Origin of the sequence: Citrobacter cronae, assembly GCF_016893685.1 — a bacterium.
GTDB classification, from domain to species: Bacteria; Pseudomonadota; Gammaproteobacteria; order Enterobacterales; family Enterobacteriaceae; genus Citrobacter; species Citrobacter werkmanii.
Map to the genome: position 1 here is coordinate 744,726 of NZ_CP069763.1, position 57,671 is coordinate 802,396.

Genomic DNA, 57,671 nt, shown 5'->3' on the forward strand with positions numbered 1-57,671 from the left:
AGAATTTGGTAGGCCTGAGTGGACTTGAACCACCGACCTCACCCTTATCAGGGGTGCGCTCTAACCACCTGAGCTACAAGCCTGCAGAGATTTTCTTACTGCTAATTTTCATCAGACAATCTGTGTGAGCACTGCAAAGGTCGGTTCTTTAAGGTAAGGAGGTGATCCAACCGCAGGTTCCCCTACGGTTACCTTGTTACGACTTCACCCCAGTCATGAATCACAAAGTGGTAAGCGCCCTCCCGAAGGTTAAGCTACCTACTTCTTTTGCAACCCACTCCCATGGTGTGACGGGCGGTGTGTACAAGGCCCGGGAACGTATTCACCGTGGCATTCTGATCCACGATTACTAGCGATTCCGACTTCATGGAGTCGAGTTGCAGACTCCAATCCGGACTACGACATACTTTATGAGGTCCGCTTGCTCTCGCGAGGTCGCTTCTCTTTGTATATGCCATTGTAGCACGTGTGTAGCCCTACTCGTAAGGGCCATGATGACTTGACGTCATCCCCACCTTCCTCCAGTTTATCACTGGCAGTCTCCTTTGAGTTCCCGGCCGGACCGCTGGCAACAAAGGATAAGGGTTGCGCTCGTTGCGGGACTTAACCCAACATTTCACAACACGAGCTGACGACAGCCATGCAGCACCTGTCTCAGAGTTCCCGAAGGCACCAAAGCATCTCTGCTAAGTTCTCTGGATGTCAAGAGTAGGTAAGGTTCTTCGCGTTGCATCGAATTAAACCACATGCTCCACCGCTTGTGCGGGCCCCCGTCAATTCATTTGAGTTTTAACCTTGCGGCCGTACTCCCCAGGCGGTCGACTTAACGCGTTAGCTCCGGAAGCCACGCCTCAAGGGCACAACCTCCAAGTCGACATCGTTTACGGCGTGGACTACCAGGGTATCTAATCCTGTTTGCTCCCCACGCTTTCGCACCTGAGCGTCAGTCTTTGTCCAGGGGGCCGCCTTCGCCACCGGTATTCCTCCAGATCTCTACGCATTTCACCGCTACACCTGGAATTCTACCCCCCTCTACAAGACTCTAGCCTGCCAGTTTCGGATGCAGTTCCCAGGTTGAGCCCGGGGATTTCACATCCGACTTGACAGACCGCCTGCGTGCGCTTTACGCCCAGTAATTCCGATTAACGCTTGCACCCTCCGTATTACCGCGGCTGCTGGCACGGAGTTAGCCGGTGCTTCTTCTGCGAGTAACGTCAATCACTAAGGTTATTAACCTTAATGCCTTCCTCCTCGCTGAAAGTACTTTACAACCCGAAGGCCTTCTTCATACACGCGGCATGGCTGCATCAGGCTTGCGCCCATTGTGCAATATTCCCCACTGCTGCCTCCCGTAGGAGTCTGGACCGTGTCTCAGTTCCAGTGTGGCTGGTCATCCTCTCAGACCAGCTAGGGATCGTCGCCTAGGTGAGCCGTTACCCCACCTACTAGCTAATCCCATCTGGGCACATCCGATGGCAAGAGGCCCGAAGGTCCCCCTCTTTGGTCTTGCGACATTATGCGGTATTAGCTACCGTTTCCAGTAGTTATCCCCCTCCATCGGGCAGTTTCCCAGACATTACTCACCCGTCCGCCACTCGTCACCCGAGAGCAAGCTCTCTGTGCTACCGTTCGACTTGCATGTGTTAGGCCTGCCGCCAGCGTTCAATCTGAGCCATGATCAAACTCTTCAATTTAAGTTTGATGCTCGTGAATTAAACTTCGTAATGAATTACGTGTTCACTCAGAGACTTGGTATTCATTTTTCGTCTTGCGACGTTAAGAATCCGTATCCTCGAGTGCCCACACAGATTGTCTGATAAATTGTTAAAGAGCAGTGCCGCTTCGCTTTTTCTCAGCGGCGCGGGGTGTGCATATTACGCTATCCCGCTTCAGAGTCAAGCGTTTATTTACGCTTTTCTCCGCTGACCCGGCGGCGTGTAATCCGTTGTTCCGTGTCAGTGGAGGCGCATTATAGGGAGTTATTTCAGGCTGACAAGGGGAAATTCAAAATAATTTTCCGAGTGATTATTTTTTATTCTTTACGCTTATTTTGGCAACGTTTTGTGGGTTAATTGGGCAATTTCCCGTGCAAAACCCGCGACCTGTTCCCAATCGGTATACACCACTTCTTTATGCGTATCCGTTTCACCGCCTGACATCTTCATTATCAGTTGGATCATCACACGGTCATACCAGCGATAGCGGGGATACAGCAAAGCGCCGGCAATAACCGCACTGCGATCAGGCCGCCACGGCGAACTCATCAGGAACTTACGCGCATAGCTGTTGGTTTGCGGCGTACGCTTCTCCGGTTTACGGGCAACCAGGTTAACGGAGTAGAACGCACTCGGCATCGCATTCAGCCGCGTGGCATGCTTTTTCACAAACTCCTGAAATGCGGCATGATAATGACCATAGCGAATCGAGGCGCCAATCACCACGCTGTCATAATTTTGCCAGTCAGGCTCCGCGGTGCGATGCAAATTAACAACATCCGTCCAAACGCCCAGCTCTTTGAGTTCAGAAGCCAGATACTCGGCGATTTCACGCGTTTGCCCGTCCCGGGAAGAAAAAAGAATCAGTGTTTTCACGTGTTACTCCATTATTCACGCCAGAAAGTAGGGGTAAAGAGTACCAGCAGAGTAAAGACCTCCAGACGACCAAACAGCATATTGGCAATCAGGATCCACTTCGCCACGGGGTTCATACTGGCAAAGTTGTCGGCGACAACGCCCAGCCCAGGACCGAGGTTATTCAGCGTCGCCACCACGGAGGCAAACGCGGAGAAGTCATCAACACCGGTCGCAATAATCGCCAGCATACTGATAATAAAGACCAGTGCATAGGCAGAAAAGAATCCCCAGACGGCTTCAAGAATTCGCTCCGGCAGCGCACGGTTACCCAGCTTGATACTGTAAACAGCATTCGGGTGAACCAGACGTTTCAACTCGCGGTTACCTTGCTTAAACAGCAACAGGATACGAATCACTTTCAAGCCACCGCCCGTAGACCCGGCACAGCCGCCGATAAAGGCAGAACACAACAACAACACCGGCAGGAACAGCGGCCAGCGGGCAATGCTGTCGGTGGTAAATCCGGCGGTCGTCGCCATTGATACCACCTGGAAAAAGGCCTGGTTGATGGTCGTGAGCGCTGAACCGTAGGTATTGTGTATCCACAGTACCAGCGTACAGACAGCCACTAGCGTCAACTGCACGCCGATGAACATGCGAAATTCCGGATCGCGCCAGTAGACCTTCAGGCTACGGCCGCTTAATAAAGAGAAGTGCAGGCCATAGTTACAGCCGGAGATCAGCAAGAAGATAGCAATGATGGTGTTGATCGTGGGACTGTCGAAATATCCCACGCTGGCATCGTGCGTGGAAAAGCCGCCAATCGCAATCGTGGCAAAGCTGTGCCCAATGGCGTCAAACGCTGGCATCCCGGCAAACCATAGCGCCAGTGCACATGCCACCGTCAGCAATACATAGATAAGCCACAGGGTTTTCGCCGTTTCGGCAATACGCGGGCGCATTTTATTATCTTTCAGCGGCCCCGGCATTTCTGCCCGGTAGAGCTGCATCCCCCCGACGCCAAGAATAGGCAGAATAGCCACCGCCAGCACGATGATCCCCATCCCGCCGAACCATTGCAGCATCTGTCGATAAAAGAGGATAGCGTGTGGCAATGAATCCAGCCCCACCAGCGTTGTTGCCCCGGTGGTGGTCAATCCGGAAAAGGATTCAAAAAATGCATCGGTAATCGTCAGGTTAGGGCTTTCCGCAAAGATGAACGGCAGCGCACCCACGCTACCCAGCACGGTCCAGAACAAGACGACAATCAGAAAACCTTCGCGAGATTTCAGCTCGCCTTTCTCTTTGCGGTTCGGCCACCACAGCATGGAGCCGATCGCCAGAGCAACGAAGAAAGTTTGGGTAAATGCACGCCCTGCCCCATCACGATAGATGAGAGCCACCAGTCCGGGGATAATCATTGTTCCCGAGAATAAGATGACCAGTAGTCCAACGATTCGGGTAATGGCGCGAAAATGCATCTCTACCGCTTCCTTAGTTCTTTAAAATGAGGTGGGGATTATTCTTCAATCGCTAACAATTGCAATGAACCACGACTAAAATCCGCCAGTTTTGCCGAAAATTCATCCACTTTGGCATAAGGAAGCGCCACCCTGAGCCGAACAAAAGCCTGGTAATCACTGGCAACGACTTTACCGTCAAACTGACCCAGCAAAGCTTCTATGCCTGCCAGCTGACCGTACTCACACTGCAAAGTATATTCGGTTAATGGCGTCTTGCGCTGTGTCGTTAACTGACGCAACGCCTGATTCACACCGCCACCGTAGGCTTTTACCAGCCCACCCGTACCGAGAAGGATACCGCCGTAGTAGCGCACCACCACCGCGGTAATCTCACCGACACCGCTGCCCATCAGTTGCGCGAGCATCGGTTTTCCTGCTGTTCCCGCCGGTTCGCCATCGTCTGAAAAGCCCAACTGCTGCGAGTCATTCGGCGCACCCGCCACCCATGCCACACAATGGTGGCGGGCGTCCGGGTGTTCCGTTTTGACGGACTCAACGAATGCTTTCGCCGCTTCTACGCCGTCCGTATGGGCGAGCAGCGTAATAAAGCGGCTTTTTTTGATCTCTTCAACGACGCTAACCGGCGCCGCAGGGATTAACCAACTGTCCATTACGCCAGTTTTAAATCCCGCGTCATGTTCTCGATATTGTTCTCGTGGACCACCACGTTGTCTTCAATACGAATACCGCCGAACGGTTTCAGAGCTTCAATTTTCTGCCAGTTGAAGTGTTTGCTGAACTGCCCTTCACGCCACGGCGCCAGCAGCGATTCAATAAAGTAGATGCCCGGTTCGATGGTCAGAACCATGCCCGGCTGCAGAACACGGGTGCAGCGCAGGTAAGGATACTTCGACGGGGCAGCAAGGTGGGTACCGCTGTCATCCTGCATAAAGCCAGCGACATCATGCACCTGCAGACCCAACGGGTGACCAATACCGTGCGGCATAAACGGTCCAGTAAGATCGTTTTCCACCATCGCCTCTTCACTCATATCGGTGATGATTTGATGCTTACGCAGCAGCTTCGCGATGCGCTGATGGAACTGAATGTGGTAATCCACGTAGCTGGTACCCGCTTTCATGGTCGCGATAAGCGCCAGCTCTTCGTCGTTAACATCTTTCACCAGATGCGCATAGTCGTTGTCGCTTTTCGCCGACCAGGTACGCGTCAGGTCTGCTGCATAGCCGTTATATTCCGCACCAGCGTCCAGCAGGAAGCTGCGAATTTCAGACGGTGCCTGATGATCCAGTTTGGTGTAATGAAGAACCGACGCATGCTCATTAAGCGCAACGATGTTGCTGTATGGCACGTCGGTGTCGCGGTGACCGGTCGCGGTCAGATAAGCAAGGTTGATGTCAAACTCGCTCATCCCGGAACGGAACGCTTCTTCCGCGGCACGGTGTCCATTCACCGCCATTTTCTGCGCTTCGCGCATACAGGCCAGTTCGTAATCCGTTTTAAAGGCGCGGTAATAATGCAGGTAGTCGATTACCCCTTTCGGGTTGATGTTGCTGGCCGCGATGTCCAGTTGCAACGCACGTTCCGGAACCGGACCGATATAACCGATATTGCCGCGAGCAGCTGGCAGTTGGCTACCGATACCGTCCGCTTTTGGCAGCGCGATGATCTCGATTTCTTCTGTCCAGAAGGAGGTCGGCAGCGGCTCAACGTTATGCCAGTAGTCGACCGGCAGATAGAACCACAATTTTGGCTTATTCACACCATCCACCAGCAACCAGCAGTTAGGGACCTGCGTTACGGGTACCCAGGCTTTGAATTGCGGATTGACCTTAAACGGGTACGGATGGTCGTCAAGAAAGACGTTAACAAGTTCGCCAGAGTGAATAAGTAACGCATCCAGCTTGAAGCGTTCCAGCGCGTCGCGCGCCCGCTCTTGTAAGGTAACGATATGATTTTTATAGAGTGCGGCCAGTGATTCCATTTTCTATCCTTCTGTTTTTGACCTCAAGACTCCGCATCTTAGCACATCGCTTTGTGAGTGCGTGATTTCTGCCGAGCGTGATCAAATCGTCATTTCTTTAATCATTCATTTGCATTCTTTTAACATAAAACACACACTTCGATTCATCTGGTATGACCAGATCACCTTGCGGATTCAGGAGACTGACATGCTTTACAAAGGCGACACCCTGTACCTCGACTGGCTGGAAGATGGCATCGCCGAACTGGTGTTCGATGCCCCTGGTTCGGTCAATAAACTCGACACGGCCACCGTTGCCAGCCTGGGCCATGCGCTTGACGTGCTGGAAAAACAACCGAATTTAAAAGGGCTGCTGCTGCGCTCTAACAAAGCAGCCTTTATTGTCGGTGCCGATATCACCGAATTCCTTTCATTGTTCCTCGTGCCTGAAGAACAGTTGAGCCAGTGGCTGCATTTTGCCAACAGCGTCTTTAATCGTCTGGAAGATCTACCTGTTCCGACCCTCTCAGCGGTAAATGGCTATGCGCTGGGCGGCGGCTGCGAGTGTGTGCTGGCGACCGATTACCGTCTGGCAACGCCGGACCTGCGCATCGGACTGCCGGAAACCAAGCTGGGCATTATGCCAGGCTTTGGCGGATCCGTGCGTATGCCACGTATGCTGGGCGCGGACAGCGCGCTGGAAATCATTGCTGCGGGTAAAGATGTTGGTGCTGAGCAGGCGCTGAAAATCGGCCTGGTCGATGGCGTCGTGAAACACGAGAAACTGCTTGATGGCGCGATCGCCATATTACGTCAGGCAATTAACGGCGATCTCGACTGGAGAGCCAAACGCCAGCCGAAGCTGGAACCGTTGAAACTCAGCAAAATTGAAGCGGCGATGAGCTTTACTATCGCCAAAGGTATGGTGGCGCAGACGGCCGGGAAGCATTATCCCGCACCAATCACTGCCGTGAAAACGATTGAGGCGGCAGCCCGTTTTGGCCGTGAAGAAGCGCTGAACCTGGAAAATAAAAGTTTTGTTCCACTGGCGCACACCAGTGAAGCTCGCGCATTGGTTGGGATCTTCCTTAACGATCAGTTCGTGAAAGCCAAAGCCAAAAAGCTCACCAAAAATATTGAGGCGCCAAAGCAAGCGGCGGTGCTGGGCGCGGGCATTATGGGCGGCGGTATCGCTTACCAGTCGGCCTGGAAAGGCGTGCCGGTTGTGATGAAAGATATCAACGACAAATCATTAACGCTGGGCATGACCGAAGCGGCCAAGCTGCTGAACAAACAGCTCGAGCGCGGCAAAATTGACGGCCTGAAAATGGCGGGCGTGATTTCCACTATCCATCCAACCCTCGACTATAGCGGCTTCGAGCGTGTGGACGTGGTAGTCGAAGCGGTTGTGGAAAACCCGAAAGTGAAAAAAGCGGTACTGGCGGAAACCGAAGATAAGGTACGCCCGGACACCGTACTGGCTTCGAACACCTCAACCATTCCAATCAACGAACTGGCCAGCGTGCTCAAACGCCCGGAAAACTTCTGTGGCATGCACTTCTTTAACCCGGTGCACCGCATGCCGTTGGTTGAGATTATTCGCGGCGAAAAAAGCTCAGATGAAACCATCGCTAAGGTTGTCGCCTGGGCAAGCCAGATGGGCAAAACGCCAATTGTGGTCAATGACTGCCCTGGTTTCTTCGTCAACCGCGTGCTGTTCCCCTATTTTGCCGGTTTCAGCCAGTTGCTGCGCGACGGAGCGGATTTCCGCAAAGTCGACAAAGTGATGGAAAAACAGTTTGGCTGGCCGATGGGCCCGGCTTATCTGCTGGACGTGGTGGGGATTGATACCGCGCATCACGCACAGGCGGTGATGTCTGCGGGCTTCCCACAGCGTATGCAGAAAGATTATCGCGATGCGATCGATGCCCTGTTTGATGCTAACCGTTTCGGACAGAAAAACGGTCTCGGGTTCTGGCGTTATAAAGAAGACAACAAGGGCAAGCCGAAGAAAGAAGAAGATACCGCCGTTGATGGTCTGCTGGCAGAGGTCAGCCAACCGAAACGCGACTTCAGCGATGACGAGATTATCGCCCGCATGATGATCCCAATGGTCAACGAAGTGGTGCGTTGTCTGGAAGAAGGCATTATCGCCAGCCCGGCAGAAGCCGATATGGCGCTGGTTTATGGCCTGGGCTTCCCTCCGTTCCACGGCGGCGCGTTCCGCTGGCTGGATACGCTCGGCAGCGCGAAGTATCTCGATATGGCCCAACAGTATCAGCACCTAGGCCCACTGTATGAAGTTCCGGCCGGTCTGCGTGATAAAGCGCGCCATAACGAACCGTATTATCCCCAGGTTGAGCCTGCCCGCCCGGTTGGCAGCCTGAAAACGGCTTAAGGAGTCACAATGGAACAGGTTGTAATTGTTGATGCGATCCGTACCCCGATGGGCCGTTCAAAAGGGGGAGCGTTTCGTAACGTGCGGGCAGAAGACCTCTCCGCACATTTAATGCGTAGTCTGCTGGCGCGTAATCCGGCGCTGGAGCCATCCGCGCTTGATGATATTTACTGGGGCTGCGTGCAGCAAACGCTGGAGCAGGGTTTCAATATCGCTCGTAACGCGTCACTACTGGCGGAAATCCCACATTCAGTACCGGCAGTGACCGTTAACCGTCTGTGTGGTTCATCCATGCAGGCGCTGCATGATGCAGCACGCATGATCATGACCGGCGATGCTCAGGCGTGCCTGATTGGCGGCGTGGAACATATGGGCCATGTGCCGATGAGTCACGGCGTTGATTTCCACCCGGGTATGAGCCGCAACGTGGCGAAAGCCGCGGGGATGATGGGCCTGACGGCGGAAATGCTCTCCCGCATGCACGGTATTAGCCGTGAAATGCAGGATGCCTTCGCCGCGCGTTCACACGCTCGCGCCTGGGCTGCTACACAGTCTGGCGCATTTAAAAATGAAATCATCCCGACTGGCGGTCATGATGCAGACGGCGTGCTGAAGCAGTTTAACTACGATGAAGTTATCCGCCCGGAGACCACGGTTGAAGCGCTTTCTACCCTGCGCCCGGCATTCGATCCGGTTAGCGGCACAGTGACGGCCGGTACCTCTTCCGCGCTTTCCGATGGTGCTGCCGCGATGCTGGTCATGAGCGAAAGCCGTGCCCGTGACCTGGGTCTGACGCCGCGTGCCCGAATTCGTTCAATGGCCGTTGTCGGCTGCGACCCTTCCATCATGGGTTACGGTCCGGTTCCGGCTTCAAAGCTGGCGCTGAAAAAAGCGGGACTCTCCACCAGCGACATCGGCTTGTTTGAGATGAATGAAGCTTTTGCCGCCCAGATCCTGCCGTGTATTAAAGATCTGGGGCTGATGGAGCAGATCGACGAGAAGATCAACCTCAACGGCGGGGCGATCGCATTGGGTCACCCGCTGGGTTGTTCCGGTGCGCGTATCAGCACTACCCTGCTCAATCTGATGGAACGCAAAGACGTACAGTTTGGTCTGGCGACGATGTGTATCGGGTTAGGTCAGGGCATCGCGACGGTATTCGAGCGAGTTTAATCAAGGCACGCCGGGGGCGCTTCGCTTGCCCGGCCTACGAAATGTTATCTCAAAGGCATTGGTGCCAGAACAAGGCGGCAAGTGAATGAATCCCGATGAGCTTACGTGTAGTAAGTGATTCGGGTGAATGAGCGCAGCCAACACAGTTATGGTGCCAATGGCGAAGAGAGAAAATTTAGTTGCCGTTCTTCCCGCCTGTCAGGGGCGGGTTTTTTATTTCCCTGAACTACCACGTACCACTAACTGCACCGGCAGCAGCAGATTCTCTTCCTGCTTCTCTTCCAACAGTAAACGCAGCGCTTCCCGACCCAGCTGTTGCTTATCAACCGCGATAGTGCTCAGCGGCGGATGTGACCAGGCTGCGGCATCAATATCATCAAACCCTACCAGCGCAAGGTCTTCCGGGATACGTATGCCCTGCTGCGCGCACACTCTTTGAACAACCATCGCTGCCGCATCGTTATAGGCAAAAATGGCATCGGGTGGCTCCGGCAACCTGAGCAGCTCATTAACCGCCTCTACCAAAGATTGCTCGGTATCGAGCAACGGCGGCGCGATGGCTTCGTACTCTGGCGGCATCAGCAACCGGGCTTCATACAATGCCTGACGATAGCCCTTCTCACGCTGACGAATACTGTAGTGAGAAAGTGTACTGGCAAGAAACGCGATGCGGTTGCGACCTTGTGCAATCAGGTGTTGCGTGGCCAGATAGCCGCCCTGGGTATTGTCCGGATTGACACAAGGCAGGCCAGGTGCCCAGAGATCCACCAGCACCAGCGGCAGTTTCATCTGTTGCAGCAGCCCAAGCAATTCAGGCTCAAAAAATCCGGCGCAGATCAGCGCATCCGGCTGGTGCAGCATCACCTGCTCACTCACCGTATCACCCGGACCGATAGACAGAAAGCTCAGCGCAATACCATTCTCGCGACAAAGATCTTCTATACCTAACAGCAGTTGGGAGTAAAACGGTAATGCGCGGCTGATATTGTGCTGACGATGCAGCAAAAACAGGACGCGTTTGATCTTGTCGCTGCGCAAGCGGGAAAAATCATAACCCTGCTGCTGCGCCACAGAAATAATGCGCAACCGGGTATCTTCACGCAGCCCCGGCTGCCCTTTTAGGGCGCGGGAAACAGCGCCAACTGAGACCCCACATGCTTCGGCAATGTCTCTGATACGTACAGGTTTCGTCATTTCACTCTCATTGATTATACGCAGGCTCGTTGCGCCCCCAGCCAGGCGGCACCACGCACGCCGCTGCTGTCGCCGTGTCTGGCCGGAACGATCGGTGTACGGCACTGTTTACCAAATACGTACTGTGCTACTCGCGCCTGCAAGCCAGAATACAGTAAATCGATATTAGATACCCCGCCCCCCAACACAATCACATCGGGATCGAGCGTATTCACCACGCTTGCCAACGCCCGCGCCAGTTGATCGCAATAGCGTTCCCATAACAAACTGGCATCTGCATCACCCGATTCTACCTGTCGCATAATTTGTGGCACACCCGCATGTTGCGCGGTGTGGTTCAAATACTGGCGTTCCAGGCCGCTGCCGGAAATAAAGCTTTCGATACAGTTCAACTGTCCGCAATAGCATGTCACTGCGGCCCCATCCCGGGATTCATGATAACGCGGCAAGGCATTATGCCCCCACTCGCCTGCGCAGGCGTTAGGGCCGGAAATCAGGCGGTTATCGATACACACACCGCCGCCGCAACCGGTACCGAGGATGACGCCAAAAACGACGCTGTGTCCATATCCGCTGCCGTCCATCGCCTCTGACAGCGTAAAGCAGTTAGCATCGTTGGTGACGGGCACAGCCATCCCTAACGCTTGCTCAAGATCTTGCGCAAAGCTCTGCTGATTCAGTACCAGAATGTTGGAGTTTTTGATTAACCCTTCGCTATCCACCGCACCGGGCACCCCAACGCCAACCGAGAAAGGCTGATTAACGGCCTGCCTGGCCTTAGCAATCATCTCCGTTACGGCGTGGAAAAAATCGTCATAGCTCTGCTTTGGGGTTACGCATCGCTCGCGATAAACAATTTCCCCCGTATTATCAATCACTACCGCTTCGATTTTAGTCCCGCCAATATCCAGGCCAAGCCTCATGGTTTTCCCTCGTTTGCGCCTTGTAATGTGATGCTGCATAGCTTGCCAACTTTGTTTACTAAACAAAAAGAGCTCCGTCACAAAAGCTTATTTTTATGATTAATAGATAGCCAAAAAAAGTTTACTAAAAAACCGGTGAGATAAGAGAGGCAACGAGACCGGGCTTGCACCCTGTAGTAGAAGTAAGGTGAGTAATGAATGCGCCGGAAGGGCTCCGGCGCACAGCGCTTAAATAAACGCGAACGCGTCGCCAAACAGGCGGTCTTCACGCGCACTGCGTTCATTGCAGAACAGATCGCGCGCGATTTTAGCCATTTCAAAACGTCCGGCAATGTAGATATCGTGTTCCGCCAGGGTACCGTAATCCTGTAATACTGCCGTTAATACGGTGCCCGTACGGCCACGCCAGCCTTCTTCAGGCTGTTCTACCACTGGCTCAACGCGCAGATTCGGGTGATTTACTGACAGCGCTTCCAGCTCAGAGAGATCGTAGAGATGCTTCTCTTCGCGCCCGCCCCAGTAAATAGTGATATCGCGATTTGGATTGCGCGCCAGCGCGGTAAGCAGAATGGAACGCGCGTAAGAGAATCCCGTCCCACCGGCAATCAGGAGCAACGGTCGTTCGTCCTCATCACGTAGCCAGGCTTCGCCATGCGGAATGTCGACCTTAATTTCCCGGTCTTTCAGAATGCGGTCCATCACGGCCATGGCGTACAGATTTAGCTCAGAAGCGCCAACGTGCAGTTCAATGAACCCCTGCTCGTCCGGCGTAGATGCCATGGAGAACGGGCGCTTATCTCGTTCGTCCATCACGACCATTAAATACTGGCCGGCACGAAAGGAAAACGCCGCGTCTGGCACTAAACGAACGCGATATACGGTGTCAGTGATAGCTTCTACCGAGGTCACTTTACAGCTTAAGGTTGTCATGCGCTCTCTCTGTCGGATCAATAGGCAAAACGATCGCGCCTCAGGCGCTTTTGCCGTCATTAAAGATGGCCAGTTCATCCCAAATTGCGTCAATACGTGCAGTGACTTCAGGATCTTTTTTTATCGGACGTCCCCATTCGCGTTGGGTTTCGCCCGGCCATTTATTGGTGGCATCCAGCCCCATTTTTGAACCAAGGCCGGAAACCGGCGAGGCAAAATCCAGGTAATCAATGGGTGTATTCTCTACCAGTACAGTATCCCGGGCGGGGTCCATACGCGTCGTAATCGCCCAAATCACATCATTCCAGTCGCGTGCGTTGACGTCATCATCGCAGACAATAACAAATTTGGTGTACATAAACTGACGCAAAAACGACCAGACACCCATCATGACGCGTTTGGCATGACCAGCGTACTGTTTTTTCATCGTCACCACGGCCAGGCGATATGAGCAGCCTTCCGGAGGCAGGTAAAAGTCGACGATTTCCGGAAACTGCTTTTGCAGAATAGGCACGAAGACTTCATTCAGCGCCACGCCAAGCACTGCGGGCTCATCCGGCGGGCGTCCGGTGTAGGTAGAGTGATAAATTGCATCTTCACGCTGAGTAACGTGCGTGACGGTAAAGACCGGGAAGCTATCTACTTCATTGTAGTAACCAGTATGATCGCCATATGGTCCTTCCGGGGCCATTTCACCCGGTTCGATATAGCCTTCCAGCACAATTTCAGCGCTGGCAGGCACTTCCAGATCGTTGGAAATACATTTGACCACTTCAGTTTTGGTGCCACGCAACAGCCCGGCAAATGCGTACTCAGATAATGTATCCGGGACAGGGGTAACAGCGCCCAGAATTGTTGCCGGGTCTGCTCCCAAGGCCACAGAAACCGGGAACCGTTCACCAGGATGCGCCGCGCACCACTCCTGATAATCAAGCGCGCCGCCGCGATGGGAAAGCCAGCGCATAATGAGCTTGTTTTTGCCAATCAGCTGCTGACGATAGATACCGAGATTCTGCCGCTCTTTATGCGGGCCGCGCGTAACGGTCAGCCCCCAGGTAATCAGCGGCGCAGCATCCTCTGGCCAGCAGGTCATAATCGGAATACGGTTTAAGTCGACTTCATCGCCTGAATAGATTTTTTGCTGGCAAGGCGCGCCGCGTAACCGCTTAGTCGGCATGTTCAACACCTGCTTAAACTGCGGCAGCTTATCGAACAGATCGCGAAATCCTTTCGGTGGCTCAGGCTCTTTCAAAAACGCCAACAGCTTACCAACTTCCCGTAGCGCCGAGACATCTTCTTGCCCCATCCCCATCGCCACACGCTTCGGTGTGCCAAACAGGTTACACAGCACCGGCATTGTATAGCCTTTAGGATTTTCAAACAGTAACGCAGGCCCACCGGCACGCAAGGTGCGATCGGCAATTTCAGTGATCTCCAGATGGGGATCCACCTCAAGCGAAATGCGTTTGAGCTCGCCCTGCTGTTCAAGCAGCGTCAGGAAGTCGCGTAAATCGTGATATTTCATGGCGTCCATTGTGGCCTCTTCGTAAGCGCTTCATTATACGGCGTTCATCATTGTGATGCTGTATTTTTGTTAAATTAGCGTGAACTCTGGCGATACATATCAGGCCTGGGAGTATATACCCATTGGGTTTCAGCCTGCTTTGCGGCGGGTATAATTAACTTAACTCATGGCTTTTGCTATGCTGGCGCTCAGAACAAGCGGATAAGAGTTATTATGCAATCCTGGTATTTACTGTACTGCAAACGTGGGCAACTTCAGCGAGCCCAGGAACATCTGGAAAGACAGGCGGTGAACTGCCTGACGCCTATGATCACCCTGGAAAAAATGGTGCGCGGTAAACGGACCACAGTCAGTGAACCCCTATTCCCTAATTATATGTTTGTCGAGTTCGACCCGGAAGTGATCCACACCACCACCATCAATGCCACGCGTGGTGTCAGCCATTTCGTCCGTTTCGGTGCGACGCCGGCGACCGTTCCTTCTCCCGTCATTCATCAACTTTCCATCTATAAACCTGAAGGTATTGTTGACCCTGAAACCCCTCATCCGGGGGACAGTGTGATTATTACCGAAGGTGCGTTTGAGGGGTTGAAAGCGATCTTTACCGAACCTGATGGCGAAGCGCGTTCCATGCTGCTGCTTAACCTATTGAATAAAGAGGTTAAGCAGAGCGTGAAAAACACTGGCTTTCGAAAAATTTAAGTCGCCTTAGAAAGTCACTTCAAACAGCGTTCTGACGTTCGCATCAATGGTTGCTGACAACCATTGAGGATCCTCGCCGCGCCAATGGGCAATACGCTCAAGAATATGGGGTAGGTGTGCAGGTTCATTGCGCCGTGACGCTGGTTTAGGCGTTAAATCCCGGGGAAGTAAGTAGGGCGCATCGGTTTCGATCAGCAATCTCTCAACCGGGATAAAGGGCAGCAGCTCACGCAGTTCCATGCCCCGGCGCTCATCACACACCCACCCGGTGATACCAATGTAAAGACCGCGATCTACACAGTCCTGCATCTCCTGGCGCGAGCCTGTAAAGCAGTGCAGCACCGCACCGGGCAGGCTGTCCAGCCATGGCTCCAGTAACGTCAGAAAACGCTCATGGGCGTCCCGACAATGCATGAAAACCGGCATCTGCAGTTCAGCAGCAATGCGCAGTTGTGCCACAAAAGCACGCTCCTGCTCCTGCGGCGTGGAGAAATTGCGATTGAAATCCAGGCCGCACTCACCAATAGCGACCACCTGTGAATGGTTTGCCAGCGCAATAATTTCTGCTTCTGTTGAGGACTGCCATTGGCTGCTGTCATGCGGGTGCACGCCAGCCGTGGACCAGCAATGCGGATAATGCTGCGCCAACGTTAAAGCCTGCTGGCTTTCGTGCAGGTTTGTTCCGGTCAGAAGCATACCGTTTACGCCCGCAGCAAAGGCGCGCGCCACGACCTCATCCCGGTCTTTCGCAAATTGTGAACTGGTTAAATTAACGCCAATATCAAACATGCTTCCTCCCATATGACAACCGCCCTGACGGGCGGTTGCGTTTATTCTTCAGTTTTCTCGGTGGCTTCAGCTTCTTTTGCTTCTTCAGCCTCGTTATCCTCATCTCGCGTACGTCGCTTACCGACATAGAATCGAGAGAAGAACACACCCACCTCAAACAGGCAGTACATCGGTATCGCCAACAGCGTTTGCGAGAAGACATCTGGCGGGGTCAATAGCATCCCGACGACAAATGCCCCCACTACAACGTAAGGGCGTTTCTTGCGTAAGTCTTCAGGCGTCGTAATGCCCATCCAGCATAGCAGCACAATGGCGACAGGGACCTCAAAAGAGACACCGAAAGCCATAAACAGCGCCATTACGAAACTGAGATAGCTGGCAATGTCTGTCGATACCTGTACGCCTTGCGGAGCCGTATTGGCAAGGAAACCAAACGCCAACGGGAAGACGACAAAATAGGCGAATGCCATACCGATGTAGAACAATAACGAACTGGAGACCAACAACGGCACAACCAGGCGACGTTCATGTTTGTACAAAGCAGGCGCAATGAATGCCCAGACCTGATAAAGGATCACTGGCGCTGACAGAATCAGCGACACCATGAATGTTAACTTTATCGGGGTAAAGAACGGCGAGGCCACATCGGTGGCGATCATTGTTGCGCCCTGCGGCATCTGTTTGATCAACGGCGCCGCAACCATATGGTAAATGTCGTTGGCAAAGTACACCAATGCCAGAAAGATCACGAACACAGCAATAATGCAGTTCAGGAGTCGCTTACGCAGCTCAATAAGATGCGTGATGAGCGGTTGGGTATCTTCTACAGCCATGTTTACGGTTTATCACTCGACGAGGGGGAGGATTCGACAACAGGTGCGGCAGCTTTCTTTTCTGCATCCATCAACGTGGCGGAAGTGTTTTCCGTCGGCTCTGGCGTTTTAGCACCCGTGGATTCCGGTTTTTGCTCCGGCGAACTGGCCTGGTTTTCAGCGGCAGCTGGGGTGACCCCTTCTCGCTGCGCTTCACCGTCTTTCACCACCGGATTATGGATAGTGTGCGCTTCATCGCTGGCTTTCTCAGGATCGTGCACGCTATAAGAACGCTTCATCGACTCCGCCGCTTCACGCAGCTCATCCATTGATGCTTTCAGCTCCGGGGTCAGATTTGTCAGGCTCGCTTTCTCTACTTTCTTCAGGCTGTCCTGGAATTCCTGAAGCTTAAGCTCCTGGGTCAGTTCGTTCTGAACAGTAGTTGCAAGGGAACGCAAAGCGCGAACCCAGCCAGCAACCGTTTTTACCGCCACGGGTAATCGTTGCGGCCCCAGGACAATGAGGCCGATCACGAATACCAATAACAGTTCGCTAAAACCGATATCAAACACGGATTATACCTGCTCTTTATCTTGGCTTTTGGCGTCTTCCTTTTTCACTTCGCCCTGCTTATCGGTAATGGATTTAGCAGTAAAATCAGCGTCCTGGCTGGTTTTATCTTGCTTAGGTTCATCATCACCCATCGCTTTTTTGAAGCCTTTAATAGACGCGCCAAGATCGGAACCGATGGAGCCGAGTTTCTTGGTGCCAAATAGCAGTACAACGATGACGGCAATGATCAACAACTGCCAAATACTGATACCACCCATACATGTTCCTCTGTCATAGATGATGAATTAATAAGGCCGTAGTATACGTTACACGGCCTGCCTTGGGCGATGAAAAATTCAGCGCATTTTGCGCCAGCCGATTATCCAGGCTATGACGCCTCCCGCCATTAACCAGCCCGGCATAAGCCCCCACTCAGGGCGGCTTACCAGCAGGAATGTTCCACTTAGCAACAATGTTGCGCCAATGCCCAATAAATAACGGGATTGTCCCTGACGCACATGATTCGCGTGAAGCTCGCGGGCAATCTTATCAACACTGTGCTGTAAATATTTGCCCTGGCGCAAACTGTCATACACCAGTTCAGGTATTTCTGGCATTTTTTCGACCCAGAACGGAGCTTTTTCTTTAAATGCCCTGACGAGCGCAGGAATACCGACCTGATCTTTAATCCAGGATTCGAGAAACGGCTTGGCCGTTTTCCACAAATCTAACTGCGGATAGAGTTGTCGTCCGACACCTTCAACGTACAGCAGCGTCTTCTGGAGCAAAACCAACTGAGGCTGGACTTCCATATTGAATCGACGCGCGGTGTTAAACAGATTCAACAGCACGTGGCCAAAGGAAATCTCCGCCAGCGGTTTTTCGAATATCGGCTCGCACACGGTACGGATTGCAAATTCAAACTCTTCAACGTTGGTATCAGGCGGAACCCAACCTGAATCCACGTGCAGTTCGGCAACTTTGCGGTAGTCTCGGTTAAAGAACGCAATAAAGTTTTCAGCAAGATAGCGCTTATCTTCTTTATTTAAAGAACCCACAATCCCGCAATCAATACCAATGTATTTCGGGTTTTCAGGGTGCTCATAACTCACGAAAATATTCCCAGGATGCATGTCCGCATGGAAAAAACTGTCGCGAAATACCTGAGTAAAGAAGACCTGCACGCCGCGTTCAGCCAACAACTTCATGTTGGTGCCATTCTTCTCAAGCGTTGCGACATCCGATACGGGAATACCATATATGCGCTCCATCACCATCATGTTCTGACTGCAATAGTCGGAATACACTTCCGGGATGTATAGCATCGGGCTATCTTCAAAATTACGTCGCAGCTGAATTGCGTTCGCCGATTCGCGCAACAGGTTCAGCTCATCAATCAACGTTTTTTCATACTCGCGGACCACTTCTGTTGGCCGTAGACGACGGCCATCCGGCAGCAGACGAGGAACCCAGCGCGCAAGGCGGTAAATCAGTTTTAAATCCGCTTTAATGACCGGCAGTATGTCCGGGCGGATAACTTTGATTACCACCTCTTTACCATTGGACTTCAGTCGTGCGGTATGGACCTGAGCAATAGACGCGGATGCCAGCGGCGTGATCTCAAAATCATCAAACCACTCCTCGACGGGCAGCCCGCCCATGGCTTCTTCGATTTGTTCTTTCGCTCGCTGCCCATCGAATGGGGCAACGCGATCCTGCAATAGCGCAAGCTGATCGGCGATGTGCGGTGGGAAAAGGTCACGACGGGTAGAGAGCATTTGCCCAAATTTGATCCACACCGGGCCGAGCTCCTGTAAAGCCAGTCTCAGCCTTTCTCCCAGCGGTTTGTCTTTATGTTGGTTGGGCATCCAGAACAGCGAGTAACGCCACAACCGAAGCGGCAGCGTGATACGCATTTTAGGGATGAGTTCATCAAGACCGTAGCTTAAAAAAGTGCGAATGATGAAATAAAGGCGCCGTACTTCACCTGGCGTCATTTGGCCTCCAGTTTTTCCAGCCGTTTGGCCAGAGATTCGACCGCACGTTCAACGGCTGCCGTTTCTTCTGCAAACCATGCAACCTCGAGCGAGCCGGGAGCCATACGCCACTCTTCGGTGATCGCTTCGGCTACATAGCGCTGCTGGCGCTGAATGTTATGGCGCAAGAACTTCGCGCCGCCACGCAAGACTTTGCTGACCCCCTCCGCGACGATATCGCCGGTATAGGGCGCTAACAGCTCTGCGGGATCAAACTCAGCCAGATCGGCCAGCGCCACAAAGTTCTGCACCACCTGGATATCACCCTGAACCTCCAGCTCACCGCTGCGAATAAGCGTGGTAAGTTGCTGGCGGTCGCGTAATTTCGGCAACACGCTGGCATGTGTGATTACTGTGCAATCGGCTTCGCCTTCCCATGCCCCCAGCACATCGACCTGGCGCTCACTAAACACCAGGACTAAGGGTGTTGAAAATCCTTTAAGATCAACACGCAGCACCTTGCTCTGTAAACGCGTTCGGGCTGATTTCAGCGCAGGAGAACGATACAGAAAGGTATTGAGCAGATTTTCAACGCCTGCGGTCACTAAGGGTTTTAAAGGCATCCCCAATCTCCTGTCAGAACTTGTAACCACGATGCAGCGCAACGACACCAGCCGTCAGGTTGTAGTAATCAACGCTTTCGAACCCGGCATCTTGCATCATTGCTTTTAGCGTGTCCTGATCGGGATGCATGCGAATAGACTCCGCCAAATAGCGGTAACTGTCCGCATCGCTTGCGACCATGGAACCGATGCGCGGCAGAACATGGAAAGAATAAGCATCGTAGGCCTTGCTCAGCGGTTCGATAATCGGCTTGGAGAACTCCAGCACCAGTAAACGTCCGCCCGGCTTCAACACGCGATACATGGATCGCAAAGCTTTGTCTTTATCCGTTACGTTGCGCAGACCGAAAGAAATGGTAATGCAGTCAAACGTGTTGTCAGGGAAAGGCAGTGCTTCCGCGTTCGCCTGAACGTACTCAACGTTACCCACTACGCCGATATTACGCAGCTTTTCGCGACCCATTTTGAGCATTGAGTCATTGATATCCGCCAGTACGACTTTACCGGTTTCACCCACCATGCGAGAGAATTTCGCCGTCAGGTCGCCCGTACCGCCCGCCAAATCCAGAACGGTTTGACCGCGACGCACGCCACTGCAATCAATGGTGAAGCGCTTCCACAAACGATGAATGCCAAATGACATTAAGTCATTCATAACGTCATATTTCGAGGCCACAGAATGAAAAACGTGGGCCACCATGTCAGCTTTCTGCTCTTTAGCGACGGTCTGAAAGCCAAAGTGCGTCGTTTCTTGTGAATTATCCACCATCTCAGTGCCTGCTCATTCAAAAAATGTTCAAGAAGTGTAACAGATTGGGCCAATTTGCCCTACCCTTCTACCCCGTTCAACTACCCCAAACGGACTAGTTTGATTGCTGATTTACCGCTTCGTCATCAGGGTAAGGCGCATCCTGTTGCGTCTCAGGGACCGAGCGCAAGCGGTACTCTTCATCCTGCGTAGTGGCTTGTTCAGCCAGCTCAGGATTTATCTCGCGCTTAATTTCCACACCTAAACTGCGAAACGCCTCTGCCTGTGACAGGACGTTTCCACGGCCTGAAGAGAGTTTTTTCATCGCTTGTCGGTAGTTGTCCTGGGCTTTATCCAGACTTTGGCCAATCGCCGACATATCATCCACAAACAAGCGCATCTTGTCATAAAGTTTACTGGCCCGATCGGCAATTTGTTGCGCATTACGGCTCTGATGCTCGTAGCGCCACAGGTTGGCGATCGTGCGCAATGCCACTAACAACGTGGTGGGGCTGACCAGCATAATGTTATTTTTAAGCGCCTCGGTTATCAGTTCAGGTTGCCTGTCCAGCGCCAGCAAAAAAGCAGGTTCGACGGGAATAAACATCAGCACGTAGTCAAGCGAACGCAGCCCGGGAAGCTGTTGATAATCTTTTCGGCCCAGCAGACGAATATGGTTTCGCACTGAGGCGATGTGCTCCTGCAACGCGCTCTCGCGGGTATATTCATCTTCCGCGTTAAAATAGCGCTCATAGGCAACCAACGTCATTTTTGCGTCGATCACCACATCTTTCCCCTGGGGTAGCCGGACAATGACATCGGGCTGCATACGCGAACGGGCATCATTTTCAATGCTAACCTGAGTTTCGTATTCATAACCTTCACGCAGACCAGAGGCTTCAAGCACCCGCGTGAGTACCACCTCCCCCCAGTTGCCCTGCGTTTTGTTATCGCCTTTTAAGGCCCGCGTCAGGTTTACCGCTTCCTGCGCCATCTGCGCGTTCAGTTGCTGAAGATTACGAATTTCATGCGCCAGAGTATGACGTTCCTGCGCTTCTTTGCCGAAGCTATCCTGAACCTGACGACGAAAACCGTCCAGCTGTTCACGAAGCGGCGCCAGCAGGCTGTTCAGGCTTTGGCGGTTTTGCTCATCGACGCGGCGGTTGCTGTGCTCAAAAATGCGGTTCGCCAGGTTTTCAAACTGTTCACTCAGGCGCTGTTCGCTGTTGATCATCTGGCGGATTTTATCTTCCGCATGCTGCTGCGTCGCTTCCAGCCGGGTAGTGACTTCACGGAGATCGGCTTCCAGAGAGGTGTTGATGCTGTGCAGGCTGCGTAATTCGTTATTGAGTAGCTCGCACTCGTCGCGCCAGTGGGCTTCCTGTGCGAGTTGTTGCCGGGCAGCGCTTAACGCAATATCCAGTTCACGTCGCTCTTCGATGAGGTCGGCACGGATCTGATCGGCCCGCGCTTTTGTCGCCAGCCACCCCACCAGCAGCCCTGCGGCTAACGCCAACACAGCACTCATCATAATTGAAATATCCACAACGCCCCCTTACAGCAACGGCTTACCCGCACAAAATAGAATTGTGCTGTATAAACGTCCAGTTTAAAAGGAATTTCCTGCGAGGCACTACGCAAAATAAAAAGGCCGAACACGTCGGCCTTTTTGAACAGAAGTGAGAATTACAGTAAACGGCGGGCAGCTTCCACCACGATTTTCACCGCGTGGCTTTCCGTTTGTTTCATCGTTTCCGCATTGGGGATCTCTTGCTGAGTACGGTTCACGATAACACCAGCAACCATACCGGCACGCAGGCCCTGGCTGGCACACATGGTCAGCAACGTTGCGGATTCCATTTCGTAGTTCATGACCCCCATGGACTGCCACTCTTCCATCGAGCCTTTGAAACGGCTCACTACGCGACCAGAGAAGGTGTCATAACGCTCCTGGCCCGGATAGAAGGTGTCAGATGACGCGGTGACGCCCACGTGGGTAGTCGCACCGATAGATTTCGCCGCTTCCACCAGCGCAGTGGTGCACTCGAAGTCAGCAACGGCCGGGAATTCCATTGGCGCGAAGTGCAGGCTTGCACCATCCAGACGGACAGACGCAGTGGTGACCAGCACGTCGCCAACATTGATGTGCGGCTGAATTGCGCCAGTCGTACCGATACGCAGGAAGGTACGAATGCCCAGTTGCGCCAGTTCTTCTACGGCAATAGAGGTGGACGGGCCGCCGATACCGGTAGAGCAAACGATCACGGCTTTACCATCCAGCTCAGCACGCCAGGTCGTGAACTCGCGATGGGATGCCAGCTTAACCGGCTTATCCATCAGCGCGGCGATCTTTTCCACACGCTCCGGGTCGCCAGGGACGATAGCGAGCTGGGCCCCTTGTAAATCGTTCTTAGTGAGGCCGAGATGAAAAACATCAGACTTAGACATAAAAACTCCTCTGTGAATCGGTTTTGTCAGAAGAAGCAAAAACACACTTTACCGAAGGTATAAACAAATTTTCGTGACAGACATCACCATGATGTAAATCAATTGCATTCGATTACCATGAAATAGTGATACGCATCACATAAATGACGTGATGTAAGGACGCCTTGCACAAAAGATAGACCGTTTAAGGCAATGTGGTTCGTTGCATATGTCTATAGTTAATAATGCGCTTTTTGGCTGAATATTTAAGGGTACGGAGAATACCATGACCACACGACAATCTGGCTTTGCACCTGCTGTATCTCCACCGACGTCTACTACGGTTCACACACCGGATAACGCAATTATCGCCGGTGTAACGTCCATACCTTCACAAGGCGATGATATGCCAGCGTATCACGCACGACCAAAACAGACCGATGGCCCCCTGCCCGTGGTCATTGTCGTGCAGGAGATTTTTGGCATTCATGAACACATTCGTGACGTTTGCCGCCGTCTGGCCCTGGAAGGGTATCTGGCTATCGCGCCAGAGCTCTATTTCCGCGAAGGCGATCCCAATGACTTTGCCGATATCCCCACGCTGCTCAGCGGCCTTGTCGCCAAAGTGCCTGACGCTCAGGTACTAGCCGATCTGGACCACGTCGCCAGTTGGGCCTCCCGCAACGGCGGTGACGCGCATCGATTAATGATCACAGGTTTTTGCTGGGGTGGACGCATCACCTGGCTGTATGCAGCGCACAATCCGCAGTTAAAAGCAGCGGTAGCGTGGTATGGCAAACTGGTAGGCGATAAGACCCTCAACTCGCCGAAACATCCCGTTGATATCGCCACCGATCTTAACGCTCCTGTTCTGGGGCTTTATGGTGGTCAGGACACCAGTATTCCTCAGGTTACCGTCGAAACTATGCGTCAGGCGCTACGCGCCGCTAATGCAAAAGCGGAAATTGTGGTTTATCCCGATGCCGGGCATGCATTTAATGCCGATTACCGCCCGAGCTACCACGAAGAGTCCGCCAAAGATGGCTGGCAGAGAATGCTGGAGTGGTTCGCGCAATACGGCGAGAAGAAATAAGTATCGCCAGGCAAACCGATCATCAAAACGGAGGCGTTAGCCTCCGTTTTGTTTTTAAGCCTGACGCAAGTTCTGCGCGGCCTTCACCATATTCGCCAGTGCGGCACGGGTTTCCGGCCAGCCTCGGGTTTTCAGGCCGCAGTCCGGGTTCACCCACAGCCGCTCCGCCGGAATACGCTGCTCCGCCTTCTTCAGCAGGGCCTCAATCCACTCCACGCTCGGGACGTTCGGCGAGTGAATATCGTAGACACCCGGCCCAATTTCGTTGGGGTAGTCGAACTCTTCAAACGATTCCAGCAACTCCATGTCGGAGCGTGAGGTCTCAATGGTGATCACATCCGCGTCCAGCGCCGCAATGGAATCCATGATGTCGTTGAACTCGCAGTAACACATGTGGGTGTGGATCTGAGTTTCATCCTTCGCCACCGCCGCGTTAATGCGGAAGGCTTCTACCCCCCACGCCAGATACTCGGCCCAGTCGCTGCGACGCAACGGCAGACCTTCGCGCAGCGCCGGTTCATCAATCTGAATAATACCGATACCCGCCGCTTCCAGATCCGCCACTTCATCACGCAGCGCCAGCGCAATCTGCTTGGCGATGGTTTCACGCGTCACGTCTTCACGCGGGAATGACCAGCAAAGAATGGTCACAGGACCGGTCAACATACCTTTTACCGGCTTGTCGGTAAGCGACTGCGCGTACTTCGCCCACTCCACGGTGATCGCTTCCGGGCGGCTGACGTCGCCAATTACCACCGGCGGCTTCACGCAGCGAGAACCATAGCTCTGCACCCAACCGTTCTGGGTAAAGACAAAACCATCCAGATGCTCGCCAAAGTATTCCACCATGTCATTACGCTCGGCTTCACCGTGCACCAGCACATCGAGGCCCAGACGTTCCTGTTCAACGATCGCCTGTTTTATATGTTCGGCGATACCGGTACGGTAGTGACCAGCATCCAGGTTGCCCTTTTTGAAATCCAGCCGCAGACCGCGAATTTCGGTGGTTTGCGGGAATGAACCGATCGTAGTGGTCGGCCATGCCGGTAGATTAAAGCGGGCACGCTGCGCCTCGGCGCGAACCGGGTAAGCGTTGGCGCGCTGGCTGTCTTGCGCGGTGATCGCCGCCAGACGTTTTTCCACTGCGGCGTTGTGTACGCGGGTAGAGTGACGACGCGCCTGGATCGGTGCGCTCCATTCCACAATTGCCGCCGTATCGCCGCTGTTCAGAGCATCGCGCAGCAGCGCCAGCTCGCCGCACTTTTGCAGCGCGAAGGCAAACCAGCTCTTCACTTCGGCATCAAGGCGGGTTTCCACACTGAGATCGATTGGGCTGTGCAGCAGAGAGCAGGAAGAAGCCACCCACAGAGCACGTTTCCCGACGATGTCTTTAATTTGTGCATATTTTTCGCTGAGATCGGCGCGCCAGACGTTACGACCGTTTACCAAACCGGCTGACAGCAGCCAGTCGGCAGGCAGGCGTTGGTGCAGCCCGGCAACGTCATCTTTGCCATGAACGAAATCAACGTGCAGACCCTGCACCGGCAGCGCGATAATGGTATCCAGGTTCGGCGTTACGCCTTCAAAATAAGTGGTTAGCAGTAATTTTACCTGCCCTGCCAGCGCGTCATACGCGGGTTTGAAGGCGTTCAGCCAAACCTGCGGCAGCTCCAGTACCAGCGCGGGTTCATCAATCTGTACCCACTCAATACCGCGTTTCGCCAGCTCGGCCAGCACCTGCTGATAAACCGGCAGAATGTCGTTGAGCAGGGTCAGGCGGTCAAACTGTTCGCCCTTCACTTTCCCCAGCCACAGGTAAGTTACCGGCCCAAGCAGTACAGGCTTCACCTTGTGGCCGAGCGCCAGCGCTTCGTCCACTTCATCCAGCAGTTGGGTCCAGGTCAGTTTGAACTGCTGACCTTTGGTGAACTCCGGCACCATGTAGTGATAGTTGGTGTTAAACCATTTGGTCATTTCTGCCGCCGCCGCTGGCTCACCCGTCGGGGCGCGACCACGACCAATGCGGAATAAGGTATCGATATCAACCGAGCCGTCTTTATTTTGATGACGCGCCGGAACGTTACCGAGCAGCAGGCTGGTGGTTAGCACGTGATCGTACCAGGCAAAATCGCCCACCGGCAGCAGGTCAATGCCCGCCTGCTTCTGCTGATCCCAGTGGCGGGCGCGCAGCTCGCGGCCAACGGCCAGCAATTCCTCACGGGAAGAATTTCCCGCCCAGTAGCTTTCTTGCGCTTTTTTCAGCTCGCGACGCAGGCCAACGCGAGGGAAACCGAGGGTGTGATTCAATATTGTCATTTTTCTTCCTCTAATTATATGTAAATCCTATGGATTTTGAATTTAGGGAAGGCGGTAAGTTTGCTCATCCCCAGGAGCTTACTGAAGTAAGTGACTGGGGTGGGGAAACGAAGCCAACGCACCATAAATTTAAAAGACGAAGGATTTTAGCCATCCAGATGTTTACACATCCATAATTGGCGGTTACTGTATATTCCTCAAGCGCAATTTGTTCATGCCGAAGTGAAGGACTTTCATGATCGAAATTAAACACCTGAAAACGCTCCAGGCGTTGCGGAATAGTGGTTCGCTGGCAGCCGCAGCGGCGACGTTGCATCAGACCCAATCCGCCCTTTCTCACCAGTTCAGCGATCTGGAGCAACGCCTCGGCTTTCGTCTTTTTATCCGTAAAAGTCAGCCTCTGCGCTTTACGCCGCAGGGCGAAATTTTGCTGCAGTTGGCAAACCAGGTGTTGCCGCAAATCGGTCGCGCGCTGCAGGCCTGCAACGAACCGCAGCAAACCCGGCTACGCATCGCGATTGAATGCCACAGCTGTATCCAATGGCTGACGCCCGCGCTGGAGAATTTTCGTGCCAACTGGCCGCAGGTGGAAATGGACTTTAAATCCGGCGTGACGTTCGATCCGCAACCTGCGCTACAGCAGGATGAATTGGATCTGGTGTTGACCTCCGACATTCTGCCGCGCAGCGGATTGCACTACTCGCCGATGTTTGATTTTGAAGTACGCCTGGTCCTGGCGCCGGACCATCCGCTGGCCAGCAAAACGCAAATCACCCCGGAGGATTTAGCCAGCGAGACGCTGCTTATTTATCCGGTACAACGGAGTCGGCTGGATGTCTGGCGGCATTTCCTGCAGCCTGCGGGCGTTAGCCCGTCGCTGAAGAGCGTGGATAACACCCTGCTGCTGATTCAGATGGTTGCAGCCAAAATGGGTATCGCGGCTTTACCACACTGGGTGGTGGAGAGTTTTGAGCGCCAGGGTCTGGTGGTAACCAAAACCCTGGGTGATGGATTGTGGAGCCGACTGTACGCCGCCGTGCGCGATGGCGAACAGCGACAGCCGGTCACGGAAGCGTTTATTCGCTCAGCGCGGAATCACGCCTGCGATCACCTGCCGTTTGTGCGGAGTGCGGAACGACCCACTTTCGATGTACCCACAGTGAGGCCACTATCACAGCCGCACCAATGATGAAGCTCGGCCAGTGAGGCTGTTGATGCCAGATAGCCAGGTTAACCAGCAGCCCGGCCGGCACATGCATATTGTTCATGATGCCCAGCGTACCCGCATCCACCTGCGTCGCGCCATAGTTCCACATAAAGTAACCGATGCCGGACGCCGCCACGCCAAGAAACACCAGGATGCCCCACTGTAGCGTAGTTGCAGGCATTTTCTGCGCGTTACCCAGCATGGACCAGGCCACTATCGCCACCATAAATGCCCCCATGTAAAACCAGGCGAAGGCGTTGTGCTGCGGCATTGGCCGTGTTTCCATCAGACGCTTGTAGCCCACCATGCCAATGGCAAAGCTGATATTGGACAACTGTACCAGCAGCAGGCCGGTCCAGAAGTGGCTGGTCACCTGGTCGTAACGAATGATCCCCGCACCGATCACCGCCAGCAACGCACTGAAGGCGTAGCTCCAGCGCAGACGACGTCCGCTCATGAGATCATAAATCAGCGTAATGTAGAGCGGCGTCAGTACGGTAAAGAGCAGCAGTTCTGAAACCGTCAGGTACAGGTAGGCGTGAAAACTCAGCATATACATAATGCCAAGCTGCATGGCCCCTACCAGCATATACAGCGCGATCGTTTTTACGCGGTGCCCACGGGTGCGTAAAAATGGCAGGAACACCAGCGCCGCCAGCCCAACACGCACCAGCACCGCAAAATAGCTATCGACATGACCGGCAAGGTACTCGCCAAACAGGCTAAAGGAAAAGGCCCACAGAATTGTGGTAATGATGAGTAACGCCACAATGGATGTCTCTTAACAAAAGGTACACCCATTGTAGCGAAGTTTTTAGTTGACAACTGGTCAACTAACGAACGATGACGTTACTGCAAAAAGAGCTTACGCAGATAGTGCGGCACGGCATCATCGGCGTTGAGTCCAATCACGTCCAGTTCCGGATGAAGATCTTTCAGGCGTTGGTGCGCGTTGCCCATGATGCAGCCTTTACCAGCCATGGAGAGCATTTCCGCATCGTTCATGCCATCGCCGAAAGCGATGCAGTCCTGCAGGCTGTAGCCCATCGCTTTCGCCACCGCTTCCAGCGCATGACCTTTCGACACGCCGCCAGCCATAACTTCCAGACAGGTAAGCGTAGAGAAGCTGACGTTGACGCGATCGCCCCAGCGGGCGTTAATCGCCTGCTCCAGCGGCAGCAGCCTTTCATGAGAATCGGTGGTAAAAAACACTTTGCTGACGCCTTCAGGCTCCAGTAGCGCAGGTTCAAACAGAGAATAGTTAAATACCGCTTCTTTAAAGAAGCGCATTTCGTCCGGGCGATGGCGATTCATAAACCATTCATCATCACGATAAACGTTGGTTACGATGTCCGGATTTGCATTTACCACGCCGAACAGGTCGCTGGCAATGTCGCGATCCAGGTTATGGGTAAACACCAGATTCCCGGCAGAATCGTGCACGCGCGCGCCGTTGGATGTGATCATGTAGGTTTTAATGCCAAGGTTATCGCGAATTTGCCCCACATCAACATGATGACGGCCAGTCGCAAACACGAAGTTAACGCCACGTGCGGTCAATAATTTCAGTGTCTCTTTAGCATAAGGGGACAACGTATGGTCGGGGGAAAGCAGCGTACCGTCTAAATCAGACGCAACAACCTGATACATAAGAAAATTAAACCTCTAGGCAAAGCGGTTTCCGCTGGATAAGTTATGCTTGTCGAAAAATTCGACAATAGCGTTAAGCGCGACTGAGCGCATTGCGTCCTTTTCAAAAAGGATCTCATGGTACGCGCCTTTGATGACAAGCGGCTGACCTCCCTCTACTGGATGGCCCGCTGCAGCGCGGAGTTCACAAAAGCGATCGTGCATACGGTTATCAACCAAACGCTCTTCTTCGGCCTGGATAAGCAATGTTGGCGTCGCGTCATCTCCCGCCCCGGCCAGGACCTGTTCACCCGCCAGAATGCCTTCACGTACCCAGTGGTAAGTGGGACCGCCCACGCGCAGCCGAGGTTCATCGGCATAGAAACGCAGATTGCGCCGATAGCGCTGTCGACTGTGGGTTACCGCATTCATCCCGAATGGCAGCGCCCGCCAGCGCCCGGTCCCCATGGCATAACCCTCGCGGATCCGTGGATGCCCTTCAGCCCAGTCCAGAATTTGACGCACCATCCAGTCGGGAAAGCGCATCACAATACCAAACATCGGCGCGCAAAGCGCAATGGCATCACACTGATTCGGGTGACGCTGCAGGAACAACGTGGCAATCGCCCCGCCCATAGAATGCGCCAGTATATAGCGTTTTCTCCACGGACCGGGTGACACTTCCTGCTGCCAGAAAGCGGTTAAATCGTCGACATAGTCATTAAAGTTATCCACATGACCGCGATGCGGATCCGAAAGCATACGGCCGGAACGCCCCTGGCCACGGTGATCGATAATGAGAACGTCAAAACCAGAATGAAACAGGTCGTACGCCAGTTCAGCGTATTTTACATAGCTTTCAATGCGTCCAGGACAGACGACGATGACGCGATCGTTTTTCTCTGCGTGAAAGCGCACAAAATGTACGGGGACATTATCTACGCCCGTAAACTCCGCTTCTTCCCGCTGACGCCAGAAATCTGTCAATGGTCCCATGGAAAAAGCAGCAAACGCGTTTTCTCTTGTTTCCCAGTCTTTTTGCTGCTGAAACATCGGGTATCCAGCCTCGTTGACCAAGTAAAATCGTTTTTTTTGCCATGTCTGATACAACGTACCGACAGTAGCGTATTGTGGCATAAAAATAGACAATCCGGGAGTTTCTCATGACCTTTGAATGGTGGTTCGCCTACCTGCTGACCTCTATTATTTTGAGCTTGTCTCCAGGCTCTGGCGCAATCAACACCATGACCACCGCCATCAGCCACGGTTATCGCGGTGCCAGCGCATCGATTGCGGGTCTACAGACCGGACTGGGCATTCATATCGTTTTGGTTGGCGTAGGGCTGGGAACGCTATTTTCACGTTCAGCGATCGCGTTTGAAGTGCTGAAGTGGGCGGGCGCGGCTTACCTGATTTGGCTAGGAATTCAGCAATGGCGGGCGGCGGGCGCTATCGATCTGAACACCATGGCGAATACGCAATCGCGCAGCCGCCTGTTCAAACGCGCGGTCTTTGTTAATCTGACCAACCCCAAAAGCATTGTTTTTCTTGCCGCCCTGTTCCCGCAGTTTATCCTGCCGCAGGAACCGCAGTTGATGCAGTATGTGGTGCTTGGCATCACGACCATTGTGGTCGATATTATTGTGATGATCGGTTACGCGACGCTGGCTACGCGCATTGCTGGCTGGATTAAAGGGCCAAAGCAAATGAAAGCGCTGAACAAAGTGTTTGGTTCACTGTTTATGCTGATAGGCGCCCTGCTTGCGTCGGCAAGGCATGCCTGATAACGGTGCCGGATGGCGTTAGCGCTTATCCGGCATGAAGGAAGCTTAGCGCGAAATGATCAGATGGATACCGAAACCCGCGAACAGCGCGCCGGCAAAGCCATCGATCCACTTCGCCAGACGCTGATAGCCGCGACGCATTTTCGGTAATGCAAACAGGCTGGCAACCACGGTAAACCACGCCAGCGTTTCCACGATGATCAGCGCGAAAATGCCCCAACGCGCGCCCGTTCCTACACTATCGCCAACAAACAATGAGAACACGGAGCCAAAATAGATAATCGCTTTCGGGTTGGCGAGGTTGGTCAACAGACCTTTTAAAAAGCTGCGTCCGCTCTGCGCCAGTTCAACCTGTGGGGCAGGGGCCGCTACGTCCTGTTTTTTAAACGCGCCGCGCAGCATCTGGTAACCCATCCAGCACAGATACAGGCCGCCGCCCACCATGATAATGGTGTGCAGCCAGGCCATTTTTTCGATAATCAGATGCAGGCCAAGCAGCGCCACGCCAGCCCAGACCATGACGCCACAGGTAATACCCAGCACGCCCATCATGGCTTCTTTGCGCGAACGGCTAACGGCCGTTTGAGAAACAAAGAAGAAATCGGGACCGGGACTCATCAGCGCAACGATATGCACCAACGCAACGGTAAAAAATAGCGTTAACATAAAAATGACTCGCGGGGAAATAGTTCAGTGAGTCACCATCCTGGCACTTTTTTGCCTGGCTGACTACTCTTCGTCGTCACCATCGACGTGGGCGCGAATAAGTGCCATAAACTCTTTGCCAAAACGTTCAAGTTTACGCATTCCCACGCCGTTGACGCTCAGCATTTCGCTCGGCGAAACCGGCATCTGCTCGGCCATTTCAATCAACGTGGCGTCGTTGAACACCACATACGGCGGGATATTCTCTTCATCGGCAATGGCTTTACGCAGCTTACGCAATTTGGCAAACAGTTTGCGATCGTAATTGCCGCCGAAGGATTTCTGCATAGCGCGCGGTTTCAGCGCCACGATTCGCGGTACCGCAAGCTGCAACGGGACTTCGCCGCGCAGAACCGGACGCGCGGCATCGGTCATCTGCAGTGCGGAATGCTGCGCGATATTTTGCGTCACCAGCCCAAGATGGATAAGCTGGCGAATTACGCTCACCCAGTGTTCATGGCTTTTATCGCGCCCCATGCCATAAACCTTGAGTTTATCGTGGCCCAACTCGCGGATACGCTGATTATTCGCTCCGCGCAGAACCTCCACCACATATCCCATACCAAAGCGCTGATTGACCCGGCCAATCGTGGAAAGCGCAATCTGCGCATCGTTTAAGCCGTCGTACTGTTTTGGCGGATCGAGACAGATATCGCAGTTACCACACGGCTCCTGACGCCCCTCGCCAAAATAATTCAGCAGAACCAGACGACGACAGGTTTGCGCCTCGGCAAACGCCCCCATCGCATTGAGCTTATGGCGTTCGATATCCAGCAGTTGTCCGGCAGGTTTCTCTTCGAGGCAACGGCGGAGCCACGCCATATCAGCCGGATCGTAAAACAGCATCGCTTCCGCCGGCAGGCCATCACGCCCGGCACGACCGGTTTCCTGATAATAGGACTCAATGTTGCGCGGGATATCAAAATGCACCACGAAGCGCACGTTAGGTTTGTTGATCCCCATGCCGAACGCTACGGTCGCCACCACAATTTGCAGGTCATCGCGCTGGAATTTTTCCTGCACCTCGGCGCGCACGCTGTTTTCCAGCCCGGCATGATAAGCCCCGGCGCTGATGCCGCGGCTTTGCAGGCGCGCAGCGGTGTCTTCGACTTTGGCGCGGCTGTTACAGTAAATTATGCCGGATTTACCGCGTTGTTCTTGCACATAGCGCATCAGTTGATCGAGCGGCTTAAACTTCTCCATCAGCATGTAGCGAATATTCGGCCGATCAAAGCTGCTGATCTGAATTAACGGATCGTTGAGGCCCAGCAGGCGCACGATATCCAGCCGGGTGGTTTCATCCGCGGTCGCGGTTAACGCCACAAACGGCAGCGTTGGGAAACGCTGACGCAGCTGGCCCAGCGCAGCGTATTCAGGGCGGAAGTCATGCCCCCACTGCGAAATACAGTGCGCTTCATCCACTGCCAGCAGCACCGGATTCCAGTGCCCAAGATGCTCAAGGAAGTTATCCAGCATCAGGCGCTCAGGGGCAATATACAGCAAGCGAACCTGCCCGCTGCGGCAGCCGGCCATCACCTCAAGCTGCTGCTCACGACTTTGGGTGGAGTTCAGGCACGCCGCCGCCACGCCGTTGGCCAGCAGTTGATCGACCTGGTCTTTCATCAGGGAAATCAGCGGCGAAACAACAACGGTGAGTCCGTTGAGTAATAATGCGGGAATTTGATAGCACAGGGATTTGCCGCCACCGGTGGGCATAACGACCAGGCAGTCGCGACCAGAGAGCACGGTGTCGATAATTTCTTCCTGGCCTGGGCGAAACTGTTGGTAGCCAAAGGTTTCCTGCAAAACCTGTTTAGCGCCCATTTCCAGATTCAACACTTCCGCCTGCGCCACATTAACCCCATTAACCTTAAATAAAAACAGGCGCTATTTTCAGCGCCTGAGAAAGAAACTGCAATGATTAAAATACTCTCAATATCTGTCAGAAGATATCGTTAAGCATTACACCCACGCCAACACGGGTCTGATTGAAGTTGTAGTCAATCAGCGATTCTCCGTAACCACTGTAGACCTGGGTGTAGAGACGAACATGCTTCGTAATAGGATAGCTTGCCCCTAACTCTGCGCCGCCGTAGCCGGTATTCCAGTTGTACTGACCTTTCACGCTGATAACGGCGTCGCCCAGGTGATACCCCATTTTCAGCTGATAATAGCCCATGTATTTGGTGATGTCGGGGTTATCATCGGTACTGCCAATGACGTACCACGGCTTTACTTCCACCAGCCAGTTGCCGTTTTCTGCCATCAGGCGGGTATACAGGCGGTTCCAGCTACGTGAAGTGGGGTCGGAGCGCCCGTTGGAATCATGGTTATAACCCATTTCGACATCACGTAGCGTCCACCCGGCAAAGCGATAGTCGGTGGCGAAACCAAGGAACAACTGCGGCTCGTAGTTGGTTTCGCGAAACGGTGAAGATTCTTCACTGTTCGAAAGCTGCCACCAGGATTTCTGCGTATAGGAACCGCCAAGAACCGAGTTCGGACCCAATATTCCTCGCCAAAGGGGAAACGCCAGGCTTAGCTGAAACTTCACCTCATCTTTGCGCGCATTGTCCGACCAGCTATAGCTGCTGATCGCCTCTTTGTTCATGTCGCTGGTATTGGTGTAGATAAGGTAGTTGGTGTCATAAGGGTAAAGCGTGAAAGGGTTGTCATGCTCTTGCAGCATATTAGCGATGATACTGCCCCGAACTGCTGGTGCATCATGAATCTCTTTTACTGTCGCTTCCTGCGCATACGCGGTCAACGGCAGCATGACTGCTGGTAGTAACCATCCCAGAATCGCCCGCATCGGTAATGTTCTCCTGAACCAAAATATTGATGAATTGTATAATTTTCTGACAAGCATTCTACATACTTAGCTCGTTCCTCGTTAGTTATCCCGTCCTAAAGTAGAAAACAACAAATAATAAGCATAATATCAACATTTCATTAACCAATAAGGTATTAAGATCGTATGTCTGCTGTACTGACCGCTGAAGAAGCCCTGAAGTTAGTGGGTGAAATGTTTGTTTATCATATGCCGTTTAACCGTGCGCTGGGGCTGGAACTGGAACGCTATGAAAAAGAATTTGCGCAATTAGCGTTTAATAATCAACCGATGATGGTCGGTAACTGGGCGCAAAGCATTCTGCATGGCGGAGTGATCGCCTCAGCACTCGACGTCGCCGCCGGACTGGTGTGTGTAGGCAGCACGTTGACCCGTCACGAAACGATCAGTGAGGACGAACTGCGTCAGCGCATGTCACGTATGGGCACCATCGATTTACGCGTTGATTACCTGCGCCCGGGGAGAGGGAATCGCTTTACCGCTACCAGCAGCCTGCTGCGGGCGGGTAATAAAGTAGCCGTTGCGCGCGTGGAACTGCATAACGAAGAACAGCTCTATATCGCCAGCGCAACCGCCACTTATATGGTGGGGTAAGCGCTTAAAAAAAGGTAAACTGCTGTTACATTTCTGCAATGAGTTTTCCCGATGGATGCTAAACAAACGCGGCAGGGCGTGTTACTCGCTCTGGCTGCCTATTTTATTTGGGGTATCGCTCCCGCCTACTTCAAGCTGATTTACTATGTCCCGGCGGATGAGATCCTGACGCACCGCGTCATCTGGTCATTTTTCTTTATGGTGGTGCTGATGAGCATCAGCCGCCAGTGGTCGGGTGTTAAAACGCTGCTACAAACGCCAAAGAAGATCTTCCTGCTGGCGCTCTCTGCGGTGCTCATCGGCGGAAACTGGCTGCTGTTCATTTGGGCGGTCAATAATCACCATATGCTGGAAGCCAGTCTCGGCTATTTTATTAACCCGCTGGTGAATATCGTGCTGGGGATGCTTTTCCTCGGCGAGCGCTTTCGTCGCATGCAGTGGTTGGCGGTACTGTTAGCCGCCTGCGGCGTACTGGTACAGCTGTGGACCTTCGGCTCATTGCCGATAATCGCGCTGGGACTGGCGTTCAGCTTTGCTTTTTATGGTCTGGTGCGTAAGAAGATTGCCGTTGAAGCGCAAACCGGCATGTTGATTGAAACCCTGTGGCTCTTACCCGTTGCCGCTATCTACCTGTTTGGCATTGCGGATAGCCCAACCAGCCATATGGGGCAAAACCCGATGTCACTCAATCTGCTACTGATTGCCGCCGGTATCGTGACCACCATTCCGTTGCTGTGCTTTACCGGCGCAGCGACACGTCTGCGTCTTTCCACACTGGGTTTCTTCCAATATATCGGACCCACATTGATGTTCCTGCTGGCGATCACCTTTTACAGTGAAGTGCCGGGAGCGGATAAAATGGTGACGTTCGCCTTTATCTGGGTGGCGCTGGCGATTTTCGTGATGGATGCGATTTATACGCAACGCAGAACGCGTATGGGGATGTGAAGGCTTTTTGCCTGATGGCGCTACGCTTATCAGGCCTACGGGATCTGTAGGCCTGATAAGACACCGCCATTAAAGCCAGTTCTTACGTTTAAAGTACAGATACGGCGCCAGACCTGCGAGCATCATGAAGACAATCGCGCCAGGATAACCGAAGCTCCAGTGCAGTTCCGGCATGAATTCAAAGTTCATGCCGTAGCTGGAAGCCACCAGCGTCGGCGGCAGAAATACCACCGAGACCACCGAGAAGATCTTGATGATGCGGTTCTGCTCAATATTGATAAAGCCCATCGCCGCCTGCATCAGGAAGTTAACCTTCTGGAACAGCGATTCGTTATGCGGCAGCAGAGACTCGATATCGCGCAGGATCTCACGCGCCTGCTCCAGTTGACCACCCGGCAGACGCGCTTTACGCACCAGAAAGTTCAGTGCGCGCTGGGTATCCATCAGACACAGGCGTACCTTCCAGCCGATATCTTCCTGTTCCGCCAGCGTGGAAAGCGCTTCGTCATACTCATCGCCCTGACGCCCTTCCATGATCACACGGCTGAGTTTTTCCAGGTCGCTATAGATGTTTTCAATCTCATCCGCCAACTGTTCAATTTTGGTTTCGAACAGATCGAGTAGCAGCTCGTAGGCGTTACCATCCACCATCGCCTGGTTACGCGCACGCATGCGATACAGACGAAACGCCGGCAGTTCGCGTTCGCGCAGGGTAAACAGGCGGCCTTCGCGAATGGTAAATGCGACGGTTGAGTTACCCGCGTGATCGTCGGCGTCTTCATAGAAGAAGAAGGAGTGAATGTGCAGTCCATCCTCGTCTTCAAAAAAACGTGCGGATGCTTCGATGTCTTCCAGTTCAGGGCGCGTGGCCAGATTCTGGCCCAAGTCCTTTTGCACACGGTTTCGTTCTTCGTCATCCGGCTCGACTAAATCGACCCAAACCGAACTGGCCAGGTGCTCGATCTCGTCTGCCTCAAGGCGAGTTAAACGATTGTTTTCCAGTTGAAATGCGCTCAGCATGACCGGGACTCCCAATGCAAAAAATTATCGGACAGTTCGGAGGGCACACAGAAACAAATTGGGTTTCAGACCATTAAACAGCCTGACTCAGCGCGACGGGAAAAAACAGAAGGTCGCTGACAACCGCGAAGGCTATCAGCAAAAAGGGATAGCCTTAGGAGTTGATCCTGGATGACAGGATAATGAGCCAGTATCTACTGGGTGTGTCCAAGGCGAATGTCCTCTTAGCGTAATCGTGCGCGCATGTTACGCCAGCAAAATTTTGACGTCAACACGCAACGGATGGCGAAAAAGTAATAATTTCCCCTTATACAGAAAGGTTAGCAGAGGGGAATTATTTATCTATGATTTCAGAATATTAACCGGCAGATAGCCGAATGGCGGCTTCGCCTTATCCGGCCTACAAATCAAAATGTTACCCGGTCAGTAGATCTGATACGCGCAACGACATCAGGCGATCACACCGTTTCCAGTCTGGCGTAAGCCGCCACCAGCCATTTAATGCCCTGCCCCTGGAACGCGACCTGCAAACGACTGTGCTCACCGCTACCTTCGAGGTTGACGATGGTGCCCTCGCCGAACTTCGCGTGGCGTACCCGCTGGCCAAGTTTGTAGCCGGTATCGTTTTCCGCCATTGGCGTGCCCATCCGCTGATGGCTCACCGGACGGCTAACCGTGGCGCGCAGACGCACCTCTTCAACGCACGCTTCCGGCAGTTCGCCGATAAAGCGCGACGGACGATGGTAAACCTCTTTACCGTACAAACGACGCGTTTCGGCGTAGGTGAGCGTCAGTTTCTGCATCGCGCGGGTGACGCCAACATAGGCCAGGCGACGTTCTTCTTCGAGACGGCCGCCTTCATCCAGCGACATCTGGCTCGGGAACATGCCTTCTTCCATACCCACAATAAATACCTGCGGGAACTCCAGCCCTTTCGCCGAGTGCAGGGTCATCAGTTGTACCGCGTCCTGCCAGGTATCCGCTTGCCCTTCGCCTGCTTCCAGCGCGGCGTGGGAGAGGAACGCCTGCAGCGGCATTAAGTCTTCGTCTTCTTCGTTGTAGCTGAACTGGCGCGTTGCCGTCACCAGTTCGTCTAAGTTTTCGATACGCGTCTGACCCTTCTCGCCTTTTTCCTGCTCGTACATCATGCGCAGGCCGGAATCTTTAATCACCCGGTCAGTCTGCACGTGCAGAGGCATATCAGCGGTCTCTTGCGCCAGCGCGTCAATCAGTTCCATAAAGCGCTGTAAGGCGCTGGCGGCGCGACCGGCCAGGGCTTTTTCCTGCAGCAGTTCACGACAGGCCTGCCACAGCGTTAGCTGGCGGTCACGGGAAGTCTGGCGCACGACATCTAAAGTACGATCGCCAATCCCGCGCGTTGGTGTATTCACCACACGCTCAAACGCGGCATCGTCATTGCGGTTAGCGATCAGACGCAGGTAGGAGAGCGCGTCTTTAATTTCCTGACGTTCAAAGAAGCGCATACCGCCATAGATACGATACGGCATGCTGGCCTGTAGTAAGGCTTCTTCCAACACGCGTGACTGGGCGTTGCTACGATACAGAATCGCGCACTGTTCCAGCGCGCCGCCGTTGTCCTGCCAGGTTTTGATGCGATTGACCACGAAGCGCGCTTCATCAAGTTCGTTGAACGCGCAGTACAGCGAGATCGGCTCGCCGTCGACGCCGTCGGTCCACAGTTTTTTACCCAGGCGTCCGTTGTTATTTTCAATCAGGGCGTTAGCTGCGCTAAGAATATTGTTGGTCGAACGGTAGTTCTGCTCCAGACGAATGGTTTCTGCGCCCGGGAAATCGTTGAGGAAGCGCTGAATGTTCTCCACCTGCGCGCCGCGCCAGCCGTAGATCGACTGGTCATCATCGCCCACGATCATCACCTTGCCGGTGTCGCCCGCCAGCAGACGGATCCAGGCGTACTGAATGTTGTTGGTATCCTGGAATTCGTCCACCAGGATATTGGTAAAGCGTTCGCGGTAGTGCTGCAGAATGTGCGGCTTGTTGAGCCACAGTTCATGGGCGCGCAGCAGCAGTTCGGCGAAATCCACCAGCCCCGCGCGATCGCAGGCTTCCTGATAAGCCTGATAGACCTTCTGCCAGGTCTGTTCGACCGGGTTGCCGTAGCTTTGCAGATGGTGCGGGCGCAGCCCTTCATCTTTCTGGCTGTTGATAAACCACATTGCCTGACGCGGCGGCCACTGCTTTTCGTCAAGGTTCATCGCTTTGATCAGGCGCTTGAGCAGACGCAGTTGGTCCTCGCTGTCGAGGATCTGGAAATCCTGCGGCAGGTTGGCATCCATATGGTGCGCGCGCAACAGACGGTGCGCCAGGCCGTGGAAGGTCCCCACCCACATTCCGCCCTGGCTGGTTCCCATGATCTGACCAATACGGTGGCGCATTTCCGCCGCCGCTTTGTTGGTAAAGGTCACCGCCATAATGGAGTACGGCGAGTTGTTCTCTACCGTCAGTAACCAGGCGATACGGTGCACCAGTACGCGAGTTTTACCACTCCCCGCGCCTGCCAGAACCAGCATGTTGCTGCGTGGCGCGGCCACCGCTTCACGCTGTTTATCATTAAGGCTGTCGAGCAGGTAAGAAACGTCCATTGGCACCGCCGCGTAAAAGTAGGTAAGGCGGAGAAGCGTAGCGCCATCCGCCAAAAAGCTGGGTATATATACAGAGTTCTGCTGGTGATTATATCAGCGAGGTCAGAGATGCCAACTGTGAAATTTCAATATGCGGCAGCAAACGGCTGTCTGCGGTTTGCATCAGGTCGGCATTTTCCGGTTTGATCCAGCAAGCCTGCATACCACAACGAATAGCGCCTGCAACGTCTGTCGTCAGGTCATCACCCACATGCAGAATTTCACCTACCGGCATTTTCAGTTTTTCCGCCGCCAGCACGTACATGTCGCTGAACGGTTTTGAGCGCCCGTCGGGACCGGCGCGCAGCACAAACTCAAAATAATCACCCAGACCAAACAGTTCCGGCTGCGCGTTACCATTGGTGATCGCCACCAGCGGCCATTTGCGGGCCAGCGCCTTCAGCGTGTCATGTGTCGCCTGCGGAACATCAATGCGGCTACGCCATTTGGCGAAATTCATCATCGCCGCATTCGCCCCCATCAAGGCTTCTGCCGCTGACAGACCAGCCTCCAGCATAGCGCGTTCTACGGCGCGGTGACGCCATTGGGTAACGTCGTGGTAGATTTCCGGCTCGGCGTCACGAACGGCCTGACGTAAGCGCTGCAGGTCGCTATTTTGCAGCGAATTCAACGCCGGATGATAATTCTGTACAAACGCGAGCGCTTCCTGCTCGGTACGTGTGATAACGGGACGGTTATCGTAAAGGGTGTCATCAAGGTCAAAGGTGAGCGCAGAAATACGCCCCAAAGGCCGGTAAAAACGCATTATTTCCCCCGTTTGGCGCGCGGATGCGCCGCATCGTACACTGAAGCCAGGTGTTGAAAATCAAGATGGGTATAGATTTGAGTAGTGGAGAGATTGGCATGACCCAATAACTCCTGCACTCCGCGCAGATCGCCGCTCGACTCCAGCATATGCGTCGCAAAAGAGTGGCGCAATTTGTGGGGATGGACGTGGCTGTTCAGCCCCTGTTTGATACCCCATTCCGCAAAGCGTTTCTGCACGTTACGCGCAGAGATGCGCTTGCCCAGTTTAGACAGGAACAACGCATCGTCATCCCCGCCAAATAAACCGCGCAGATCCAGCCAGTGCTCAATCCACGCCACCGCATTGCGGCCGATCGGCAGACGACGTTCTTTACTGCCCTTGCCCATCACCCACACTTCGCCGGTGTCGAGATCGAGATGTTTAATATCCAGCCCAACCAGTTCAGATAAACGTAGTCCCGCGCCGTACATCACTTCCAGCATCGCCCGGTCGCGCACGGCAAGGGGATCGTTGAGATCGATATCCAGCAGACGATTAACATCATCGACGTCGATATTTTTAGGTAAGTGGCGTGGCGCTTTCGGCGCGGAAACGCTTTTTGCCGGGTTGGCTTTCAGCTCGCCCTGATTAACCAGCCAGTCGAAAAAACTGCGTAATGCAGAGAGACGCAATGCCAGACTCGCCGCTCCCAGCCCTTTACGACGGCTGCGCACAGCAAAGCTGCGTACCATTGCAGCGTCACATTGTTGCCAGCTTTGCAGACCGGTTTCTCCGGCTAACGCGATGATGGCATCAAGCTGACGCTGATAATTGAGTAGCGTGATAGGGCTAAGCTGGCGCTCAACGCCCAGATAGCGCAAAAAGCGCGCCACATCCTGAGAAAGGGGTGAATCGGTCATACGCGTTCAATCCAGCGCTCCAGCAGCTCCGGCAACATCAGCGAGATTTCTTGCAGTAATTGTGTACCTTGCCCCTGCTGGTAATGGTTAACGTCACGGCTGCTGAATAGCATCACGCCCAGGGAACCATCTTGCCCCAGCATCGACATCGCCACCGAGCCTATCGCTTTCGCCTCCGGCATCATAACCAGTAATTCCGGACCATTGAGTGGCCCAAGATAGTGCTGCGACTGCCCCAGACGCTGAATACGCAACGGTTCAAAGGCCTGACGGCTTAATGCCAGATGCGTAAATTTGGATGGCGCGCCAAGTCGCCACCGGTCCGGAAACAGACGCACCGTCGCGCCGGCCAGCCCCAGCTCACGCGCCCAGCGATGAAATCGCATCAGCATATCGTCAAGACTGCTGGCCGACACCAGGCGACTTTGCAGATTTAGCAGACGATAGAACAGGCTTTCATTGGCGTTGGCTTGTTCCATCAATAACGCCATGTTCTCTTCAAGCACATTAATATGATTACGTGCCCGCGCCATATGCCATTCAACTAAAGAGATCGTGCCCCGCACAGGGTGTGGGACGCGCATCGCTTCAACTGCCCGGGCATTACGGATAAAAAACTCAGGATTACGTTGCAGGTAATCGACGACCGCCCGATCGTCGAGCTCCATGAGCGTTTCCTGTAGTTCTTCCCCTGGTTGCTTCATAAGTGAATAAATCCGTCGTAGACATGTGCCGCCGGGCCAGTCATATACAGCGGATGACCCGGACCTTTCCAGGCGATATCAAGTCGACCGCCAGGTAACTCCACCCTCACCTCTTCTGCCAGCAGGCCCTGCTGAATACCTACCGCAACAGCGGCGCACGCACCGCTGCCGCAGGCCTGCGTTTCGCCCGCCCCGCGCTCGTAGACGCGCAGCCGGATATGCTCGCGCTTTACCACCTGCATAAAGCCGATGTTGGCGCGTTCAGGAAAGCGTTCATGGCTTTCCAGCACCGGTCCCAGCGTTTCCACCGTGGCCGTATCAACATCATCAACCTGAATCACGCAGTGCGGGTTCCCCATTGAAACCACGCCGCACAATATTGTCTGTTCGGCCGCGCGCATAATATAGGTCTTCTCTGCTTTGTTGGCGCGAAACGGAACCTGCGAAGGTTCAAAGTTGGGTTCCCCCATATTCACCCGCACCAGTTCGTCGTCGGTTACGGTTAACACCATACGACCATTCGCGGTACTGACGCGAATATCACGTTTATTGGTCAGCCCTTTCAGGCGAACAAAGCGAGCAAAACAACGGGCGCCATTGCCACACTGTGACACTTCACTGCCGTCGGCATTAAAAATACGGTAGTGGAAATCCAGCTCCGGATCATACGGAGGTTCAACCACCAGCAACTGATCAAACCCAACGCCGAGATGCCTGTCGGACAGGCGGCGGATCAGCTCTGGTGAGAAAAAGACATTCTGCGTTACCGCGTCGACGACCATAAAATCGTTGCCAAGGCCATGCATTTTAGAGAATTGCATCATTCACTCCGTTCACGCGGGTACAGAAATGTAAATCTATTCCTGCCGTCAGTAATTCACCTGAGAAGGGCCGTCGCTGATCCCACGATCGTTTTTCTCGGGCGTGGTGGATTGCGATTGCGGCTGAACGCTCTTGGTCGGAGGCGGCGCGGTTTTATCTGCTGGCGGGAAATAGAGCGGGCCTTTTAGCCCACAGCCCGTCAGGCTGAACAGAGTTAAAATGACAGCGAGTGGCTTTAACACGTTTTTCATTATGGATTGCCTGTAAAGTTCATGCTTTCTGTTTTCTATCATCGCAGGAGAAGGCGTAAAAGCAAGAGTTAGCCTGTAATCTGCAACGCGTTTTGTTTCAGGTTATACTGCCGTCATCACGAAAAACAGGATAAGAAAATGAACGACAGTGAATTTCATCGCCTTGCCGACACCCTGTGGATGACCATTGAGGAGCGTCTGGATGACTGGGACGGCGACAGCGATATCGATTGTGAGATCAACGGCGGCGTGCTGACCATCAGCTTCGAAAACGGCAGCAAAATCATTATTAACCGTCAGGAGCCGCTACACCAGGTGTGGCTGGCAACCAAACAAGGCGGCTACCACTTTGACCTGAAAGGCGACGAGTGGATCTGCGACCGTAGCGGCGAAACGTTCTGGGATTTGCTGGAGCAGGCGGCAACGCAGCAGTCGGGTGAAGAGGTGAGCTTCCGTTGATTTTTTGCCGGATACGCTTTGCTTATCCGGCCTACAGTAGGCCCGGTAAGGCGTAGCCGCCACCGGGCGAAAAGCCTCAGGAGAAATACTGCTGCAACATCGGCGTGTCGTTATCCTGATTAGCTGGCGGGACTGGGTTGAGCGGCTGGGTACGGAACGGAATCACCTGCGCACGTCCGTCGGTTTTCACAATCTGATAGAACTGCGGCAGGTTAAAGTTGATGAAGCTGGAGCCGTAGGTAAAGCGATCGTGCGACGATGAATAGAAGCGGCTGACATCACGTACCAGCTCTTCTTTGCTTCCCTCGCAGTGGTGATACACCTCCGCACGGTTACTCTCATCCAGTATATAAATATTAAAGCCCTGCTCATCGCCCGTTTCTTCGAAAAAGAACTGAATGATCCCTTCACTGGCAAAACCGTCCACCACCGACGGGAGTTTCACGTGGTTCGTTTCAACCTGGACGGAAAGGCCGTGCAGTTTGTTGTGTGAAATCGCCCCATAGAATTCGATGGCGTTTTCCAGTTTCTGTACCGATACGTTCAGACGCTCGAAGAACAGTCCCCACGTCTGACCAGACACGCGCAGCGCTTTGAAACGCCCGGTTTCCTGGCGGGTACTGGAAAGGCGCAGCTCGATACACTCAGAAACCAGTTGCTGCACGCGGGTACGGATTAATCCACGCAGATGCTGGCTGTAGCAGAACACTTCGACGCTATCCGGCGGCGCGGCATCCTGGTGCATTTTGCCCAGAATCGTTTTTAACGCTTCAATCATCGCCTGCTCGCCGTTGAAGTGCAGCGTACGTACTTCATTCCACGAGTTGCGGTACAGCAGGTCGACGCTCCCTACCAGGCAATTTTGCTCTTCGCCAAAGCTGAAGACGTCCAGCTTACGGAAATCAAAATGCACCACCTGATTACGGAATGCGGTCGTCGGGTCATATTCAAGGTTAACGATAATCGCCAGATGGCGAATTTCGCACGGGCTGTAGAGCGCTTTCGGCGTTGGTGCCGGCAGGCGCAGCGGGAAGTGGTGCGATACATCGGCGACCATTTCCTGCAGCTTCGGCAAATCAACAATACCGTTGCCCTTAATAAACAAATGCGTACGCGATGTCAGCAGACCGTTGAACCAGGCCCACGCCACCAGCTTGTTGAGGTAGCGGTTATATTCCAGCGGCTGATGGCTGATGATCGAATCCATATTTGGCGCGCGGTTGTAGAGATACCAACCCGAACGATTGGCGCGGCCCGGCGGCACATGGATAAAGGTCAGGTTCGGTTCTGAGAGGTCCGGAGATATTTGCGGGTTCACCAGCGTTACCTTACCCGGCAACGCTTCAAACGCGGCATACAGCTTACGGGTCAGCACGCCGATATCCTGCGGACTGGCGCTAACGCTGAGGTTATTGCGCCGCGCAAAGCGGATCAGATTACGATAGCTCTGCATCATCGCATCAAGCAGTTCGTTATGCGCTTCACGTACCTGATCAATCTTCCAGTTAGCGCGGTTATCCAGCATTGTCAGACGGGCTTCGTCCCAGCCCCATTCTTGCACTAACTGGCTTAATACTTCACGACGCCAGCCCACGCAGGCGCGCTCGCGGCTCAGTTTCTCACACACTTTTAAGTAGAAACATCGACGCACTAAATCCAGGCGCGTCGGGTCTTCGATCGCCGTGAGATATTCGGTCACGCGCTCCAGCATCATGCAGTAGGGATCGAGACCAAAAGAGACGATCTCGCCATCGTGCAGGCGTTGTTTAATGTCTTTCGCCAACAGGCGAGGATTGGGATATTCCCAGGAGTAGGCTTCCAGCAGCAGCGTCTTCAGCACCGCTTTGTACGGGGAATCGATACTTTTGTATAACTGCCAGAGGCTGGCGCCAAAGTACTCTTCGGCGGAGAGCGAACTGAGTCCGCCGAGATCCAGCCATTCGTTTGGCGTTAATACGCCCTGCGCGTAGAGCTTCATGACGTAATCGTCGTAATGCTCTTCTTCGTCGCCCGGCACCATATTCCACAGAATACGTTTGCCCGCGAGGCGCACAGCGGTGCGATAGAATTCATCAAGCAACAGGATATGCTGCGTCGAGCCACAGTCTTCACCACCAAGACTGCCGCTTTCATTGTGACGGAAACGGTTTTCATCAATCAGGAAGAAACTGACTTCCACGCCCAGCGAAGCGGCCCAGCTTTCGAGCAGGCTACATTTACGCTGCAACAGCTGGCGCTCTTCGCTATCCAGCCAGGATTGGTGGCAGACCCAGATATCGAGGTCGGAAGAACAGCTTTGCCCTACCGAAGAGGTGCTGCCCATTGAGTAGACGCCGGTGATCGGCAGTTCGCCCTTGGGAGGTTCCTGCGGTGACATACCGCGGTACAGTTCGAGTTCGTTGAGGTAGTGGCGTTGGGTTTCATCAGGCGTGTAAAAGCATATGCCTTTGGGAACGTTACCATCGAGGTAACCCGGCATCAGAGGGTGGTGGTAGTGCAATAATGTCGGCAGCAGACTGTATACCTGCTGGAAAGCAGGTCCCATGGCAGCAAGCGCGCGATCCACACGCAGTTGATTTATGGCATCCAGTCTCTGTTTCAGAGTCTCAATATAGAGGTACAAGACGTATCGCCTGATGTTGCTATCCGTCATGTTGTCGATTACTGCGGCGCAAGCGCTCACAATAATCGTCATCAATTCGGATAAACCGTATGTCAAAAATAACCGTTACCTGTTTTTCGCCCGTATTTTTTTGTGCGGTACAGCCGAAAAAATGGTCTAAAACGTGATCAATTTAACACCTTGCTCATTGACCGTAAAGAAAGATGCGCTACATACAAGTGTAGCACCGTTCGTTACGTGTAAATTCCTTCATACGGTCGGAAGGTTTCTCGTCATTATTCACTGCCACTGATGATGCAGCAGCTTTTCCTCTCACTTACGTTTGAGCGTAACGCTGACATCCCTTTGATAAGGATGTTAGGATGGTCAATGATTGATAATGACGGTAACAAGCATGTTAGACAATGTTTTGAGAATTGCCACACGCCAAAGCCCCCTTGCGCTCTGGCAGGCACATTATGTCAAAGACGCCTTAATGGCAAATCACCCCGGTCTGATCGTGGAACTGGTTCCTATGGTAACCCGTGGCGATGTGATCCTTGATACCCCGCTGGCAAAGGTCGGAGGGAAAGGGTTGTTTGTTAAAGAGCTGGAAGTCGCGCTGCTGGAAAAACGCGCCGATATCGCCGTGCATTCCATGAAGGATGTGCCGGTTGAATTCCCTGACGGTCTTGGACTGGTCACCATTTGCGAGCGAGAGGATCCGCGTGATGCTTTCGTCTCAAATAAGTACAACACGTTGGATGACCTTCCCGCAGGTAGCATTGTCGGGACATCCAGTTTGCGTCGCCAGTGCCAGTTGGCAAAGCGTCGCCCGGATCTCGTCATCCGTTCGCTGCGCGGCAACGTCGGTACGCGTCTCGGCAAACTGGATAACGGCGATTACGACGCCATTATCCTGGCGGTCGCCGGGTTAAAACGTTTAGGGCTTGAGTCGCGAGTCCGTACCGCACTGCCGCCGGAAGTCTCCCTGCCCGCAGTCGGGCAAGGCGCCGTCGGCATAGAGTGCCGACTGGACGATATGCGTACTCAGGCGTTGTTAGCGCCGCTCAACCACGAAGAGACCGCGCTACGCGTAACAGCCGAACGCGCCATGAACACTCGCCTCGAAGGGGGATGTCAGGTGCCTATCGGCAGTTATGCCGAACTCATCAACGGTGAGATTTGGCTACGCGCGCTGGTCGGCGCGCCTGACGGATCGCAGATGGTATGCGGGGAACGCCGTGGCGCCGCGCAGGATGCTGAACAGATGGGCATCTCTCTGGCAGAAGAGCTCCTGGAGAATGGTGCACGCGCCATTCTGGCTGAAGTTTATAACGGAGAAGCACCCGCATGAGTATTCTGGTCACCCGCCCGTCTCCCGCAGGGGAAGAGTTAGTGAGCCGTCTGCGCACACTGGGGCAGGTGGCCTGGAGTTTTCCGCTCATCGAGTTTTCCCCGGGTCGGGAACTGGCAACACTCGCCTCCCGACTGTCGGCGCTGACGGATAACGATCTGGTTTTTGCCCTCTCGCAGCACGCTGTCACCTTTGCCGATGCCGAACTTCAGCAACAAGGGAAAAGCTGGCCTTCCCTTCCGCATTATTTTGCCATTGGTCGTACAACGGCGCTGGCACTGCATACTGTTAGCGGCTGCAATATTCACTATCCTCTGGATCGGGAAATCAGCGAAGTCTTGCTACAATTACCTGAATTACAAAATATTGCGGGAAAACGCGCGCTTATTTTACGCGGTAACGGCGGTCGGGAACTGATAGGTGAAACCCTGACGGCGCGCGGAGCCGATGTTGATTTTTGTGAATGTTATCAACGCAGTGCAAAAAATTACGATGGTGCGGAAGAAGCAATGCGCTGGCAATCTCGCGGCGTGACCACGGTGGTGGTCACCAGCGGTGAGATGTTACAACAGCTCTGGTCGCTCATTCCGCAGTGGTATCGTGAGCACTGGTTACTACGCTGTCGGCTGCTAGTCGTCAGTGAGCGTCTGGCGCACCTCGCCCGGGAACTGGGCTGGCAAGATATTAAGGTCGCTGATAACGCCGACAACGATGCGCTACTACGCGCATTACAATAACTCTCATAATGGGATGCCATAATGACGGAACAAGAAAAATCCTCCGCCGTGGTTGAAGAGACCAGGGAGGCCGTGGAAACCACAGCACAGCCAGTCAATACTGAAAAAAAGGGTAACAACAGCACGGCGCTGATTCTGAGCGCGGTGGCGATTGCTATTGCGCTGGCAGCAGGTGTGGGTCTGTATGGCTGGGGGAAACAGCAGGCAACAACGCAGACGGCAACCAGCGATGCGCTGGCGAACCAGTTGACGGCGCTGCAAAAAGCGCAAGAAAGCCAAAAAGCTGAGCTGGAAGGCATCATTAAACAGCAGGCAACGCAGCTTGATGAAGCCACTCGCCAGCAAGCCGCGCTGGTCAAACAGCTTGATGAAGTACAGCAAAAAGTCGCCACTATCTCCGGCAGCGATGCTGGAACATGGCTGCTGGCGCAGGCTGATTTTCTGGTAAAACTGGCTGGTCGTAAATTATGGAGCGATCAGGACGTTACCACCGCCGCGGCGCTGCTGAAAAGCGCCGACGCCAGTCTGGCGGATATGAACGACCCGAGCTTAATTGCCGCCCGTCGCGCGATTACTGACGACATCGCGAGCCTCTCCGCGGTAACTCAGGTCGACTATGACGGCATTATCCTGAAAGTGAATCAGCTCTCTAACCAGATTGATAACCTGCGTCTGGCCGACAACGACACCGACGATTCACCGATGGACTCCGACAGCAGCGAGCTGTCCAGCTCAATTAGTGAATGGCGCGTCAACCTGCAAAAAAGCTGGCAGAATTTTATGGACAGCTTTATCACTGTTCGCCGTCGAGATGAAACCGCCGTCCCGCTGCTGGCGCCGAACCAGGACGTTTACTTACGTGAGAACATTCGTTCTCGCCTGTTAGTCGCCGCTCAGGCCGTACCGCGTCATCAGGAAGAGACATACCGCCAGGCGCTGGAAAATGTCTCTACCTGGGTACGCGCCTACTACGACACCGACGATGCAACCACCAAAGCTTTCCTGGAAGAGGTAGACCAGTTGAGCCAACAAAGCATCAGTATGGATGTGCCAGAAACACTGCAGAGCCAGGCTATTCTCGACAAATTAATGCAGACCCGCGTGCGTAATTTACTGGCGCAGCCTGTCACAGCGCCGGTTGCCGCCGCTCCTGCTCCTTCGGCAGACACCCCGGCAACTGCGCCGCAAGGAGAATAATGATGCTAAAAGTATTATTACTCTTTGTACTGTTGATTGCCGGGATCGTCGTTGGTCCAATGATTGCCGGTCATCAGGGCTACGTGCTGATCCAAACCGATAATTACAACATTGAAACCAGCGTGACGGGCCTGGTGATCATCCTGATCGTCGCGATGGTCGTCCTGTTTGCGATTGAATGGCTGCTGCGCCGAATTTTCCGCACCGGCGCGCATACCCGCGGATGGTTTGTCGGCCGTAAACGTCGCCGCGCCCGCAAGCAGACTGAACAAGCGCTGCTCAAACTGGCGGAAGGCGATTATCAGCAGGTTGAAAAGCTGATGTCGAAAAACGCCGATCACGCTGAGCAACCGGTAGTGAATTACCTGCTGGCAGCAGAAGCGGCCCAGCAACGTGGCGATGAAGCGCGCGCGAATCAACACCTTGAGCGTGCAGCTGAACTGGCCGGGAATGATACGATCCCGGTAGAAATCGCTCGCGTTCGTCTGCAACTGGCGCGTAATGAAAATCACGCCGCGCGCCACAGCGTAGATAAGCTGCTGGAGGTGACGCCGCGTCATCCGGAAGTGCTGCGTCTGGCTGAGCAAGCCTACATTCGCACCGGCGCATGGAGTTCGTTACTGGATATCATTCCATCTATGGCTAAAGCGCACGTGGGTGATGAAGAGCACCGCGCAATGCTGGAACAACAGGCATGGGTAGGTCTGATGGATCAGGTTCGCGCCGATCAGGGCAGTGAGGGGCTACGTACGTGGTGGAAAAACCAGAACCGTAAAACCCGTCATCAGGTTGCCCTGCAGGTCGCGATGGCTGAACATCTGATTGAGTGCGACGATCACGATACGGCGCAGCAGGTCATCATTGACGGTCTGAAACGTCAGTATGACGACCGTCTGGTGCTGCCGATCCCGCGCCTAAAAACCAACAACCCGGAACAGATAGAAAAAGTGTTGCGCCAGCAGATTAAGGCCGTTGGCGATCGCCCGTTGCTGTGGAGCACGCTGGGGCAATCGTTAATGAAGCATGGCGAATGGCAGGAAGCCACGCTCGCCTTCCGTGCTGCGCTCAAACAGCGCCCGGACGCCTACGACTACGCCTGGCTTGCTGACGCGCTGGACAGGCTGCATCAGCCGGAAGAAGCCGCCACCATGCGCCGTGATGGTCTGATGTTGACGCTGCAGAACAACAATCCCCCGCAGTAATTCCCTCTTGCCCGGTGGCGCTTCGCTTACCGGGCCTACTGTATACACAAAATCATTCAAGATGCATCAAGGCGGCAAGTCTGGGAATCCCCAAGAGCTTACATAAGTAAGTGACTGGGGTGAGCAGACGTAGCCAACAAAGAGGCAGCTTGAAGGATGACGTGTATATGCATAAAAAAACGCCCGCTCGGTAAGGAGCAGGCGTTAAACAGGTCTGTATGACAACATAATGGGTGCTTCACTCAACGTTATGTCCATGGTGTTTGATGAGGCCTGAGCGACATCTGTCTGTGGACGATAAGCACCGTAAACGGCTCTGCATCATTCCTGAGTTTATGAGGCCTGATGGCGAACATAAGAGATGGAATGAGCATCTACCCGTATATTATTGCACAACGCATGCCACGATTGCACTGCAAAAACTATGGATTCGAACTTTTTAAGACATCAGGTAATTCGCGGGAATAAAGGCTGAGGAGGGAAAATCAGAAAACAAAAAACCCCGCCGAAGCGGGGTTCAAAATTGGTCGGCGAGAGAGGATTCGAACCTCCGACCCACTGGTCCCAAACCAGTTGCGCTACCAAGCTGCGCTACTCGCCGTTTTACTGCTTTTTGAATTTTTAGTTCAATTCTTTAAGTCGTGGTGCGAGGGGGGGGACTCGAACCCCCACATCCTAAGGACACTAACACCTGAAGCTAGCGCGTCTACCAATTCCGCCACCTTCGCATTTCACAACTTTAAATTAATGGGGTGGCTAATGGGATTCGAACCCACGACAACTGGAATCACAATCCAGGGCTCTACCAACTGAGCTATAGCCACCACTGCAAATCTTTTACGCGGTATTAAAACCACCGCAGCTCCGGCACCTAACTAAATGGTGCGCCCGACAGGATTCGAACCTGAGACCTCTGCCTCCGGAGGGCAGCGCTCTATCCAGCTGAGCTACGGGCGCTTAGCGCCGTTGCGGGGCTGGATATTACGGAGGTCTCGGTCTTCTGTCTAGTGCTTTTTTAAAATAAATTATCGTTTGGTCATGGTTTGTGCGTTTTGTCGCTTATTCCCGCAATTTATGGGATGTGCCATGACGATTCAGACCAAAAACCTTATAAATGAGCGTCACAGCCAGTAAGAAGATAATCCCAACAAACAGCGACATTCGGGTATCTTCATTAAAGTACATACCGATTAATACGCAAATCAGGAACGCCATCGTCAAATAATTCGCCCACGGGAACAGAATCGAGCGGAAAGGATGACTGGCGATCGCCGCTTTATGCGCCTGACGGAAACGCAGCTGGCTTATCAGGATCACAAACCACGGCACCATCCCCGGCAACACGCTGGCGCTATAGACATAAACGAACACCCGTTGCGGATTGGGAATGATGTAGTTCAGGCACGAACCAATCAGCAGGATCGCGATAGAAATCGCTACACCGGCAACCGGCACGCCATGGCGAGAGACTTTTCCAACAGCGGCTGGTAGCTGGCGATTCTTTGCCAGCGCGTAGAGCATACGCCCACAGCTGTACATGCCGCTGTTACAGCCAGACAGCGCCGCCGTCAGGACCACAAAGTTAATAATCCCTGCCGCGGCGGTAATACCAATCTTGGCAAAGGTGAGAACAAACGGGCTGCCGTTGCTGCCAATCTCGTTCCACGGGAAAATAGTGACGATAACAAAGATCGCGCCGACGTAGAAAATCAGGATACGCCACAGCACCTTCCCCACCGCGCTACGCAGCGTGACCTGGGGGTTCTTCGCCTCACCCGCAGTAATGCCGATCAGCTCTACGCCCTGGTAGGAAGCCACGACAATACACAATGCCGTCAGAAAGCCCTTCCAGCCGCCGGCAAAGAAGCCGCCGTGGTCGGTCAGGTTGCCAAAGCCAATCGCCTGGCCACCGTTGCCAAAGCCGAAGAAAATGACCCCTAACCCAATAACGATCATCACAATGATGGTGGTCACTTTGATCATGGCAAACCAGAATTCAATTTCACCATACAGGCGAACCGCGGCGAGGTTTGCCAGCGCAACCAGCCCGACAGCAATCAGGGCGGGTATCCATTGCGCCATTTCCGGGAACCAGAACTGTACGTACACCCCGATGGCGGTAATCTCTGATATCCCCACCGCCATCCACATAAACCAGTATGACCAGGCGGTGAGATAGCCAAAGAAGGGACTCATGTAACGGTGCGCGTAAACCGCGAATGAACCGGCAACCGGCTCGAGGAATAACATCTCCCCCATGGAACGCATAATGAAAAAGACGAACAGGCCCGCGACGATATACGCCAGCAGGACCGAAGGCCCCGCCCATTTCAGGGTACTGGCGGCGCCCATAAACAGTCCGACGCCAATAGTGCCTCCAAGGGCAATTAATTCGATGTGACGAGCCTCCAGCCCACGCTGTAGCTCAGGTTTGTTCTCGGCCATAAATCCTCTTGATGTGTTTGCATGCTGTCCGGTATTACCGGTTCTCGTTATGGGTACATCTTGTTATTCCATAACAGGCCATACGGCACCGACCGCTTAACGGTTGGCGCCAAAAACACCACGGCACTGTAATGATTGTTGCGAATGGTTTCCTAAAATCGCTTAAATGGCAATTAAAGCATTCAAAAAATGAATGGATTGTGCGAGAAAGCAGCGATTATGTTGTGAATAAGTAGCGTGATTAGCAGATCACGCTACTTATCAGAGGAGAGAGCATCAGAGGTTGCCGGTATAGTGCCAGCGGAGATAGCGCAACAAACGAAGTTGACGGGTGATACGGCTCGGCTGTGACAGTAAGCGATACAGCCACTCCAGCCCCAGATTTTGCCAGAGTTTAGGCGCACGCTTAACGTGACCGGTAAAGACGTCGTAGGTCCCCCCTACCCCCATATACAGCGCTTCAGGGTGGATCTTCCGGCAATCACGCATAAAAATTTCTTGTTTCGGCGATCCCATCGCTACCGTCACAATTTGCGCACCGCTGGCATGGATACGTTCAAACAATGCCTGACGCTGCTCCGGCGTAAAATAACCGTCCTGGCTACCCACAATGTTCACATGCCACTGCGCACGCAATTTGGCTTCGGTTTGCGCCAGAACCTCAGGCTTGCCACCAATCAGGAAAACCGGCGTTCCCTCCTGCCCGGCTCTCGCCATTAGCGCTTCCCAGAGATCGGCCCCCGCTACGCGTGAAATCTGAGCCTGCGGGAATTTTTTACGCACCGAACGCACCACGCTAATACCATCCGCATATTTGAACTCAGCGGCGTTAATCAGATCCCGCACTTCAGGGTTATCTTCTGCCGTCAGCATTTTCTCGGCATTGATAGCCACCAGCGTTCCAGGCCTGAGGCGTCCTTCGGCAAACAGGTAATTTAGCGCGTGTTGCATATCGCGCCAGCCAATCAGTTGTAGTCCGCGCAGCGAATAGAGTGGCGCAGTTGTGTTATCCGTCATTACGATCCTTCAATCTGTGTCTGGGGCAGCGATTTAATTCGTTTATGGATAAGTCCCGCGCTATCGAATAGCCAGAACAGCAGTTTTGCCACCAGCAGACAAACGCCAAAAATCACGAGGAAAAAGACCACTCGCGAGACAAACGAATCCAGTCCTTCACGTGCCAAAACGATCATATTGAAAATGGCGCCAAAACAGAAACTGTGCAAAATAGCCGCCTTGTAGCGATTGGTTTCGCGGTTACCTAATTCATATAGCCAGTCGAACCATTTAATAATTAACCCGACGACAATCGCGCCTAACGGTATAAACAGTGCCCCGCCCATCACCACCAGCGAACCAATTAACGTGGGTGAAATCGCCAGCCCCGAGTGGTTGTTCAACACTTCCCAGGTAAAGTAGTTCGCGGAATTGAGAACGATACTCGGCCGCCCAGGCCACAGCCAGGTGGGGATAAAGACGTAGAAATCACGGACGATCGGCGCCAGCCCCTGGAACTCAATATTGTGGTAGTTCTGCAGCAACAGCGCCAGGTTTTCCCACGGCGAGAAAGTATCACGCGTCAGGTACAGGAACGTATAGAACGCCTCGTCACCGCTCACGTTCATCCCGTAGCGTTTCAGCGCCAGCCAGAACATACCGACGATGCCCAACACGCCTGCTGCGGCCAGCATCCACAGCGAAATCCAACCGCGAATAATGCCGATAAACAGGAAGATGGCAAACGCGATAATAATATTGGCGCGCGTTCCGCCGACAATCATATAGGTCAACAAGCCAAACGCGACGGTGCTTACCAGGAAGAACAGCCACGCTTTGCTGTCCTGACGCAGAAAGTAGACCACCAGCATCGCCGGAATGAAGAAGTAGAAGAAGCGCTTTAACGCCACGCCAGAGACTTCACTGGAAAAAATCTGGCTGTAGGATTGCAGTCTGAACAGCAGGAACCCATTGTGCATAAAGAAGACGCCCACGCTCACCAACGCAATCGCCATCAGAATAACCCAGGTTAAATGGGCTTCAACGCGATTGATGGTAAATAGCGGCCTGCGCGGCTTATCCTCTACGCGCTTACGTAAACGCGTTTTATACGTCACGTAGTAAACGGCATAGAAGCAAGCGGCTGACAGCAAAGCCTGCAGCAGGATCTCCGGGGGCGCTACCGCCACATCAAAACGAAACACCAGGATGCTGGTCAGCGGGAATCCGAAGAAGAACGTTAGCAAAAACAGCAACGAGAAAAAGACGTTGAAGTTAAAACGCACGCGGCGGAATTCAAACCAGGTCAGCGTGGCGATAAACAAAGTGGAGAGCAGCCAGACCACCAGCAGCCCGCTGAATTGCATCAGGCTCATTTAGTTTCTCCTGAAGCAATGCGCAGCGCGTTATGCCACGGCTGCAGATAATTCGGACTAAAGAAGGTGATCGTATTTTTATCTACCAACGCCAGTTGCCGCTGCGCTTCGCGTACGAGACCTTCATTGAGTTGATCTGTCGTAAACAGAACCGGGATATTTTGCTCTGCCATATCCTGCCAGAAAGGATTTTCACGGTTGAGCACGCACGGGATACCGGCCTGGATCAACAAACATAAGGTGCCGATCCCTTGCTGACGAGCAAAAATAAAGTAGCCCAGATCGCACTGACGCAATAGTGCCAGATAGGCATCAAACTCCAGTTTTTCACTCAATATTTGCAAATTATCCGCGCTAAATAATGCCAGACCCGCCTGACGAACCTCGTCGATATAGGCCGTATTATTGGCCGGATACCCCATTGGCACGATCACATTCACCGTGTCACCAAACTGCTGGTGAACAGCACGTAGCGCGGCAATATGCTCATTGCTGCGATCGCCAGAGTTGCCAACCAACACCGTCATCTTACCGCTGCGCTGGCTTTCACTGCTCATATTATTGAGCGAGGGATCCATCCGCGTTGGGAAATAGAGCAGTTCGCCGCGAACGTGCGGATGCTGCCCGGCGAAATAACGTAAATCGCCTCGCGTAGCAAACACGCAGCCCACGCGATTCTGCGCCATGCGACGAATCGGGTAAAACAGGCGGAATTTCAGCCCACTGGAAACTTCATATAAATCCGCGCCCCAGATGTGCCAGTAAAACTGCTCCGGTTTAATTCCCCCACTCAGCAGCGCCAGCCACAGGCTGGTGTTGAACTGACCATGAAAGAAGAAGCGCTGTTGGCGATCCGCTTTCGCCTTCGCAATAACCGCCTGGGCCAGCGCCTTTTTTCCGTCGTAGAAACTCAGCGATAACGCCGGGCAGCTCTTACTGAACCCAGCATCCTGGCCTGCAACCATAAACGTGCGTGCGTGCTCGCTCGTCGCAGCCAGCGAATCGTTAAAAAACCGCAGCACGGTGTGGTTATGGTGAGGGATATCCGATCCCAGAACGTGAATCAGTACAGTCATGCCCGCCTACGCCAGAGTAAAAACACGCCACAACAAAGAGAAAAATAGACGATGTATGTTGCCATATACGCCTGCGCTGCGCCCAGAGCACCATGTGCCGGGATCAGCCAGTGGGCAAACGCCGTCAATAACATGAACTGGCTAATTTCAGCCAAAATATAAAACCGCAGCGACGCTTTCGCGATCACCAGATAACCAAAAACGTAGGCGCCAACTTTCAGTACATCGCCGACCAGTTGCCAGGCAAACAGGTCGCGCATGGCGGTAAATTTTGCGGAAAAGAGCAGCCAGATCGCAAAATCACGCAATAGCCAAACCGTAAAGCTCGCGGCGGCAACCGCCGGCAGCACGAACTTCAGCGACTTAATGACCTCGCGGGTAATGTCATGCTTTTCTGTCAGCCGCGACAACGTCGGCAGCAAGTAAACGCTGAATGAGGCGGTAATAAATTGCAGATACGCATCGGAGATACTGCTGACCCCCTGCCAGATCCCCACATCATCCCAGCTGTACTGTGCCGCCAGCAGGTTTCGCATCATCACGTATGCCACAGGCAGCGTTACAGAGGTAATCACCGCCATCAGCGTAAACTTGCTTAACTGCCCTGCCAGACCATTGTCCCACGAGGGCTTCAGGTAATGCAGCGGAATAGTTCCACGCTTAAGCAGCATAATAATGGCAGGGATAACGACCAGCGCAGGCACCAGGGCCAGACCCAGCAAGGCGCCTTCATAGCCCCCCAGGCGATAGCAGCCATAGTAAGCCACTACGCCCACCAGGCTACCCACAATCAGCGACAGCGCGTTACCTGCCGCATCGCGGAAGCCTTTCATCAGCGCCAGCAGCAGGTTAGCCCAGGCGATGCCCATCTGCACCAGCGCAACCAGTCGAACCAGCCCCTGATAATGCGTATGGCCAAACAACCCCTGACTGATCGGCGCGGCCGCCAGCAGAAAAACCGCCGCCATCAGCGTAGAGAATCCCAGCACCATTGCGGAAGATGTACCGACCACCTTACGGAGTCGGGCCGGATCGTCATGGTGCTGCGCAACGTATTTCGTGACGCCGTTGAAAATGCCAGCTCCCGCCAACACGCCCAGCACGGTGACCATTTGGCGAAAATTACCCGCCTGACCCACACCTGCCGGGCCAAAGGAGACGGCCAATAGTTTCACCACCAGCA

51 protein-coding genes, 5 tRNA genes and 1 rRNA gene (1 of these 57 only partly in view) are annotated in these 57,671 nt (G+C 53.6%); 13 read left to right on the plus strand and 44 right to left on the minus strand.

Going from position 1 to position 57,671, the window contains the following annotated elements; translation table 11 throughout:
* Positions 1-6: 6 nt before the first annotated feature.
* The 6 genes from JSN25_RS03150 to pepQ form a co-directional block, all read right to left on the minus strand.
* Positions 7-83, minus strand: a tRNA-Ile gene (locus JSN25_RS03150).
* Positions 84-154: 71 nt separating this feature from the next.
* A 16S ribosomal RNA gene (locus JSN25_RS03155) occupies positions 155-1,694 on the minus strand.
* A 351-nt stretch (positions 1,695-2,045) separates the two neighbouring features.
* Positions 2,046-2,591: a menaquinone-dependent protoporphyrinogen IX dehydrogenase gene (gene hemG / locus JSN25_RS03160; RefSeq protein WP_038634428.1), complete on the minus strand. Its 546-nt coding sequence runs from the start codon at positions 2,589-2,591 to the stop codon at positions 2,046-2,048.
* An 11-nt stretch (positions 2,592-2,602) separates the two neighbouring features.
* A complete protein-coding gene (gene trkH / locus JSN25_RS03165; protein ID WP_003017848.1) occupies positions 2,603-4,054 on the minus strand; it encodes a Trk system potassium transporter TrkH in 1,452 nt (483 codons plus the stop codon).
* 38 nt (positions 4,055-4,092) lie between these two features.
* A complete protein-coding gene (locus JSN25_RS03170; protein ID WP_085049785.1) occupies positions 4,093-4,707 on the minus strand; it encodes an IMPACT family protein in 615 nt (204 codons plus the stop codon).
* Positions 4,707-6,038: a Xaa-Pro dipeptidase gene (pepQ, locus tag JSN25_RS03175; protein ID WP_038634435.1), complete on the minus strand. Its 1,332-nt coding sequence runs from the start codon at positions 6,036-6,038 to the stop codon at positions 4,707-4,709. Before pepQ ends, JSN25_RS03170 begins: the two co-directional genes overlap by 1 nt.
* 187 nt (positions 6,039-6,225) lie before the next feature.
* Here pepQ and fadB point away from each other — a divergent pair, with 187 nt between their 5' ends.
* On the plus strand, positions 6,226-8,415 hold the full coding sequence (fadB, locus tag JSN25_RS03180; RefSeq protein WP_204525436.1) for a fatty acid oxidation complex subunit alpha FadB: 2,190 nt from the start codon (positions 6,226-6,228) through the stop codon (positions 8,413-8,415).
* 9 nt (positions 8,416-8,424) lie between these two features.
* A complete protein-coding gene (gene fadA, locus JSN25_RS03185) occupies positions 8,425-9,588 on the plus strand; it encodes an acetyl-CoA C-acyltransferase FadA (protein ID WP_150344458.1) in 1,164 nt (387 codons plus the stop codon).
* Positions 9,589-9,801: 213 nt separating this feature from the next.
* Here the strand turns inward: fadA and JSN25_RS03190 are convergent, their stop codons facing one another.
* From JSN25_RS03190 to ubiD, 4 genes are all read right to left on the minus strand, one after another.
* Complete coding sequence (locus JSN25_RS03190) at positions 9,802-10,782, minus strand: LacI family DNA-binding transcriptional regulator (RefSeq protein WP_137347630.1); 981 nt, start codon at positions 10,780-10,782, stop codon at positions 9,802-9,804.
* Positions 10,783-10,796: 14 nt separating this feature from the next.
* The gene (locus tag JSN25_RS03195; protein ID WP_204525437.1) at positions 10,797-11,705 is read right to left on the minus strand and encodes an ROK family protein; all 909 of its coding nucleotides are present in this window, start codon (positions 11,703-11,705) and stop codon (positions 10,797-10,799) included.
* A 228-nt stretch (positions 11,706-11,933) separates the two neighbouring features.
* Positions 11,934-12,635: an NAD(P)H-flavin reductase gene (gene fre / locus JSN25_RS03200; RefSeq protein WP_038634448.1), complete on the minus strand. Its 702-nt coding sequence runs from the start codon at positions 12,633-12,635 to the stop codon at positions 11,934-11,936.
* Positions 12,636-12,675: 40 nt separating this feature from the next.
* A complete protein-coding gene (gene ubiD, locus JSN25_RS03205) occupies positions 12,676-14,169 on the minus strand; it encodes a 4-hydroxy-3-polyprenylbenzoate decarboxylase (protein ID WP_087856729.1) in 1,494 nt (497 codons plus the stop codon).
* A 204-nt stretch (positions 14,170-14,373) separates the two neighbouring features.
* Between ubiD and rfaH the strand changes: the two genes are divergently transcribed.
* On the plus strand, positions 14,374-14,862 hold the full coding sequence (gene rfaH, locus JSN25_RS03210) for a transcription/translation regulatory transformer protein RfaH (RefSeq protein WP_038634455.1): 489 nt from the start codon (positions 14,374-14,376) through the stop codon (positions 14,860-14,862).
* A 6-nt stretch (positions 14,863-14,868) separates the two neighbouring features.
* Here the strand turns inward: rfaH and tatD are convergent, their stop codons facing one another.
* From tatD to udp, 9 genes are all read right to left on the minus strand, one after another.
* A complete protein-coding gene (gene tatD, locus JSN25_RS03215; protein WP_038634456.1) occupies positions 14,869-15,651 on the minus strand; it encodes a 3'-5' ssDNA/RNA exonuclease TatD in 783 nt (260 codons plus the stop codon).
* Between the two features lie 41 nt (positions 15,652-15,692).
* The gene (gene tatC / locus JSN25_RS03220) at positions 15,693-16,484 is read right to left on the minus strand and encodes a Sec-independent protein translocase subunit TatC (RefSeq protein ID WP_038634459.1); all 792 of its coding nucleotides are present in this window, start codon (positions 16,482-16,484) and stop codon (positions 15,693-15,695) included.
* A 2-nt stretch (positions 16,485-16,486) separates the two neighbouring features.
* Positions 16,487-17,035, minus strand: a complete 549-nt coding sequence (tatB, locus tag JSN25_RS03225; RefSeq protein WP_085049780.1) for a Sec-independent protein translocase protein TatB — start codon at positions 17,033-17,035, stop codon at positions 16,487-16,489.
* 3 nt (positions 17,036-17,038) lie between these two features.
* Positions 17,039-17,293 (minus strand): Sec-independent protein translocase subunit TatA, encoded by a 255-nt coding sequence (gene tatA, locus JSN25_RS03230; RefSeq protein WP_003017888.1) that lies wholly within the window; start codon positions 17,291-17,293, stop codon positions 17,039-17,041.
* A gap of 78 nt (positions 17,294-17,371) precedes the next feature.
* Complete coding sequence (ubiB, locus tag JSN25_RS03235; protein WP_069325080.1) at positions 17,372-19,012, minus strand: ubiquinone biosynthesis regulatory protein kinase UbiB; 1,641 nt, start codon at positions 19,010-19,012, stop codon at positions 17,372-17,374.
* Positions 19,009-19,614: a ubiquinone biosynthesis protein UbiJ gene (gene ubiJ / locus JSN25_RS03240; protein WP_038634468.1), complete on the minus strand. Its 606-nt coding sequence runs from the start codon at positions 19,612-19,614 to the stop codon at positions 19,009-19,011. Before ubiJ ends, ubiB begins: the two co-directional genes overlap by 4 nt.
* Positions 19,615-19,627: 13 nt before the next feature.
* Complete coding sequence (ubiE, locus tag JSN25_RS03245; RefSeq protein ID WP_003017897.1) at positions 19,628-20,383, minus strand: bifunctional demethylmenaquinone methyltransferase/2-methoxy-6-polyprenyl-1,4-benzoquinol methylase UbiE; 756 nt, start codon at positions 20,381-20,383, stop codon at positions 19,628-19,630.
* A 94-nt stretch (positions 20,384-20,477) separates the two neighbouring features.
* On the minus strand, positions 20,478-21,908 hold the full coding sequence (gene rmuC / locus JSN25_RS03250) for a DNA recombination protein RmuC (protein ID WP_087856731.1): 1,431 nt from the start codon (positions 21,906-21,908) through the stop codon (positions 20,478-20,480).
* Positions 21,909-22,048: 140 nt separating this feature from the next.
* Positions 22,049-22,810 (minus strand): uridine phosphorylase, encoded by a 762-nt coding sequence (gene udp / locus JSN25_RS03255; RefSeq protein WP_006686084.1) that lies wholly within the window; start codon positions 22,808-22,810, stop codon positions 22,049-22,051.
* Between the two features lie 265 nt (positions 22,811-23,075).
* Here udp and JSN25_RS03260 point away from each other — a divergent pair, with 265 nt between their 5' ends.
* The gene (locus JSN25_RS03260; RefSeq protein WP_038634473.1) at positions 23,076-23,882 is read left to right on the plus strand and encodes a dienelactone hydrolase family protein; all 807 of its coding nucleotides are present in this window, start codon (positions 23,076-23,078) and stop codon (positions 23,880-23,882) included.
* 54 nt (positions 23,883-23,936) lie between these two features.
* Here JSN25_RS03260 and metE read toward each other — a convergent pair whose 3' ends face one another.
* Positions 23,937-26,198: a 5-methyltetrahydropteroyltriglutamate--homocysteine S-methyltransferase gene (gene metE / locus JSN25_RS03265; protein ID WP_193157154.1), complete on the minus strand. Its 2,262-nt coding sequence runs from the start codon at positions 26,196-26,198 to the stop codon at positions 23,937-23,939.
* 235 nt (positions 26,199-26,433) lie between these two features.
* Between metE and metR the strand changes: the two genes are divergently transcribed.
* Complete coding sequence (gene metR / locus JSN25_RS03270; RefSeq protein WP_038634477.1) at positions 26,434-27,387, plus strand: HTH-type transcriptional regulator MetR; 954 nt, start codon at positions 26,434-26,436, stop codon at positions 27,385-27,387.
* On the opposite strand, the gene JSN25_RS03275 is transcribed toward metR, so the two are convergent.
* The 3 genes from JSN25_RS03275 to pldB form a co-directional block, all read right to left on the minus strand.
* Positions 27,275-28,174 (minus strand): carboxylate/amino acid/amine transporter, encoded by a 900-nt coding sequence (locus JSN25_RS03275; protein ID WP_204525438.1) that lies wholly within the window; start codon positions 28,172-28,174, stop codon positions 27,275-27,277. The two genes, metR and JSN25_RS03275, sit on opposite strands and share 113 nt — an antisense overlap.
* An 80-nt stretch (positions 28,175-28,254) precedes the next feature.
* Positions 28,255-29,055: a sugar/pyridoxal phosphate phosphatase YigL gene (yigL, locus tag JSN25_RS03280; RefSeq protein ID WP_038634479.1), complete on the minus strand. Its 801-nt coding sequence runs from the start codon at positions 29,053-29,055 to the stop codon at positions 28,255-28,257.
* Between the two features lie 15 nt (positions 29,056-29,070).
* Positions 29,071-30,087 carry a lysophospholipase L2 gene (gene pldB, locus JSN25_RS03285; RefSeq protein ID WP_174331077.1) on the minus strand — a complete coding sequence of 339 codons (1,017 nt, stop codon included), beginning with the start codon at positions 30,085-30,087 and terminating at the stop codon, positions 29,071-29,073.
* Between the two features lie 110 nt (positions 30,088-30,197).
* Here pldB and rhtB point away from each other — a divergent pair, with 110 nt between their 5' ends.
* A complete protein-coding gene (gene rhtB / locus JSN25_RS03290) occupies positions 30,198-30,818 on the plus strand; it encodes a homoserine/homoserine lactone efflux protein (RefSeq protein ID WP_061381045.1) in 621 nt (206 codons plus the stop codon).
* 45 nt (positions 30,819-30,863) lie between these two features.
* On the opposite strand, the gene rhtC is transcribed toward rhtB, so the two are convergent.
* The 3 genes from rhtC to pldA form a co-directional block, all read right to left on the minus strand.
* Positions 30,864-31,484 (minus strand): threonine export protein RhtC, encoded by a 621-nt coding sequence (rhtC, locus tag JSN25_RS03295; protein ID WP_038634488.1) that lies wholly within the window; start codon positions 31,482-31,484, stop codon positions 30,864-30,866.
* A gap of 63 nt (positions 31,485-31,547) precedes the next feature.
* On the minus strand, positions 31,548-33,377 hold the full coding sequence (gene recQ, locus JSN25_RS03300) for an ATP-dependent DNA helicase RecQ (protein WP_038634489.1): 1,830 nt from the start codon (positions 33,375-33,377) through the stop codon (positions 31,548-31,550).
* Between the two features lie 88 nt (positions 33,378-33,465).
* Positions 33,466-34,335 (minus strand): phospholipase A, encoded by an 870-nt coding sequence (gene pldA, locus JSN25_RS03305; RefSeq protein ID WP_038634493.1) that lies wholly within the window; start codon positions 34,333-34,335, stop codon positions 33,466-33,468.
* A 165-nt stretch (positions 34,336-34,500) separates the two neighbouring features.
* On the opposite strand from pldA, the gene yigI reads away from it, so the two are divergent.
* Both yigI and rarD read left to right on the plus strand, forming a co-directional pair.
* Positions 34,501-34,968 carry an acyl-CoA thioesterase YigI gene (gene yigI / locus JSN25_RS03310; RefSeq protein ID WP_003017917.1) on the plus strand — a complete coding sequence of 156 codons (468 nt, stop codon included), beginning with the start codon at positions 34,501-34,503 and terminating at the stop codon, positions 34,966-34,968.
* A 51-nt stretch (positions 34,969-35,019) separates the two neighbouring features.
* A complete protein-coding gene (rarD, locus tag JSN25_RS03315) occupies positions 35,020-35,916 on the plus strand; it encodes an EamA family transporter RarD (protein ID WP_204525439.1) in 897 nt (298 codons plus the stop codon).
* A 69-nt stretch (positions 35,917-35,985) separates the two neighbouring features.
* Here rarD and corA read toward each other — a convergent pair whose 3' ends face one another.
* The 8 genes from corA to lptM all read right to left on the minus strand — a co-directional run bounded on the left by corA (position 35,986) and on the right by lptM (position 43,041).
* Positions 35,986-36,936, minus strand: coding sequence for a magnesium/cobalt transporter CorA (gene corA / locus JSN25_RS03320; protein WP_038634499.1), 951 nt, complete (start codon positions 36,934-36,936; stop codon positions 35,986-35,988).
* Positions 36,937-37,090: 154 nt separating this feature from the next.
* Positions 37,091-37,147, minus strand: coding sequence for a YsgD/CorL family protein (ysgD, locus tag JSN25_RS21975; RefSeq protein WP_212723238.1), 57 nt, complete (start codon positions 37,145-37,147; stop codon positions 37,091-37,093).
* 247 nt (positions 37,148-37,394) lie between these two features.
* Positions 37,395-39,557, minus strand: a complete 2,163-nt coding sequence (gene uvrD, locus JSN25_RS03325; protein WP_038634502.1) for a DNA helicase II — start codon at positions 39,555-39,557, stop codon at positions 37,395-37,397.
* 88 nt (positions 39,558-39,645) lie between these two features.
* Entirely contained in the window at positions 39,646-40,362 is a 717-nt protein-coding gene (yigB, locus tag JSN25_RS03330) for a 5-amino-6-(5-phospho-D-ribitylamino)uracil phosphatase YigB (RefSeq protein WP_174331079.1), read from the minus strand.
* Positions 40,362-41,264 (minus strand): tyrosine recombinase XerC, encoded by a 903-nt coding sequence (xerC, locus tag JSN25_RS03335; RefSeq protein ID WP_038634507.1) that lies wholly within the window; start codon positions 41,262-41,264, stop codon positions 40,362-40,364. The genes yigB and xerC overlap by 1 nt, the downstream gene beginning before the upstream one ends.
* Positions 41,261-41,968 (minus strand): DUF484 domain-containing protein, encoded by a 708-nt coding sequence (locus JSN25_RS03340; protein WP_038634510.1) that lies wholly within the window; start codon positions 41,966-41,968, stop codon positions 41,261-41,263. The genes xerC and JSN25_RS03340 overlap by 4 nt, the downstream gene beginning before the upstream one ends.
* Positions 41,965-42,789, minus strand: a complete 825-nt coding sequence (gene dapF / locus JSN25_RS03345; RefSeq protein WP_038634512.1) for a diaminopimelate epimerase — start codon at positions 42,787-42,789, stop codon at positions 41,965-41,967. Before dapF ends, JSN25_RS03340 begins: the two co-directional genes overlap by 4 nt.
* Before the next feature lie 48 nt (positions 42,790-42,837).
* Positions 42,838-43,041, minus strand: coding sequence for an LPS translocon maturation chaperone LptM (gene lptM / locus JSN25_RS03350; RefSeq protein ID WP_032940199.1), 204 nt, complete (start codon positions 43,039-43,041; stop codon positions 42,838-42,840).
* A gap of 138 nt (positions 43,042-43,179) precedes the next feature.
* On the opposite strand from lptM, the gene cyaY reads away from it, so the two are divergent.
* Positions 43,180-43,500, plus strand: coding sequence for an iron donor protein CyaY (gene cyaY / locus JSN25_RS03355; protein ID WP_038634515.1), 321 nt, complete (start codon positions 43,180-43,182; stop codon positions 43,498-43,500).
* 76 nt (positions 43,501-43,576) lie between these two features.
* Here the strand turns inward: cyaY and cyaA are convergent, their stop codons facing one another.
* Complete coding sequence (cyaA, locus tag JSN25_RS03360; RefSeq protein ID WP_038634518.1) at positions 43,577-46,123, minus strand: class I adenylate cyclase; 2,547 nt, start codon at positions 46,121-46,123, stop codon at positions 43,577-43,579.
* 394 nt (positions 46,124-46,517) lie between these two features.
* On the opposite strand from cyaA, the gene hemC reads away from it, so the two are divergent.
* From hemC to hemY, 4 genes are read left to right on the plus strand one after another with little or no spacing between them, the layout of a single operon-like run.
* Positions 46,518-47,459, plus strand: coding sequence for a hydroxymethylbilane synthase (gene hemC, locus JSN25_RS03365; RefSeq protein WP_038634520.1), 942 nt, complete (start codon positions 46,518-46,520; stop codon positions 47,457-47,459).
* The gene (hemD, locus tag JSN25_RS03370) at positions 47,456-48,196 is read left to right on the plus strand and encodes a uroporphyrinogen-III synthase (protein WP_042314019.1); all 741 of its coding nucleotides are present in this window, start codon (positions 47,456-47,458) and stop codon (positions 48,194-48,196) included. Before hemC ends, hemD begins: the two co-directional genes overlap by 4 nt.
* Before the next feature lie 21 nt (positions 48,197-48,217).
* Complete coding sequence (gene hemX / locus JSN25_RS03375) at positions 48,218-49,393, plus strand: uroporphyrinogen-III C-methyltransferase (protein ID WP_038634526.1); 1,176 nt, start codon at positions 48,218-48,220, stop codon at positions 49,391-49,393.
* Positions 49,394-49,395: 2 nt separating this feature from the next.
* Positions 49,396-50,595 carry a protoheme IX biogenesis protein HemY gene (hemY, locus tag JSN25_RS03380; RefSeq protein WP_038634530.1) on the plus strand — a complete coding sequence of 400 codons (1,200 nt, stop codon included), beginning with the start codon at positions 49,396-49,398 and terminating at the stop codon, positions 50,593-50,595.
* A 524-nt stretch (positions 50,596-51,119) separates the two neighbouring features.
* On the opposite strand, the gene JSN25_RS03385 is transcribed toward hemY, so the two are convergent.
* The 9 genes from JSN25_RS03385 to wzxE all read right to left on the minus strand — a co-directional run.
* Positions 51,120-51,196, minus strand: a tRNA-Pro gene (locus tag JSN25_RS03385).
* Positions 51,197-51,237: 41 nt separating this feature from the next.
* Positions 51,238-51,323: transfer RNA gene (locus tag JSN25_RS03390), tRNA-Leu, on the minus strand.
* A 20-nt stretch (positions 51,324-51,343) separates the two neighbouring features.
* Positions 51,344-51,419 (minus strand) — tRNA-His (locus JSN25_RS03395).
* Between the two features lie 56 nt (positions 51,420-51,475).
* Positions 51,476-51,552 (minus strand) — tRNA-Arg (locus JSN25_RS03400).
* A 102-nt stretch (positions 51,553-51,654) separates the two neighbouring features.
* Entirely contained in the window at positions 51,655-53,040 is a 1,386-nt protein-coding gene (thrP, locus tag JSN25_RS03405; RefSeq protein ID WP_204525440.1) for a bifunctional threonine/serine APC transporter ThrP, read from the minus strand.
* A 276-nt stretch (positions 53,041-53,316) separates the two neighbouring features.
* On the minus strand, positions 53,317-54,057 hold the full coding sequence (gene wecG, locus JSN25_RS03410; protein ID WP_069325088.1) for a lipopolysaccharide N-acetylmannosaminouronosyltransferase: 741 nt from the start codon (positions 54,055-54,057) through the stop codon (positions 53,317-53,319).
* Positions 54,057-55,412, minus strand: a complete 1,356-nt coding sequence (gene wzyE, locus JSN25_RS03415) for an ECA oligosaccharide polymerase (RefSeq protein ID WP_199951744.1) — start codon at positions 55,410-55,412, stop codon at positions 54,057-54,059. The genes wecG and wzyE overlap by 1 nt, the downstream gene beginning before the upstream one ends.
* Positions 55,409-56,488, minus strand: a complete 1,080-nt coding sequence (locus tag JSN25_RS03420; RefSeq protein ID WP_159122114.1) for a TDP-N-acetylfucosamine:lipid II N-acetylfucosaminyltransferase — start codon at positions 56,486-56,488, stop codon at positions 55,409-55,411. The genes wzyE and JSN25_RS03420 overlap by 4 nt, the downstream gene beginning before the upstream one ends.
* Positions 56,485-57,671, minus strand: the 3' portion of a protein-coding gene (wzxE, locus tag JSN25_RS03425) for a lipid III flippase WzxE (RefSeq protein ID WP_159122113.1). It continues 64 nt past the right edge of the window; the window shows 1,187 of its 1,251 coding nt (coding positions 65-1,251); its start codon lies beyond the right edge, outside the window; the stop codon is at positions 56,485-56,487. Before wzxE ends, JSN25_RS03420 begins: the two co-directional genes overlap by 4 nt.

Excerpts from the sequence above, each read along its gene's own strand:
- ubiD (WP_087856729.1), bottom strand. The coding sequence starts at position 14,169 with ATGGACGCCATGAAATATCACGATTTACGCGACTTCCTGACGCTGCTT.
- hemY (WP_038634530.1), top strand. The coding sequence starts at position 49,396 with ATGCTAAAAGTATTATTACTCTTTGTACTGTTGATTGCCGGGATCGTC.
- tatC (WP_038634459.1), bottom strand. The coding sequence starts at position 16,484 with ATGGCTGTAGAAGATACCCAACCGCTCATCACGCATCTTATTGAGCTG.
- dapF (WP_038634512.1), bottom strand. The coding sequence starts at position 42,789 with ATGCAATTCTCTAAAATGCATGGCCTTGGCAACGATTTTATGGTCGTC.
- ubiJ (WP_038634468.1), bottom strand. The coding sequence starts at position 19,614 with ATGCCTTTAAAACCCTTAGTGACCGCAGGCGTTGAAAATCTGCTCAAT.
- JSN25_RS03195 (WP_204525437.1), bottom strand. The coding sequence starts at position 11,705 with ATGAGGCTTGGCCTGGATATTGGCGGGACTAAAATCGAAGCGGTAGTG.
- tatA (WP_003017888.1), bottom strand. The coding sequence starts at position 17,293 with ATGGGTGGTATCAGTATTTGGCAGTTGTTGATCATTGCCGTCATCGTT.
- thrP (WP_204525440.1), bottom strand. The coding sequence starts at position 53,040 with ATGGCCGAGAACAAACCTGAGCTACAGCGTGGGCTGGAGGCTCGTCAC.
- rhtC (WP_038634488.1), bottom strand. The coding sequence starts at position 31,484 with ATGTTAACGCTATTTTTTACCGTTGCGTTGGTGCATATCGTTGCGCTG.
- fre (WP_038634448.1), bottom strand. The coding sequence starts at position 12,635 with ATGACAACCTTAAGCTGTAAAGTGACCTCGGTAGAAGCTATCACTGAC.
- xerC (WP_038634507.1), bottom strand. The coding sequence starts at position 41,264 with ATGACCGATTCACCCCTTTCTCAGGATGTGGCGCGCTTTTTGCGCTAT.
- tatD (WP_038634456.1), bottom strand. The coding sequence starts at position 15,651 with ATGTTTGATATTGGCGTTAATTTAACCAGTTCACAATTTGCGAAAGAC.
- hemD (WP_042314019.1), top strand. The coding sequence starts at position 47,456 with ATGAGTATTCTGGTCACCCGCCCGTCTCCCGCAGGGGAAGAGTTAGTG.
- pldA (WP_038634493.1), bottom strand. The coding sequence starts at position 34,335 with ATGCGGGCGATTCTGGGATGGTTACTACCAGCAGTCATGCTGCCGTTG.
- yigL (WP_038634479.1), bottom strand. The coding sequence starts at position 29,055 with ATGTATCAGGTTGTTGCGTCTGATTTAGACGGTACGCTGCTTTCCCCC.
- metR (WP_038634477.1), top strand. The coding sequence starts at position 26,434 with ATGATCGAAATTAAACACCTGAAAACGCTCCAGGCGTTGCGGAATAGT.
- metE (WP_193157154.1), bottom strand. The coding sequence starts at position 26,198 with ATGACAATATTGAATCACACCCTCGGTTTCCCTCGCGTTGGCCTGCGT.
- uvrD (WP_038634502.1), bottom strand. The coding sequence starts at position 39,557 with ATGGACGTTTCTTACCTGCTCGACAGCCTTAATGATAAACAGCGTGAA.
- fadB (WP_204525436.1), top strand. The coding sequence starts at position 6,226 with ATGCTTTACAAAGGCGACACCCTGTACCTCGACTGGCTGGAAGATGGC.
- rhtB (WP_061381045.1), top strand. The coding sequence starts at position 30,198 with ATGACCTTTGAATGGTGGTTCGCCTACCTGCTGACCTCTATTATTTTG.
- corA (WP_038634499.1), bottom strand. The coding sequence starts at position 36,936 with ATGCTGAGCGCATTTCAACTGGAAAACAATCGTTTAACTCGCCTTGAG.
- pldB (WP_174331077.1), bottom strand. The coding sequence starts at position 30,087 with ATGTTTCAGCAGCAAAAAGACTGGGAAACAAGAGAAAACGCGTTTGCT.
- yigB (WP_174331079.1), bottom strand. The coding sequence starts at position 40,362 with ATGCGTTTTTACCGGCCTTTGGGGCGTATTTCTGCGCTCACCTTTGAC.
- ubiB (WP_069325080.1), bottom strand. The coding sequence starts at position 19,012 with ATGACGCCAGGTGAAGTACGGCGCCTTTATTTCATCATTCGCACTTTT.
- JSN25_RS03190 (WP_137347630.1), bottom strand. The coding sequence starts at position 10,782 with ATGACGAAACCTGTACGTATCAGAGACATTGCCGAAGCATGTGGGGTC.
- hemC (WP_038634520.1), top strand. The coding sequence starts at position 46,518 with ATGTTAGACAATGTTTTGAGAATTGCCACACGCCAAAGCCCCCTTGCG.
- JSN25_RS03170 (WP_085049785.1), bottom strand. The coding sequence starts at position 4,707 with ATGGACAGTTGGTTAATCCCTGCGGCGCCGGTTAGCGTCGTTGAAGAG.
- hemX (WP_038634526.1), top strand. The coding sequence starts at position 48,218 with ATGACGGAACAAGAAAAATCCTCCGCCGTGGTTGAAGAGACCAGGGAG.
- fadA (WP_150344458.1), top strand. The coding sequence starts at position 8,425 with ATGGAACAGGTTGTAATTGTTGATGCGATCCGTACCCCGATGGGCCGT.
- pepQ (WP_038634435.1), bottom strand. The coding sequence starts at position 6,038 with ATGGAATCACTGGCCGCACTCTATAAAAATCATATCGTTACCTTACAA.
- lptM (WP_032940199.1), bottom strand. The coding sequence starts at position 43,041 with ATGAAAAACGTGTTAAAGCCACTCGCTGTCATTTTAACTCTGTTCAGC.
- trkH (WP_003017848.1), bottom strand. The coding sequence starts at position 4,054 with ATGCATTTTCGCGCCATTACCCGAATCGTTGGACTACTGGTCATCTTA.
- JSN25_RS03340 (WP_038634510.1), bottom strand. The coding sequence starts at position 41,968 with ATGAAGCAACCAGGGGAAGAACTACAGGAAACGCTCATGGAGCTCGAC.
- JSN25_RS03260 (WP_038634473.1), top strand. The coding sequence starts at position 23,076 with ATGACCACACGACAATCTGGCTTTGCACCTGCTGTATCTCCACCGACG.
- cyaY (WP_038634515.1), top strand. The coding sequence starts at position 43,180 with ATGAACGACAGTGAATTTCATCGCCTTGCCGACACCCTGTGGATGACC.
- udp (WP_006686084.1), bottom strand. The coding sequence starts at position 22,810 with ATGTCTAAGTCTGATGTTTTTCATCTCGGCCTCACTAAGAACGATTTA.
- yigI (WP_003017917.1), top strand. The coding sequence starts at position 34,501 with ATGTCTGCTGTACTGACCGCTGAAGAAGCCCTGAAGTTAGTGGGTGAA.
- rfaH (WP_038634455.1), top strand. The coding sequence starts at position 14,374 with ATGCAATCCTGGTATTTACTGTACTGCAAACGTGGGCAACTTCAGCGA.
- ubiE (WP_003017897.1), bottom strand. The coding sequence starts at position 20,383 with ATGGTGGATAATTCACAAGAAACGACGCACTTTGGCTTTCAGACCGTC.
- wzyE (WP_199951744.1), bottom strand. The coding sequence starts at position 55,412 with ATGAGCCTGATGCAATTCAGCGGGCTGCTGGTGGTCTGGCTGCTCTCC.
- wecG (WP_069325088.1), bottom strand. The coding sequence starts at position 54,057 with ATGACGGATAACACAACTGCGCCACTCTATTCGCTGCGCGGACTACAA.
- JSN25_RS03420 (WP_159122114.1), bottom strand. The coding sequence starts at position 56,488 with ATGACTGTACTGATTCACGTTCTGGGATCGGATATCCCTCACCATAAC.
- rarD (WP_204525439.1), top strand. The coding sequence starts at position 35,020 with ATGGATGCTAAACAAACGCGGCAGGGCGTGTTACTCGCTCTGGCTGCC.